Genomic DNA, 56,416 nt, shown 5'->3' with positions numbered 1-56,416 from the left:
CATTCAGAGCTCGGAGCGTTGGCTGATCGTGACGTTGCTGGCCACCTGCGTGGCGCTGGCGCTGTTGTCGTGGAGCCTGCTCAAGGCGGTGCTTACGCCGCTGAACAAGATCATCCTCAATACCCAGGCGATTTCCCAAGGAGATTTGCAGCGCTCCATGGGCACGCAAAGCAAGGATGAGCTGGGCCAGCTACAAGGCGTGATCGAGCAGATGCAGACCAATCTGCGGCAGATGATCGCCACGATCCGCGGCCAGAGCGATGAGTTGCATGGCACGTCCCGGAACCTGGGCGATACGGCGCGGCAGATTGTCTCCAGTGCCGACCAACAGGCCCAGAGCGCGACCAGCATGGCGGCGAGCATGGAGCAGATGATGGCGAACATCAGCCAGATCCATCAGCACGCCGACAGCGCCCGGACGATTTCGGCGCAGTCCGAACAATTGGCGAGCAGCGGCGGCCAGGTGATTCTCGGGGTGGTGGAAGGCATGAACCGGATCGCCGAGGTGGTCAACCAGTCCTCCAGCAAGATCACCGCGCTGGATGCCTCGTCCGAGGACATCCATTCCATCATCCAGGTGATCAAGAGCATCGCCGAGCAAACCAACCTGCTGGCGCTCAACGCCGCTATCGAAGCCGCCCGCGCCGGCGAGGCGGGCCGTGGTTTTGCGGTGGTGGCGGACGAAGTGCGCAACCTGGCGGCGCGCACCACCCAGTCCACCCAGGAAATCACCGCGATGATCGAGCGCATCCAGTCCAGCGCACGGGATGCGGTGGCGAACATGCAGGCTTGCGTCAGCCGTGTGGACGAGGGTGTCAACCTGGCCCAGCAGGCCGGCGTGTCCATCAGCGAAATCCGCACCGGCGCCCGGCATGCGGCCGAAGTGGTGGAGGAAATTTCCCAGACCATTGCCGAGCAATCCAAAGCCAGTGATGAAATGGCCCAGCGGGTGGAGTCGATTGCTGCCCAATCGCGGGAAAACACGCTTTCCATCCACAATCTGCAACACACCGCTGACCAGTTGAATGATGCGGCGGGATCGATGCAGTCGTCGGTGCAGCGGTTCAAGATTTGATCCGACCCGGCCAGGGGGCTGTTGCAGCCCCTTGTCACAGCCGGGTCAATGGCAACTCACACCTGACTCACCTCGAACACAAACGAAATCTCTCGCTTCTGGGCACTCCAGACGTAGCGAATATGCTTGCCCTGCACCGGAATCGACACCGCCGGTGGGCGAAACGCGGCCACGCATTCGTGACCGGGCAGGCGGACGCTGTTGTACAGCAGCCCCCATGACAAGGTTTCACGCAGTTGCCGGGCGAACACCTGGGACGGGCCGTAGGCCGTAGGGTCCGGGTTGTGGAGGTGGGGGTAGTCGTGACGGATGTCGTGCAAGGGTTTGACGACCTTGTTGACGTAGGTGCGCATGGTCAACTCCAGGTCTGGCTCGTTGGTCGCCCCGAGGAATCGCGCCTGGTGGTAACAGGTCTCGGCGATGGCGGCTTCCTGGCTGCTGGCGGCGTAGTAGACACCGAAGGTGCCGTCGCTGAAGCGGCTGCTTTTGCCAATGTGGGTAAACGCCGCCATCACCGGCGAGGAGCCGGGCCCGGAAACGCGGTCCTCGGGGCGGACACGGGACAGCACGCCGGCCTGTTCCATCAGCCGATCATTGGTCAGCGCTTCCAGGGCGTAGGCCGTGGGCAGGTCTTCAGGGTCGAGTACATCTTCAAACAGCGAAATCGGTGGGAAGCTGCTGTTGACGATCCGATAGGCCCGTTTCCATTGCGGGTCCGCCAGTGGTGGCATCATTAACCACGCACTCCATCGAGGTATCGCCGCACATCGGCGATGTCCACCACCCGCCCGGTCAACATGTAGGACAGCGCCGACTGGCCGTTGAACGGTGCCGCGGTATTCGGGCTGCTGACCCACTGATAGGCACGGTCCCGGTTATTGCTGAAGATGATGCTCAGCGCCTTGTGGATACCCATGAGGTAGGAAATGCGCTCCAGCGTATCGCGAGGCAGCCTCACGTTCTCCGGCAACTGCTTGTATTTGTAGAAGGTCGTGTTTCCCACCTTGCCCAGCAAAGTACGCTGCTGCTCGACGCTGCAGCCCCAGAGTGCCATAAGGTTGAAGAAAAACTTCAACGCGACTCGACCCGCATCCGCGGAATCCAATTGTTGCTGCGCGTTGAGGGTGATGGAGGAAGTCGCCATGGGTTTGGGCTCCTTTTTAGCGGGTGGTGCTTAGAGGATAGTACACATATGGATTATTTTTAAGTTTTTATTCGCAAATGGACTCTATCGACACTCTATTTGAACCATTTGGCATGTCTTGCCAGGTCAACAAACATAACCAGATTCCCGCTAACGGGTCTTGGTCAGCATCGACTGGGCAAAATCCTCAAATCCCGCATAAGCTCCAACCATCGCCTCCTGGCGCTTTTCGGCACAAAATCGCGACAAGCGTGGCAAGGTGCATGATGATAGCCAGCATGACCACCTGGCCGGCCCAGGTGCACAACAATAGCGAGCCCACTTAAGCAGAGGGCATTACCTCATGGATAGCAGAACCCTACGCAACCTCATGCGTATCGTGCAGACCGGCTCGTTGTCGGCAGCGGCCGAGCATTCGTGCCTCACGGTGCAGGCGTTGGCGGCGCAGTTGAACAAAGTCGAGGAACAGTTCGGTTTCCGGTTGTTCCGGCGCTCGAACAAGGGCCTGACGTTGACGAGCCAGGGCTCGGAACTGACCCCCTTCATGGATCAGGTGCTGATTGCCACCCGGCAATTGGAAGAAAAAGTCGCGGCACTCAAGACACCGCGACAGCGCACGCTCAGAGTGGCGCTCAATACCACCCTGCCGGCGGAGTTCAACCGGCGGATGATCGATCGTTTGATCGCCGTGTTCCCCCAGTATCAATTGGAATTCAGCTACGCCGAGTCGATGGAGAACCTGAGCAAGCTCAGGAACGAAGATTTTGACCTGGCAATCCTGATCGGGCAGCAACCGGGCGGTTTTACCAGCATCGCCATGCCGGATGTACAGGTGCAGGTGGTCGGTGCCCATTGTGGCGACGAAGACGACTCCCTTGGCCTGCTCGGTGACAAGTTTCAAGTACGTCCGGCAGAAGAATGTCCGTATTCCCACAGCTTCCTGCGCTTTCTCGACGCGGGCCTGGGTGAATACGGGTCGAGCCAGCGCATGGTGTATTCCTGCAGTGAGACGCTGACATTGTCGTTGATCACGCAGCTCGACGGCCTGGGGCTGGTGTCCCGGGAGGCGGCGCTGCGCAATGGCCTGGCGATTTTCCCCGACTTCGAGGATTTCCTTGAGGTCCGCCTGGCGGTGAACAATCCGGAGTTGTCTGGCCAGGCGCTGCATGATGTGGTGGACCTGACGCTACAGGAACGAACCGAGCGCGATGTACGCCGCCGTGCCCAGCGCCACACTGAGAAACAGGTTGCGACTGAAATACGCACATAACAGCGTCGGAATCGCGGCATAAAACTCAGGGCGGTCGAGTTGTATCTGCTGGTCCTTGATCAATAACGGGGTCAGGCTGATGGCAGCGACGATCGCCACTGGCAGGTATTCCAGGGCACGGGCGACGAAGGGCGGCCAATGTTCGGTATTGACCTGCAACGGCAGGGCACGTGGCAGAAAGGTCACGGCCATCATCAGGACCACGACCAGGATCAGGAACGTTTGGTCAGGCATACGCCCACCCCGCAGCCAACGAACGTGGCAATGAAGACATTGAATGGCGAGCTGCCCAGCAGGCTCAGCCCGCCCATGCAGACGACAGCCGCCAAGGCCGCGATCAGTTTGTTGCGGGTGTCGCACAACGAAACCAGCACATAGAGCATCATCGCGGTCAGCGCATAGTCGAGCTGGTATTTGATGAGGTGCGCCGCGTATTGCGCGCACACCGCGCCCAGCAAGCCACCAAGCACCCAGGACGTATGGCAGAACAGGTTGAAACCGACCAGGTAGCGCACGCTCACCGGCGCCCCGGTGCCGAGCTTGACGCTGTGGAAAGCGAATGACTCGTCCGTCAACCCTGCCGCGTAGCACCAGCGTTCGAAACGACTGAGCCCCAGCGCACGCAGGGCCTTGGCCATGTAGACCGACATCAGCATGTGCCGGGCATTGATCAGGAACGTGGTGAGCACGATGGTGGTCAGTGACGCACCGCTGGAAATCAACGCCAGCGCCGCAAATTGCGAAGCACCCGCGTAGACGAACAGGCACATCGCCACCGGCAACCACAAGGGCAGCCCGGCGTTGACCGCCATCAGACCGAACACAAACGAAACCGTGAAATAACCCGCTACCACCGGACTGGCTTCAGCAAAGGTACGCGAGGCTTGTGGTTCGACCGCCAGCGGCTGGCTGGAAGTCTTGTTCATAAATCCCTCTCGAAGGTGATTTCACCCCGGGGCTCACAGAACCCCTGGGCGGCCCAGAAACGCTTGCCGGCCAGATTAGCATCGTCGACGAAAAGGAACATGCGCAGCACGCCTACCCGCTTCATGTCAGCCGATGCGGCCTCGACCAGGCGCTGGCCCAGGCCTTTGGTGCGATGCTGCGGGCTGACCGCCAAGTGATTGATCGTGCCACGGGTACCAAGCACGCCGCCGATCACCGCACCCACCACCTCACCGCTCGCATCGATGGCCAGGTACGCGGTGGTGGTGTCCTGCAACAACACACCACGCAAGAATCGAGCGTCCTGCCATTCGCAGAACGACACTTCGTCGAAACCGCGAAAGAACCGCTCCAGTCGCTCGGCGTCCCGGACCATGGCCCGACGCAACAGGACTTGCTGCGTCGAGTCGTCCATGGGTTCGAGCCGTTCAGCGAACAATGTCGAAAGCGGTCCCGGGCCGCGAGAAGGAAATGGCCAGGATCTGCCGGTAGGCCATGTCGTGGCTATGGGTGTTGCGCGCCGGGGTCACGTAATGGCGCATGTCGCGGTCCAGAAAGAACGTGGTGTCGAGGATGTCCTCGTAGGTCGTCGCCGCCAGCTGTTCTTCCTGGGCGCTGTACAAACGGCTCTCCGCACCCGCCACATTCTGGCGACCCCAGAAGTGCACGCCGCTGAACGGATAGCCGTCGCAGTGAATCCCTTCGGGGGTGATTTCCAGTTGTTTGCCCGGCTTGATCTCGATGCGGATCTGATGGATCTGGCACTGCCAGATTTCATCGTGCAACTCCTGCGGCAGGACGTTCTTGTACACCTCGAAGTCCGTGTCGATCAGGCTGCGCATCACCGGCGAATTGATCACTTCGTTGGAGAAATCCTGGAAGTGACGCTCCAGTCCGCCGACATAGCTGTTGTTGGCCTTGGACTGAACGTAGGCCCGGTGTTCGAGCTGCTTGAGCTCTCGGGTCGTAGGGTTGTATTCGAAGTCGCTGTAGCGGCGAAAACGCATGCCTGACTCGGCCTGGCCGTAGTAACTGTCGGGCTCCATGTTTTCCCAGCTTTTGGTCAGCCGGACAAAATCGCCGAAATGACCGTAGAGGTTGAAGTCCCCACCGCGAACGTTGACGTATTTGTCACGTCTCAGCGCTTCGCCCACTTCCCTGTTCAGAACGATCATTTTTCATAGGTCTCCACTGCATTGAGCGGCCTAATCTAGTAGGTGCAGGATTTACGTCCATGAGAAAGTATTTGAGGCATTTCAAGCGACGCTTGAAACGGAGGGCAAAGTTGCACTAGTACGACTTTTTCTCGGGAAAACAGGCTGTTTCAGTGGCTTTTCTTGCGCTAAAAGCCAAAAGAACCCGAGTTTGGCGTCGCAACGCTATTCACTTCAGGCAGGTATGAATCAGTTGTGACGAGGGAGCTTGCTCCCTCGCCACGGTTTTATACGCTCGTAACCCGTTCAGGCATCAGAAGACGCTGATCGGGTAATCCACGAACACCCGCAGCTCATTGCCGCTGACGTTGTACTCGCTGGACTTCTGTGACACCCGCAACACGGAGCTGCGCAACCTGACGCTCAAGTCCTTGGCCGGGCCGTTCTGGACCACGTACTTGAACTGGTTGAAGATCTCGCGCTCGGTACCGCCTTCGCTGGTGGACGTGGTGATGTTATCGCCACGCACATAAGCGACGTTGTAGGTCAGGCCCGGAACGCCGAAGGTGGTGAAGTCCAGGCCGTAGCCCAACTGCCAGCTGCGCTCATCCTCAGCGTTGAAGTCGGACCAGTAGGAGTTGGCCAGGTAGATCGTGTTGCCGCCGTCACCCACACGATTCTGCCCGCGCTGATAGCCGCCGTAGGCGTAGCCCAGGTTGCTGTCGCCGGTGCTGCGCTGGTGGGCGAGGGTGAAGCTGTGCGGGCCGGTGGCGAAGGTGGCGGCCAGGCTCCAGATCTTGTTGTCGTCGCCGGTGACGTTGTTTTCGCGAACGTAGCTGTTGTCCAGCTTGGTGCGATAACCGTTGAAGTCCAAGGTCAGGGACTGATCCTTGGCCAGCGGGAACACGTAGTTGGCGTTCACGTATTGCTTCTTCAATACGTCCTCGACATCCGAGGCGTAGAGCGAAGCCTTGAACTGCTCGGTGAACTGGTAGCTGCCGCCCAATACGTCGATCGACTTCAGGCCACCGCTGTCACGGCCTTCGGCGCTCTTGCGCGATTCGGCGGTGAAACGGCCGGCATTCAGTTCCAGGCCCTTGATCTCCTTGGAAGTGATGAGCGTGCCGGTGTAGCTTTCCGGCAGCAGGCGCGAGTTGTCATAGCTCAGCACCGGCAGGGCCGGCATCTGGTCACCATAGGCCAGTACGGTATTGGAAACGCGGAACTTGACCGCGGCACCGAACTTGGACAAGTCATCGGCCGCGTTGCCGCTGTCACCTTGCTTGAAGAAATCGATGCCTTGCGCACCGCTACGACCCTTGCCGCCGTCCAGACGCAACGCATACAGGCCGAAGGCATCTACACCCACGCCCACCGTGCCTTGGGTGAAACCGGACGAGAACGTACCGATGGCCGCCTGGCCCCATTCGGCCTTGTCCTCGTTGCCGTCTTTGTAGTCGCGGTTGATATAAGCGTTGCGCAACAGCACTTTCAAGCTGCTGTCTTCAACGAACCCCTTTGACTCCGCCTGGTCGTTGGCCATGGCGTGTGTCGTGCTCAAGATCCCCAGTGCGATCAAACTAATGCGCTTGTTCAACATGATTATTTTCCTTGTACGGGTTGATACGCACGCGGCGAGCAGCCGAAATGGCGCTTTTTGCGCTCTTTTTCGGACTCTTGCTCCTGAAAATAATGAAAAGGCCCGCCCACGAGCGAGCGTGTCGGGCCTTTTTATTATTTAAGAGTCATGGCTGTCAGCCACAGGCGTAAGGCGAATCCTAGTCGCGCCCTCAACAGCGTGTCAATTTCGTGAATCGTCTGTAATTAGGCGAAAAACATCTAAGAATCGATCAGAACGAACAGCCATCCAAACCGCAAGTCGCTGATGGCGCAAAGGCCTGCCCCGGCAGGGTTTGCTTCAGCCATGGGGCGATGGCCACGGACGTCCAGGCCCCCCTGTGGGAGCGAGCTTGCTCGCGATGGCAGTGTGTCAGTCAACAGCCGTGTTACTGACCCACCGCTATCGCGAGCAAGCTCGCTCCCACAGCGATTTTGTGTGAACTCGAAAACCTGCGGGCACAAAAAAAGCGCTGCCATCCCGGCCAGCGCTTTTTATCAATCCGTCGAATTCTATCCTTGCATCACATCCCACAACGCTTCCAGCTCAGCCTCGCTGAACAGGCCAGCGGGGTAACGCTCAACGATCATCCGGCGCGGATCAGGCTCTCTGATCTGACGCGTTCCGTTGGACTTCAACCACTGCGCCAAGGCTTGAAGCGACTCACCATTAACGGCCAAGGGATGGCATGTGCGCTCGCTTGTCATATTCATTCCAGCGCCCTCTCCTGGTTGATGAGCGGCTAATTTATCCAAGGTTTATGACAAAACAACTCAGCTCCATTCCCCGGAACTGCCGCTGATCCGATACAAGAGCTATGCCAATGTATCCGTGCCCACCCATGAACAGACACAAAAAAACCCACGGCCCAATCGGGCCGCGGGCTTGCCGGGATGGATCCAAAATCGCCAGCTCAGGGCCGGCGCAGGCGCTATCGGCGGGCTGTTACATCGCCACTCATTTTACGTATGGCGCGGGTTGCTGTTGGGTAAGGCAATGAATATTCCCGCCGCCCAGTAACAGTTCGCGCCCGGGCACCATGACCACTTCGTGCTGCGGGAACAGGTTCTGCAGGATGTCCCTGGCCGGTGCATCCAGCGGGTCGTCAAAGCTGGGCGCGATGATGCCGCCGTTGACGATCAGGAAGTTCACATAGGAACCGGCCAGTCGCACGGTTGGGTTGCGCTCCTGGGAACCTTCCACCGCATCCACGCCCGCGCATTCCTCTTCGGTGGCATACATCGGCCCCGGAATCGGCATTTTGTGCACTGTGAACGAGCGCCCCTTGGCGTCAGTGCTGTTTTGCAGCACATCCATCGCCGCATGGCAGCGGGTGTAGTTCGGGTTTTGCGGGTCGTCGGTCCAGGCAAGCAGGACTTCGCCCGGACGCACGTAGCAGCAGAAGTTATCCACATGGCCGTCGGTTTCGTCATTGAACAGACCGTCCGGAAGCCAGATGACCTTGTCCACCGCCAATTGCGCGCTGAGCACCGCCTCGATCTGCTCACGACTCATGTGTGGGTTGCGATTGCGGTTGAGCAGGCACTCCTCGGTGGTAATCACAGTCCCTTCGCCATCCACATGGATCGACCCGCCCTCGAGCACAAAACCTTCGGTGCGATAACGCGGGCTGCGTTCGATCTCGAGGATCTTGCTGGCCACTTGCGAATCACGGTTCCAGGGCGCGTACAGGCCGCCGTCAAAACCGCCCCAGGCGTTGAAATCCCAATCGACACCGCGCACTTCCCCGCTGTCATTGATCACGAACGTAGGGCCGGTGTCGCGGACCCAGGCGTCGTCGCTGGACATTTCCACCAGGCGGATATTCGGCACGTCGAGGCGCGCCCGGGCATTTTCGTATTGGGCCGCGGACACCGCCACGGTCACTGGTTCAAAACGGGCGATGGCCTTGGCGAGCGCCACGTGGGCGGCCTGCGCGGGCTTGCCGCCCAGGCGCCAGTTGTCCGGACGCTCGGGCCAGATCATCCAGACCTGGGTCTGGGTCGCCCATTCGGCAGGCATGTGGAAACCATCCGCGCGCGGAGTGCTGTGCAACGTTGTCATGGGGTCATCTCCTGGGCGATGGGCTGTAGCAACTTTATAAACGATAAATATCGACTAATAAAGCCACAAAAACTAAACACCATCAAAAAATAGCGGAAAACATCGACAAAAATCGATTTATACAGCAACGCTAAACCCTGTGGGAGCGAGCTCGCTCGCGATAGCGGTCGTTCAGCCACATTACTACTGGCTTGGACACCGTCATCGCGAGCAAGCCCGCTCCCACAGGGAAACAGCTTGGTGTTCCAGATCGATTACAGCCCCTCGTCCAATACCTTCGCCAGCATATCGACAAAGAAATCCACACTCTGACGCGTGGTCACCATCGGCGGCTTGATCTTGAGGATGTTCAGGTAATCGCCCGTCGGTTGCATGAAGATCCCCAACTCCCGCAGGCGATTGCACAGCGCCATGGTTTCTTCAGTGGCCGGTTCCAGGGTCTCGCGATCACGGATCAGTTCCACACCGAGGTAGAACCCGGAACCATGCACCGCACCGACCAATGGATACTGGTCGATCAAGGCTTCCAGGCGAGCCTTGAAATGCCCGCCAACCACCCGGGCGTTCTCCCAGAGATTGTCTTCTTCCATGACATCCAGCACCGCCATGCCGATCTGGCAACTGACCGGGCTGCCACCGGCCGACGAGAAGAAGTACCCCTCGGCTTCCAGCGCCTCGGCGATTTCCCGGCGGGTGATGACCGCACCCAGCGGCTGGCCGTTGCCCATGCCCTTGGCCATGGTGATGATGTCCGGCACCACGCCTTGCTCTTCGAAGCCCCAGAAAAACTCGCCCATGCGCCCGTAACCGACCTGCACCTCGTCGGCGATGCAAACCCCACCGCGCTCGCGCACCATCGCGTAGACCTGCTTCAGGTAACCGGGCGGCAGTGCGATCCCACCGGCGTTGCCGTACACCGGTTCGCAGATGAAGCCGGCGAGCTGACGCTTGCTCTCGACAATTTTCGCCAGGTTGTGCTCGACGCTGCGCACGTAGTCCGGCGCACTGTCGGGACCGCGGAACTCGCCGCGATAGGTGTTCGGGGCGGTCACCGGGTGCACCCAGTCCGGGCGGCTGCTCAGGGCCTGGGGGTTATCGGCGATGGACGTCGACACCGCATCGGCGGCCACCGACCAACCGTGATAGGCCTCCAGCACACTGAGCATGTCCCGTCCGCCGCTGTAGGCCCAGGCCAGACGGATCGCCAGGTCATTGGCCTCAGTGCCGCTGTTGACCAGGAACACCCGGTCCATGTTGGACGGCGACAGCGCCAGCAGGCGTTCGGAAAACTCGGCGATCGCCGCATAGTGGAAACGCGAGTTGGTATTGAGCAGCGACCATTGCCGGGCGGCCACCGCCGCCATGCGTGGATGGCCGTGGCCCAGCACGGCGACGTTGTTGAGCATGTCCAGATACGAGCGACCCTGCATGTCGATCAGGTGGTTGCGCCAGCCACGCTCGATGCGCGGCGGATCGACGTAATAGTGTTTCTGCGAACGGGCGAAGCTCGCATCGCGGCGGGCCAGCAGTGCCTCGGGATCAACCTCCGGCTCGGCATCGCAGGCCAGCCCCAGCAGCACCGCTGGCGAAGGGCAAAGCGCCTGCCAGGCCAGAGCCCTGGAAGGGGTGCAGAACAACGGCGGATTCACTTGGGCGCCCCGGCACAACTGGACCTGCAACGGCCCCGTCACTTCACCCAGCACCTGCCCCTTGACCAGCGCCGCCCCGGAATGCAGCGGCGACGTCACGCCCCACAAGCGCACGCTCAGCTGCGCGCTGTCCAATTGCAACATGCCATCAGCGGCCTTGTGCACAACCCCGGCGAACGGCGATTCGAGCGGCGTGCCCTGGGGCACACTCAACGCCACGTGCAATGGATAAGTATCGGGTTCGACGGCGCTGTCCGGCCGGGTGCGAGACAAACGGTATTGCCCATAGCGGCTGGCGGCCAGGCCGTGAAGCCCGGCGGCTTCGTCCAGCAGACGCTGGTCGATCCCCGGCTGCTCCCAATTGCCGGCCTCGAAATGCGGGCTCAACACACCCAGGTCGATCAGGGCGAATTCACGCCCTACCAGAGTCGGCAACAGCGGCGCAAAGCCCTCGCTGGCAATGGCCGGCAGGCTGTGGCCGACGGCGGTGAGAATCGCCGCTTCCATCAGTTCGAAGGGCACCGAGTGAGCCACTCGGAAAATCTCCCACTCATGAGCCAGGTTGTCGCGGCTGTATTGGTTGTCCGGGTCGATGGAAACCTGCTGTTCACCGCTGAGCACCAGCACCGCGGCGCGCGCCACGATCAGTGGCCACAGCGCCAACAGCTCCTGGCGCTGCAAGGGGTTGACCGCGTGGTAGGCCTTGATCGCCGGCAAGATGAAGAACGGATCGCCATCGGCGTGATGCAGCAGGGCCGCGCACGTCACCGACAAGTCCGTGATGCGCCAGGTACGGACCAGGTCGCCGAAATCGATGACGCCCTGCAATTGCCACTGGCGCTGGGCATCGCGCTGCCAGACCACGTTGTCATCGGTGATGTCCATGTGAATCGCCTGCACCGGCAGGCTGGCCTTGAGCGGCTGCAAGCGCCGCTCGGCCTGTTGCGCGACCTCGGCGACCAGATGGCGCCGCTGTTCATCCGCGATGACAGGCAACAGGTACTCGACCAGGGCCGGGGCATGGCGCGCGTCCCATTGCAGGGTGCGCTCCAGGCCCGGGTGGTCGAATGTCGCCAGGGCCAGGTCCATTTCCGCGCACAGGCGGCCCAGGCCCGTTACAAGCTCGGGGGGCAGGTGCTTGAGTTGCGTAAGGGACTGGCCGTCGATGTACTCCAGCAGGCGCATGTGAATCGCTTGGCCGTCGACGTCCAACGTCAACAGGTCCAGCCCGTTGCTGGCGCAAATCACCTGCGGGACTTTCACCGTGTCGTGTCCGGCCAACTGCTTGAGGGCTGCGTGTTGGGCCTGTATTTCGGGGACAGCGTAGTCGCCGTGGCAAATTTTCAACACAAAGCGCCCGCGTTCGCTGTCGACGCGGTAGTTGAGGTCCTGGTTGCTGCCAAGGGGTCGCAGGTCGCCGCTGAGTCCGTAATTCAAGCGCAACAGCACCAGCGCTTGCTCGGCGCTGATCTGTGGGCTTGGCAAACTGGCACGGTGAACCAACGTAGCGAATGGCATACAAGGACCCCTGAGGTGGTTTTGTTCGGATGCCTATCTCGCCACTGAGTCTGAGGATAAGCAACCCCTCTGTTCAAAAATATGCACAGCCCTCCTGAGACGCCGTGTGGGGAGGGTGTGTCCAGGGGATATTCGCTTGCGCCGCTCCCGCCATGCCGACAAGCTATGCTCCTATGCTTTGTCGTCCCACGGAAAAAGGCTTAACCGGATGCGCATTCTCATCACTGGCGGTGCTGGCTTCATCGGCTCGGCGCTCATACGGCACTTGATTCTCGATACCGAGCACCAGGTCCTGAACCTCGACAAGCTGACGTACGCTGGCAACCTCGAATCCCTGAGCAGCATCGATCACGACAGCCGCTACGAATTCGTCCAGGCCGACATTGTCGATCAAGCGACCGTCAGTGCGGTGCTTGCGCGATTCAAGCCTGAGGCCGTCATGCACCTGGCGGCCGAGTCCCATGTAGACCGCTCCATCGATGGCCCGGCAGACTTCATCCAGACCAACATCGTGGGCACCTACAGCCTGCTGGAAGCCACCCGCGCTTATTGGCAGGCCCTGGCCGAGCCGCAGAAACGCGCGTTTCGCTTCCATCACATCTCCACCGACGAAGTGTATGGCGACTTGCACGGCGTGGATGACCTGTTCACCGAAACCACCGCCTACGCCCCAAGCTCACCATACTCGGCGAGCAAGGCGGCGTCCGACCACCTGGTCCGCGCCTGGCAGCGCACCTACGGCTTGCCTGTGCTGTTGACCAACTGCTCGAACAACTACGGGCCGTTTCACTTCCCCGAGAAGTTGATTCCCCTGGTGATTCTCAACGCGCTGGCCGGTAAACCGCTGCCGGTCTACGGCAATGGCCAGCAAGTGCGCGACTGGCTGTTCGTCGAAGACCATGCCCGGGCGTTGCTCAAAGTCGTCACCCAGGGCGCGGTCGGCGAGACGTACAACATTGGCGGGCACAACGAGCAGAAAAACATCAACGTGGTGCGCAGCATCTGCGCGCTGCTCGAAGAGCTGGCGCCACGCAAACCCGAAGGCGTCGAGCACTATGCCGACCTGATCAGCTTCGTCCAGGATCGCCCCGGCCACGACCTGCGCTACGCCATCGACGCCAGCAAGATCGAACGGGAGCTGGGTTGGACACCTCGGGAAACCTTCGAGACCGGGTTGCGCAAGACCGTGCAGTGGTACCTCGAAAACCTGGTGTGGTGCCAACGTGTCCAGGACGGCAGCTATCAAGGCGAGCGCCTGGGCTCGCTCGACAACAAGGATGCAGTTGCATGATGAAAGGCATTGTCCTGGCCGGCGGCTCCGGCACCCGCCTGCACCCGATTACCCTCGGGGTTTCCAAGCAGCTCTTGCCGATTTATGACAAACCGATGATTTATTACCCGATCTCGGTGCTGATGCTCGCGGGCATCAAGGACATCCTGATCATTTCCACCCCCCAGGATCTGCCGCAGTACCGCAACCTATTGGGCGACGGCGAGCAGTTTGGCGTGCAATTCAGCTATGCCGAGCAGCCTTCGCCCGATGGCTTGGCCCAAGCGTTCCTGATCGGCGAACAGTTCATTGGCAGCGACTCGGTGTGCCTGATCCTGGGCGACAACATTTTCCATGGTCAGTATTTCGGCGAGCAATTGCAGACGGCCATCAACCGGCCAAGTGGCGCGACAGTGTTCGGCTACTGGGTCAAGGACCCCGAGCGATTTGGCGTGATCGACTTCGACTCGGAAGGGCGGGCGATGTCCATCGAAGAAAAACCCACCGCGCCTAAATCCAGCTACGCGGTGACCGGCCTGTACTTCTACGACAATGACGTGATCGAGATCGCCAAGAGCATCAAGCCATCCAAACGCGGCGAACTGGAAATCACCGACGTCAACAATGCCTACCTGCAACGCGGCGACCTGCACGTCGAGCGCTTCGGCCGCGGTTTCGCCTGGCTGGACACCGGCACCCACGACAGTCTGCTGGAAGCCTCGCAGTACGTGCAGACCATCGAACATCGCCAAGGCCTGAAAGTGGCGTGCCTGGAAGAAATTGCCTACCAGCAAGGTTGGGTCAGCCGCGAGCATATCCTTGAGCGCGCCCAATATTTTGGCAAGACCGGCTACGGCCAGTACCTGTTCAAGATCGCCGGAGAAACACGTTGAACGTCATCGCCACCCGTCTGCCGGACATCCTGATCATCGAACCGAAAGTCTTCGGTGACGATCGGGGGTTTTTCTATGAAAGCTTCAATGCCCGGGCGTTTGCCGAGGCGACCGGCTGCACCCTGCCGTTCGTCCAGGACAACCACTCACGCTCCACCCGGGGCGTGTTGCGGGGCCTGCACTATCAAATCGAACAGGCCCAAGGGAAACTCGTACGCGTCACTGCCGGGGAGGTGCTGGATATCGCGGTGGACATTCGCCGCAGCTCGCCGACCTTCGGCCAATGGGTCAGCGTTCGCCTGACGGCGCAGAACCATCGACAACTGTGGGTGCCACCAGGGTTTGCCCACGGCTTCGTCGTGCTGAGCGAATCGGCAGACTTCCTCTACAAGACCACCGATTACTACGCCCCCTCGGCCGAGCGCTGCATTCGCTGGGACGACCCGCAACTGGCCATCGATTGGGAGCTGGAAGGCGCGCCGATCCTCTCGGCCAAGGACCAGAACGGCAAGGCCTTGCACGAGGCAGACCTGTTCCCATGAATACCCCCCTGCGCATCCTGATCGTCGGCCGCAATGGCCAGGTTTCCCGGGCACTCCAGTCGCGCCTGAGCGGCATGGGCGAGTTGCTCGTACGCGGCAGCGACCAGCTCGACCTGGCACAGCCGGACTCCCTGCGCGCGCCCATCGAGGCCCTGAGGCCAGGCCTGATCATCAATGCCGCCGCTCACACGGCCGTCGACCAGGCCGAGAGCGAACCGGAGCGGGCGTTTGCCATCAATGCCACGGCACCGGGCATCCTTGCCCAGGCAGCGCTCGACCTGGGTATCCCATTGATTCACTACTCCACCGACTACGTCTTCGATGGCCTCAAGCCCGCCCCCTACACCGAGGACGACACGCCCAACCCGCTGAGTGTCTACGGGCGCAGCAAACTGGCCGGCGAAAATGCCATCCGCCTGGCTGGCGGCCAGCACCTGATCCTGCGCACCAGTTGGGTGTACTCCACCGAGGGCCGCAATTTCCTGCTGACCATGCAACGCCTGTTGCAGGAAAAACCGCAGCTGCGGGTGGTGGCCGATCAGATTGGCGCACCGACCTGGGCGGGCACCATTGCCGACAGCACCACCCAACTGATCGAGCGCTGGCAGGCCGCTCAACCCGGAGCGTGGGGCACCTATCACCTCACGGCACGGGGCGAGACATCCTGGTTCGGTTTCGCCCAGGCCATCGGCGAAAACCTGCTCGAACGACACAAGCCCTGTGCAGTGCTGGAGCCCATTGCGTCCAGCGCTTACCCGACGCCGGCCCCTCGACCGCTGAACTCGCGCCTGAACTGCAGCCGCCTGCTCAAGGAATGGGCAGTGAGCCAACCCGACTGGCGAGACGCGTTGCAGCAGTGTCTTGCCGGACAAGCCCGGTAAGGCCTTACAAATAGTATTTGCGAGGCAACTAGGCATAATACGCCTGTCACCACAGGCGCCCGATGCTCATGAATTCCACCCTTCCCCGCAGACCCCGTTGGCGCAGCCTGGCTTTGCTCGCGCTGTGCCTGGCGCCATTGCTGTGGCCGTTGGAGCATCTGGCCGAACGTTACTACCGCAGTGAACTGGCTGGGCAGAACCGCCAGACCCTGGACCTTTACGTCGCCAACCTGTTGGGCACGCTGCACCGCTATGAGGTGCTGCCACAGATTCTCGGCGACCTGCCGGCCTTGCGCGCCGCCTTGTCGGCCCCGGACGACGGCGTGACCCAAGGCAACGCCAACCGGCTGCTGAAAAACATCAGCGCCCAGACCGGCGCCGAAGTCATGTACCTGATGGACCCCACCGGCAAGACCCTGGCGGCGTCGAACTGGGACAAGCACGACAGTTTCGTCGGACGCAACTTCGCCTTCCGTCCGTACTTCATCGAAGCCATGGCCGGGCGCCTGGGGCGCTTCTTCGGCTTGGGCACCACGTCGGCCAAGCGCGGTTATTTCTTCGCCGCCGCCGTGCACGACCGCGAAAAAGTCATCGGCGTGCTGGTGGTCAAGGTCGACCTCGACCACACCGAAAGCCTGTGGGGCAAGACCCCGGAACAGTTGCTGGTGACCGACCACAATGGCGTGGTCATCCTCACGTCGCGCCAGGAATGGCGATTTCGCGCGACCCGGCCGCTGGGTGACGACGAGCGCAAGGCCATCAGCGCGGTACAGCCTTATCCGACCCGCGACCCCAAGCCACTGAACCTGGACGCCAACGCCTGGCTGACCCAGACCCAATCCATCGAAGAAACCGGCTGGAGCGTGAGCATCCTCGCCCCGCGCACGCTGATCGACCGTCCGGTGCGCACCGTGGTCGCCATCGGTGGCGCGGCATTGCTGGTCTTGATGCTGTTGCTCGGCTTGATGATGCAACGCCGGCGCCATTATCTGGATCGGATCGCTTTCGAAGCCAAAGCCCGTCACGAGCTGGAAGGCCGGGTGGCCGAACGGACCAGCGACCTGGAAGGCCTGAATCGGCGACTGCGCCAGGAGGTGCTGGAGCGCGAACAGGCCCAGCAGGAGTTGGTCCGTGCCCAGGACGACCTGGTGCAAGCCGGCAAGCTGTCGGCCCTGGGCACCATGTCGGCGAGCATCAGCCACGAACTCAACCAGCCGCTGGCGGCGATTCGCAGCTACGCGGAAAACGCCGAGATATTGCTCGACCACCAACGCACCGAGGATGCCCGCGGCAACCTCAAGCTGATCAGCGAACTGACCGGGCGCATGGCATCGATCATTGCCCACTTGCGCGCCTTTGCCCGCCGCGATCGCCATGCCCCGGAAAGCGTCGCCCTGCAACCGGCGCTGGACGATGCCCTGGCGCTGCTCGCCAAACGCCGGCGCAGCATGGAAGTGGAACTGATCCGCGACTTGCCGGCCGCCACGCTGTGGGTCGAAGCCGGTGAAACCCGCCTGCGCCAGGTGCTCGGCAACCTGCTGGCCAACGCCCTCGACGCGCTCACCGAGAAAGGCCCGCCACGCAAACTCTGGCTCAGTGCCCAGGCCACCGACACCGGCGTCAACCTGTACATCCGCGATAACGGCCCGGGGTTTTGCATGGAAGCCTTGGGCCGCGCCGGCGAGCCCTTCTACACCACCAAGACGCGCACCCAGGGCCTTGGCCTGGGGCTGGCGATCTGCGACACCCTGATGCGCGCCTTCGGCGGCGAACTGTCGTTCGCCAACCACAAGGAAGGCGGCGCCCTGATCACCCTGAAGCTGCGCGCCGGCGCGCCCGGGGTGAGCCTGCAACCGTCCGAGGACCGAAGTGTATGACCATCGATAACCGGATTGAGGTGGTGCTGATCGATGACGATCCCCACCTGCGTCAGGCCTTGAGCCAGACCCTCGACCTGGCCGGCCTGAAAATCCTGCCCCTGGCCGAAGCCAAGGGCGTGGCCGGGCAACTGCCCCGTGACTGGCCGGGCGTGGTGGTCAGTGATATTCGCATGCCGGGCATGGACGGCCTCGAACTGCTGGGCGAGCTCCACGCCCAGGATCCGGAACTGCCGGTGCTGCTGATCACCGGCCACGGCGACGTGCCCCTGGCGGTGCAAGCAATGCGCGCCGGGGCCTACGACTTCCTGGAAAAACCTTTCGCCAGCGATCATCTGCTCGACAGCGTACGCCGCGCCCTGGCCTTGCGCCGCCTGGTGCTGGACAACCGCAGCCTGCGCCTGGCCCTGAGCGATCGCCATGAACTCAGCGCCCGCCTGGTCGGCCAATCGACACCCATTCTGCGCCTGCGCGAGCAGATCGGCGCACTGGCCGCCACCCGCGCCGACGTGTTGATCCTCGGTGAAACCGGCGCGGGCAAGGAAGTGGTCGCCCGTGCCTTGCACGACCTCTCTAGCCGACGCAATGGCCCCTTCGTGGCGATCAACGCCGGAGCCCTGGCCGAGTCGGTGGTGGAAAGCGAGCTGTTCGGCCACGAGCCCGGGGCTTTTACCGGCGCGCAGAAACGCCGTATCGGCAAGTTCGAGTTCGCCAACGGTGGCACGCTGTTTCTGGATGAAATCGAAAGCATGAGCCTGGATGTCCAGGTCAAGCTGCTGCGCCTGCTGCAAGAGCGCATGGTGGAACGACTGGGGGGCAATCAACAGATCCCGCTGGATATCCGCGTCATCGCCGCGACCAAGGAAGACCTGCGCCAGGCCGCCGACCAGGGGCGTTTTCGCGCCGACCTGTATTACCGCCTGAACGTCGCGCCGCTGCGCATACCGCCGTTGCGCGAACGGGGCGAGGATGCGCTCATGCTGTTCCAGCACTTCGCCAACGAAGCCAGTGCTCGCCATGGCCTGCCACCCCACGAATTGCAACCGGCGCAACGGGCGTTGCTGCTGCGCCACAGCTGGCCCGGCAATGTCCGGGAACTGCAGAACGCCGCCGAACGTTTTGCCCTGGGGCTGGAACTGGCCCTGGACAACAGCGCGCCAGACGGCAGCCCCGGCGCACCGGTGGAACTGGTCAGTGGCGGCTTGAGCGAGCAAGTGGAAAATTTCGAAAAAACCCTGATCGCCGCCGAACTGGCCCGCCCCCACAGCTCGGTGCGCAGCCTGGCCGAAGCCCTGGGCATTCCCCGCAAGACCCTGCACGACAAGTTGCGCAAGCATGGCCTGACCTTCGGCGACAGCAGCCAGGGTTCGTCCGATGAGTCCGATTGAATTATCGTCATTTCCCCGTTAAGCAAGAGGCCCCGCAATGAACCGCGACAGCCGTTACCTGGAATCGATCCTGCACCACGACATCCCCTTGACCCGGGACATGGGCCTCAAGGTGCTCGATTGGCAGGCCCGGCAACTGCGTCTGTCCTTGCCGCTGGCGGCCAACGTCAACCACAAGAGCACCATGTTCGGTGGCAGCCTGTATTGCGGCGCCGTACTGGGTGGCTGGGGCTGGCTGCATCTGGCCCTGCGTGAGGAAGGCATCGAAGACGGGCATATCGTGATTCAGGAAGGGCAGATCAGCTATCCGCTGCCAGTGACCCGCGATGCGACAGTCGTTTGCGATGCGCCCGAGGAAAAACTGTGGAAACGCTTCCTGGCCACGTATCGGCGCTATGGCCGGGCGCGGCTGGCGTTGCAGACGCAAGTGTTGAACAGCGGGAGCGAGGACGTGGCAGTGCAGTTTGAGGGGCAGTACGTGTTGCACCGCTAAAGCAACGCAGCCCCCTGTGGCGAGGGAGCTTGCTCCCGCTGGGCTGCGAAGCGGTCCCAAGATTTTGCGGTTGCTGCGCAACCGAGCGGGAGCAAGCTCCCTCGCCACAGGAAAGCAGGTACGGTTCAGGAACGGGCCAGTTCCAGTAACTTGCCCCGCCACGCCGCTTTAGCCGGCAACGCCAGGAATGACGTATTCAACAGCGACTCCCGCGATGGATAGCAGAACGGCTCGCCGCTCAAGTCCAACACCTCGCCACCCGCGCCCTCCAGCACACCCTGGGCGGCGGCGGTGTCCCACTGGGAGGTCGGCGCCAGCCGGGGATAACAATCCGCCGCGCCTTCGGCCACCAGGCAAAACTTCAACGAACTGCCAATACTGGTCAGTTGCAGTTCGCCCAGGCTCTCGCTCAAGCCCTCCAGCAGGCGTTCCTGCGCCGGGCTGGTATGCCGGCGACTGGCGACCACGGTGAACGTTTCGCCCGGCGCCAATGCATCACGAACCGCGATAGGCAAAGGCACACCGCCCTTGTCGCCACGCCAGGCACCCAACCCTGCGCCGCCGACGTAAAAGCGTCCATTGGTCGGCATCGACACCACACCGAACACCACGCGGCCCTGTTCCACCAAGGCGATATTGACGGTGAACTCCTCGCTGCCGGAGATGAACTCCTTGGTGCCGTCCAACGGGTCCACCAGCCACCAGCGTTGCCAGCCGGCGCGTACGCTTTGGGCAATATCGGCGTCCTCTTCGGAGAGGATCGGAATATCCGGGGCCAGCGCCGTCAATCCAGCCACGATCACATCATGAGCCGCCATGTCAGCGGCAGTCACCGGCGACTCGTCGGCCTTATGGTTGACCTGAACGTTGGCGCGCCAGAAAGGCAGGATCGCTTCACCGGCCTGGAGCGCCAGCTCCACTACGGGAGCCATCAACGAATGAGGGAAAGTCATGACAGAAACGCTCCACGCTGGGCCAGCAGGTCACGGGCCAGGTACAGCGCCGCCAAGGCCCGGCCCTCGGTGAATTGCGGGTTCTGCGCCAGGGCCGAGAGCTCACGCAGGTTGACCTTGTCCACACCCATCGGCTCAGGCTCGTCGCCCTCCAGCCTTTCCTCATACAGATCGGTGGCCAGCACCACCTGGATCTTCTGGCTCATGTAGCCAGGGGACAGCGACAACTCGGTCAGATGTTCCAACTGTCGCGCACCGAAACCGGCTTCTTCCTTGAGCTCCCGCTCGGCCGCCGCCAGCACGTCTTCCCCTGGCTCGATCAAGCCCTTGGGCAGGGACAGTTCGTAGGCATCGGTGCCACCGCAATACTCTTCCACCAGCACCGCGTGGTCGGCGTCGAGCATCGCCACGATCATCACCGCGCCGTAGCCCGCACCGTTACTCGCCAGACGTTCATAAGTACGCTCCACACCGTTGGAAAACCGCAATTTCAGTTCTTCCACACAGAACAGGCGGCTGGTAGCGACGATCCGGCGATCGAGTATGGTGGGTTTCTGGCGCATAAACGGCTCCCTGGGCGATAGCAGGCTACTATACCCGGCCTATTCTGATTGTTTGTGTCGGATATCCGATTACCGCTGGAGAAGTTTTATGGCCTTGCTGCCCTGGCATGAGATCGATACGGTTCTGCTGGACATGGACGGCACCCTGCTGGACCTGCATTACGACAACCATTTCTGGCTCGAACACCTGCCCCAGCGCTATGCCGAACTGCATGGCGTGAGCCGGGCGATGGCCGAGATGGAACTGCAACCCCTGTTCGAGCGCAACGCTGGCCAGTTGCAGTGGTATTGCCTGGATTTCTGGAGCACTGAGCTGAAGTTGCCGGTACGCGAACTGAAGTTGGAAACCGCTCACTTGATCGCCTTGCGCCCGGACGCCGATACGTTCCTGGCGGCAATCCAGCGAGCCGGCAAACGCGTGGTGATGATCACCAATGCCCACCGCGACTCGTTGTCCCTGAAGCTGGAACGCATCGAACTGGCTCCCTACTTTGAGCGTTTGATCAGTTCCCACGACTACGGTTTCCCCAAGGAAAATCCGCAATTCTGGGACGCGCTGCAAGCCGACCTGAATTTCGACCCGGCCCGCAGCCTGTTTATCGACGACACCCTGCCGGTGCTGCGCAGCGCCCGGGACTTCGGCGTGGCACACCTGTTGGCGGTCAGCGAACCGGACAGTCGCAGGGGGCCGAAGGATACGGGGGAGTTCGAGGCGTTGGGGGATTATCGGGACTTGATTGCCGGGCTGTGAACCGTGCCATCTTCATCGCGAGCAAGCTCGCTCCCACATTGGTTTCGCGGCGAACCAGGAAACCCTGTGGGAGCGAGCTTGCTCGCGATGAAGAAAACACAGGCCTGCAAGTTACTCTGGAATACGCAACACCTGCCCTGGGTAGATCTTGTCCGGGTGCGACAGCATCGGTTTGTTGGCCTCGAAAATCTTGTTGTACTTGTTCGCGTCGCCATAAACTCGCTTGGAAATGGCGCTCAATGTGTCACCCTTCTCAACAGTGACGAACTTCGCCGGTACAGCGACCGGGCCCGTCACCGTAATCTGGTCGTCGACACTGCCGACGCCGGCAATGTTGCCCACCGCCAGCAGGATCTTTTCCTTCTCTTCCTGGCTCGCGACTTCACCGGTGACGATGACTTTGTCGCCCTCGACGGTCGCCTGAACGTTCGGATTGCCCAGGCCGACCTTTTCAATGTGCGCTTTCAGTTGTTCGCTGGCATTGGCATTGCCGGGGGTCAGCAGGTCGATCAGCTTTTCACCCGCTTCCTTCACAAAGCTAAAGATACTCATGGCACACGCTCCTTGATTTAAGTGTCCAGACGCAAAGACTAGACCAGGCGAGACGACCCCGGTTCCCAGCCGACCAATGACCCCGCCACGCGCAAGCGCTAGAATCCGGATCTTCCCGCGCCCTGGAGCGAAGATGGACATCAAGCAGCTGAAATTTCTCATCGCGCTGGACGAAACCCGTCACTTCGGCCAGGCCGCCGCACGCTGCCATATCACCCAGCCGACCCTGTCGATGCGCCTGCGCAGCCTTGAAGAAGAACTCGACCTGCCGCTGGTCAACCGCGGCCAGCGCTTTGAAGGCTTCACCGCGCCGGGAGAACGGGTGCTGGCCTGGGCGCGCACGGTGCTGGCCGCCTATGACGGGCTGCAGGCTGAAGCGGCGGCTTGTCGGGGCAACCTGGTGGGTACGCTGCGCCTGGGCGTGGTGCCGTTGTCGGACTTCGACCCGCTGGCGATGATGCAGCGCTTGCACACCGAGCACCCCAGCCTGCGTTTCGAATTGTCGTCCCTGAGCTCCGAACGCATCCTCGAACAGTTGGCGAACAACCGCATCGACCTGGGCGTTTCCTACCTCGAACGCCTGGACAACGAACGTTTCGAGGCCCTGCCCTTCAGCCCCACCCGCATGGGCCTGCTTTACGACCAGCGTTATTTCTTTTTCGGTGAACAACCGCTGACTTGGGAAGCCCTGATCGAACTGCCCCTGGGCATGCTCACCAGCGGCATGCATTTTCGTCAGTCCATCGACCACAACTTCCACAGCCGGGGCCTGACCCCTCAACCGCTGTTGCAAACCGACGCGGTGCACCAATTGTTACAAGCTGTGCACGGCGGCCTGTGTTGCGCGGTGATGCCCCTGGACAGCGGCCTGGACGTGCTAACCGAAGACTTGCGCATCCAGCCCATTGAAAGCGCTCAAACACTGGTCTCGCTGGGCCTGATCATGCGACGCGGCGCCCCTCGCTCGGCGTTGGCCGAGGCCTGTTTCGCCCTTTATCAGAAATCAGCGACGACTTCTTGATCGACGTCATCTATTGGAAGATCAGTAATAGCGATTAGACGTGGCAGATTGCCGCATTTAGTCTTAACACTATTCCTACTTTCAGTGATGCCCATGAACGACAAGTCTCCGGTCAGTCCAGCGCCAGCGATGGAAACATCCACGCCGGTCGCCAGCCAGAGCTATGGCTACTGCAATCTGGACCACTCCCAATCGGACAGCACTGCGCTGGCCGAGGAAGTGGCGCTGGCGATTGCCTATAACGGCATCAGCCAGGCAGTCATGCTGGTCACTCCCACCGACCTGGAAGACTTCATCGTCGGTTTCAGCCTCGGCAGCGGCATCATTGAAGATTCATCGGACATCTATGACCTGCAACTGAGCGGCACCGGTGCCGCGCACTATGCCCAGGTGACCATCGCCAACCGCGCCTTCTGGAACCTCAAGCAGCAACGCCGGCAGTTGGCGGGCACCAGTGGCTGCGGATTGTGCGGCGTCGAAGCGGTGGAACAGGCCTTGCCAAACCTCAAGGTGTTGCCCGGCGCACCACTGCCCGCGGCGCAATGGCTCGATGGCCTGCGTGACCGTATCAGCCAGTTCCAACCCCTGGGACAACATTGCGGGGCGGTACATGCGGCGTTGTTCATGAACGCCCAGGGTGAATTGCTGCTGGGCCGCGAAGACATTGGCCGGCACAACGCCCTCGACAAGCTGATCGGCGCGTTGATCCGGCAACAGGTCCCGTTGGCCGGTGGCGTGGCGATCGTCACCAGCCGTTGCAGCCTCGAACTGATCCAGAAAGTACTGCGCGCCGGCATCCAGACCCTGGTCAGCCTGTCGTCGCCCACGGGCCTCGCCGTGCAGTGGGCCCGCCAACACAACCTCAACCTCATCCACCTGCCGCAAAAAAGTGCGCCGCGGGTCTACAGCCCTGCGATGGAGAAACAAGCGTGAGCAATCATCAACAAGCCGACCAGAAACCCGTACCGCGCTACAAACCCTACAAGGGCCCGGCCGGTGGTTGGGGTGCGCTGATCAGTGTCGCTCAGGCCTGGTTGACCAGCGACAACGCGCTGAAAAACATCCGCATGATGCTCAAGACCAACCAGAATGGCGGTTTTGACTGCCCGGGCTGCGCCTGGGGCGACTCTCCCGAAAGCGGTATGGTCAAGTTCTGCGAGAACGGCGCCAAGGCCGTGAACTGGGAAGCCACCAAGCGCCGCGTCGACGGTGCATTTTTCGCCAAGCACAGCGTGACCTCGCTGCTGGAGCAGAGCGATTACTGGCTCGAGTATCAGGGTCGCCTGACCGAACCCATGCGCTACGACGCCGAGACCGACCGCTACAAGCCCATCAGTTGGGAAGCGGCGTTCGCCCTGGTCGGCAAGCACCTGCAAGGGCTGTCCAGCCCCAGCCAGGCCGAGTTCTATACGTCGGGCCGGGCCAGCAACGAAGCGGCCTACCTGTATCAACTGTTCGTGCGCGCCTACGGCACCAACAACTTCCCCGACTGCTCGAACATGTGCCACGAAGCTAGTGGCGTAGCCTTGGCCCAGAGCGTGGGCGTGGGCAAGGGCACGGTGACGTTCGACGACTTCGAGCATGCCGACGCGATTTTCGTCTGGGGCCAGAACCCTGGCACCAACCATCCAAGGATGCTCGAACCGCTGCGTGAAGCAGTGAAGCGCGGTGCACAGGTGGTGTGCATCAACCCGCTCAAGGAGCGTGGCCTGGAGCGTTTCCAGCATCCGCAACATCCGCTCGAAATGCTCACCAACGGTGATAAGCCAACCAATACCGCGTATTTCCGCCCGGCCCTGGGTGGCGACATGGCGATCTTGCGCGGCATGGCCAAGTTCCTGCTGCAATGGGAGCGTGAGGCGCAGAACAGCGGCGCGGCGGCGGTGTTCGACCATGCATTCCTCAATGAACACAGTACCAACGTGCTGGATTACCTGGCGGCGGTCGACGATACGCCATGGGAACAGATCGTCGAGCAATCGGGCTTGACCCTGGTCGAAATCGAGCAGGCGGCGCGCATGTACGCCAAAAGCGAGAACGTGATCATGTGCTGGGCGATGGGCATCACCCAGCACCGTCATTCGGTGGCGACCATCCAGGAAATCGCCAACGTGATGATGCTGCGCGGCAACATTGGCCGGCCAGGCGCAGGCCTGTGCCCGGTTCGCGGCCACAGCAACGTGCAGGGCGACCGGACCATGGGCATCAACGAACGTCCACCGGCGGCATTCCTCGACGCGCTGGAGCGGCGCTTCCAATTCAAGGTACCGCGGGAAAACGGCCACAACGTGGTCGAGGCGATCCACGCCATGGCCGACGGCCAGGCGAAGGTATTCATCGCCCTGGGCGGCAACTTCGCCCAAGCCACGCCGGACAGCCATCGGACCTTCCAAGCCTTGGCCAATTGCGACCTGACGGTGCAGATCAGCACCAAGCTCAACCGCAGCCACCTGGCTCACGGCAAGGACGCGCTGATCCTGCCGTGCCTGGGCCGCACCGACATCGACCTGCAAACCGAAGGCGCGCAAGCGGTGACCGTGGAAGACTCCTTCAGCATGGTGCATGCCTCATTCGGCCAGTTGCAGCCGCTGTCGAACCAGATGCGCTCCGAACCGTGGATCATCGCCGGCATTGCCGCCGCCACGCTGGGTAGCCGTCCGGTGGACTGGAATTGGCTGGTGGCCGACTACAGCCGCATCCGCGACCTGATCGCCGATACCATACCCGGCTTCAAGGACTTCAATGAAAAACTGAAGAACCCCGGCGGATTCTATCTGGGCAACAGCGCCGGTTCGCGACGCTGGAACACCCCGTCGGGCCGCGCCAACTTCAGGTCCAACCGGCTGCCGGGAGACCTTGTGCATGAACGCACCCGTGCCACCGGCCAGTTGCCCGACCTGATCATGCAGTCCATGCGCTCCCACGATCAGTACAACACCACCATCTATGGCCTCGATGACCGCTATCGCGGCGTCAAGGGCCAGCGTGACGTGTTGTTCGCCAACGAGGCGGACATCATTCGCCTGGGCTTCAAGCCAGGGCAGAAAGCCGATATCGTCTCGCTCTGGGATGACGGTCGCGAACGTCGGGTCAAGGGTTTTACCCTGCTGGCGTTCGACATTCCGGCCGGGCAGGCTGCTGCCTACTACCCTGAAGTGAACCCGTTGGTGCCGCTGGAAAGCACTGGCGACGGCAGCCACACCCCGACGTCGAAATTCGTCGCGATCCGCCTGGAAGCGGCGAGCGAAAATGGGCTGATCCTGGCCAAGTCGGCCTGACACAGTATAGAGGCGAGGGAGCCTGATCCCGCTTGGGTGCGCAGCAACCCGAAAAGGGAGTCGCAGCCCAGCGATCCCCCTCGCTACAAAGTACTTTCCAGCGCCCACAAAAAAGGCCGTTTTCCCTAGAAAACGGCCTGTCCGAAGTAGCTAAAGACCGACCAATTTGCGTTAAGTTCCGACCGTAAAACAATAACTTAGAGAATTGTGCACAAGTCGTGTTACTCGTCGGATTTCGATTGTAAGCAAGCGAAGCGAGCCTCAGGATCGCGCCGTCATCCCTTTGAGGCTCCTCTATGAAGTTCTCCTCCATTCTCTTGTTGTCCCTTAGCCTGGCCAGTGGCATCGCTTGCGCCGGTGGTACTGCCGAAGCAGGTGTGGGCGGCGCATTGGGCGGGGTTTTGGGTTCGGTCGTCGGCCAGTCCCTGGGCGGCAACACCGGCTCCACTATCGGCGCGGCGCTGGGCGGTGCGGGCGGTAGTGCGGTCGGCGCAGACAAACACAGTCGCGGCGAAGCGGCGATCGGCGGCGCACTGGGCGCGGCCGGCGGTAACGTGGTCGGCCGTAGCGTCGGTGGCAGCACCGGAAGCCTGATCGGTGCGGCGGCGGGCGGTGGCGCGGGTGGCGCCCTGGGTAACTACATGGGCAAGGACGATGACGATGACCGTCGTTATGACGATCGCCGTGGTGATCGCCGCTACTACCGTGACGGCCACCCAGGTCGCGGCCATGCCTACGGGCACCGCAAAAAACATCATCGCCACTACCGCGACTAACGGTTGATCGATACTAGCCGTTGAAGATCGCAGCCTCCGACAGCGCCCAGCGCTGGCAGGAGGCTGCGATTTTTTGCTTCAAACCACCAACCGCTCCAACGCCCCACGTAACCGATCCGGAATCGCCACTGGCCGATTCGATGCCCGATCCACGAATACGTGAACAAAACGCCCCGCCGCACAAGCCTCCTCCTCGCCCGCCTTGAACACCGCCAGCTCATACTGCACTGAACTGCTGCCCAACTTGCCAACCCGCAGGCCGATTTCAATCCGGTCTGGAAAGGCGATCGAGGCGAAGTAGTCGCAGGCCGAACTCACCACGAACCCCACCACGTCTCCATCATGGATATCCAGGCCGCCGACTTCGATCAGGTAGGTATTCACAGCGGTATCGAAAAAGCTGTAGTAGGTGACGTTGTTGACGTGACCGTACACATCGTTGTCGTGCCAGCGCGTGGTGATGGGCTGCAAATGTGGGTATTCGTTGCGTTGGGGCATCAGGTGTCCTTTATGGTTGTTCAATGGTCTGGACGTGGCACTGGGCTCAGGCCTGCGCGAATCCCTTGCCCTGCGCCGCCAGCTCGCCGATCAGACGCGCGGGCTTCCACTGGTCGCCCTGCTTCGTTTCGAGCTCCAGCAGGCGTGCGTGGATGGCTTCCAGCCCCTGCCCGTCAGCCCAGGCCATCGGCCCGCCCTTGTCCGCAGGGAAGCCGTAGCCGTTGAGGTAGACCAGGTCGATAGCGTGGGCCGACTCGGCAATGCCTTCCTGCAGGATCTTCGCCCCCTCGTTGACCAGCGCCAGCAAGCAGCGCTCGAGGATCTCCTCCGGGTCGATCTCGCGACGCTGGAAACCCAGCGCCTCACTGACCCGCAACACCAGCGCATCGACCTCGACATCATGCTCGGCCTGCCGACTGCCCGGCTCGTAGTGATAATACCCATTGCCGCTTTTCTGGCCGAACCGCCCCAGCTCGCACAGACGATTGTCCACCTGCACCTCGGGCGCATCCTGGCCCTTGCCCGCCAGCTCACGGGCGCGCCACTCCAGGTCGATGCCAACGACGTCGTACATGCGAAACGGCCCCATGGCGAAACCGAAGCCTTGCAACGCCGCATCCACCTGATGGGGGAACGCCCCCTCCAGCAACATCTTGCGCGCTTCCAGCACATAGGGATGGAGCATCCGGTTGCCGATGAAGCCATGGCAGTTGCCCGATATCACGCTGACCTTGCCCATGCGCTGGCCCAGCACCAGGGCCGCATCCAGCACCGCTTTGGAGGTTTGTGCGCCGCGAACGATCTCCAGCAGCTTCATGATGTGCGCCGGACTGAAGAAATGCAGGCCCAGGACCTGGGCTGGCCTGCGGGTGACGGCGGCGATGGCATCGATGTCCAGCGCCGACGTGTTGCTCGCCAGGATGGCCTCGGGCTTGAGCAGGCCGTCCAGCTCGCGAAAGATGGTCTGTTTGAGCTCCAGGTTTTCGTAGACCGCTTCGATCACCAGGTCCACCTCACGGATCGCCGCGTAACCATCCGCCCGTGTCACCCGGGCGATCCGCGCATCTGCCTCACCCTGGTCGATACGGCCCTGGCGCACACCATGGGCATAGGTCTCGGCCACGGCAACCAGTGCCTGCTCGAGCATCTGCGGATTGTTGTCGACCCACTGCACCGCTACGCCGGCGTTGGCCAGGCACATCACGATGCCCCGCCCCATGGTGCCGGCACCGACTACCGCGGCGCGCTGAATATCGAAAGGTGTCTGGCTCATGTTGGCTCTCTTGTTGGCGATCCGAAGACAGCCTTCACCTTAGTCAGCCGCCGAATGTTTTTGAAATTTATTCGTGTGATGAGGGGCATTCAGCGGATGGATGCAGCTCACAGATGCGCTTGAGTCCACTGGTGAACTTCCGCGTATGGATACGCTTCCAGTTCGGCATACCCCGGGATCTTCCGCGCCTTCAATCGGGTGAACAGCGGCACGCTGATCCCGCACAGGAAGCGGGTGAGGCGCTCGGCAGACGGCACGCTGCCGCTGTGCTGCTCATGCTTGTGGATAAAATCGCCACACAGCGCCTCGAAGCTTTTATCCACAAGCGCCGGCAGCGCAGGCGGCTCCGGCAGGCGAGCGATCTGCCCGTGGCACACCGAACAATGGCCACACCGGTGGGGCGCACTGTCGTCACCGAAATACTGCGCCAAGCGATGACCCAGGCAACGGTCGGTGGCGAACAATTCGAGCATGGCGTGGATCCGCGCGATTTCACCGTGTTCGTGCCGGGTGAAATAGGCATGCAACTCGGCACTCAAGGCCTGCACATCCAGATCCGCTTCCAGCACGCTGTACACCTCGGTCATCTGCTTGCTTTCCAGCTCGATCCAGCCCTTCTCCTGGAAATAATCCAACGCCTTGACCACCCGATTACGCTCAGCCTGGTACTGCCGGTGCATCCCGTCGAAATCCACCGTGGCCCAGCTCCGGGCGCGACGAGAGGTCTGGATGATGGCCGCGACGAAGTCCCTGCGCTCACCTTCGAAGCGCTCCAGCAGCTCGTGCGGGTCGGTCAGGAACTTGAAGCGATACTCCGCGAAATAGGCATAGCGCGGCGCGATCAGCCGGCGCAGCTCCAACTGGACCAACAACGTCTTGAGTGGCAGTTGCCGGATGTTGCTCTGGTCCGCCAGCGGGCCCAGCAAGAACTCCCATTGCCCATCGAGGACGGCGGCCTTCAGTTCGTCGAGCACGCAACGAATACCTGCGAGCTCCGGCGTATCGCCATACACAAAGTTCTCCAGCACGTTGAGGCTGTCGCGGTTGGCCAACACCAGGCAATCCGATGGCTGTCCGTCCCGTCCGGCACGACCGATTTCCTGGCTGTAGTTTTCGATGGATTTGGGCAGGTCGAAATGCACGACGTTGCGAATGTCGCTCTTGTCGATGCCCATGCCGAAAGCGATGGTGGCGACGATGCAATTGGATTGCCCTCCCATGAATCGCCGCTGGATGGCTTCCCGTTGCTCATGGGGCAAACCGGCGTGATAGGCCTCGGCCTCGATACCGTTCCGGCCCAGGTGTTCGGCGATCTGCTCGGCGGTTCGCTGCAAGGTGACGTAGACGATGCTCGGCTGCCCGGCACGCTCGCCCAACCACTGCACCAGCCGTGCGCGCTTGGCGACACCCGGCACGGGCTCGACCAACAGGTTGAGGTTCGGGCGGTAGAAACCGGTCGTCACCACATCGGCGGCGGCAATGGCGAATTTCGCCTGCATGTCGGCAATGACCTTGGGGGTAGCGGTGGCCGTCAGCAGCAATACCTGGGGAATATTGAACTGGTGCTGGTAATCGGGAAGCTTGAGGTAGTCAGGTCGGAAGTTATGCCCCCACTCCGAAATACAGTGGGCCTCGTCCACCACCAGCAACGAAATCGGCACCTGCTGCAGGAAATTGCGAAAGCGCTCGTTCTTCAGGCGCTCCACGGAAATCATCAGGATCTTCAACTCGCCCGAACGGGCCCTTGCCATGGCGTCGTTGGCGTCGTCACGGCTCTGGGCCGAATCGATACTGGCCGCCGCGATGCCGTGGCGCTTGAGGAACACCAACTGGTCCTGCATCAACGCCAGCAGTGGCGAAACCACCAGGGTCAGGTGCGGCAGGAGCAGGGCCGGCAATTGATAACACAGGGACTTGCCCGAGCCGGTGGGGAAGATGGCCGCCGCCGACCGACCGGCCAGTACGGCGCCGATGGCCGCCTCCTGACCGGGACGAAACTGTGGATAACCGAAAACCTGTTCCAGGGTGCTGTGCATGCGCGGTCGCTCCTTTGACTGCTGCGATGCCCAAAGCCTAGCGCGGCAACGCGGCGAGTCGAGAAAAGGTCGGGGGTAAAAACGATACTGGATGATACAGCGTCGAGCGCCTTTGCCTTGCCACGAGCAGATACAAATCCGGGCAATTTGATGCCTCGTCCCGACTTCGCCACCACGGTAAGGTGCGCCGACAACTCATGCTGTACGTCAAGGCCAGGAAGGCTGACGCTCGATTTCAATTCTTCAAGGAACGAACCATGCCACACCCATTTTCCGCTCTACGCGCGCTGACGATCACGTCGGCCTCATTGCTCGCCGGTTGCTTGACCATCCCCGATCCACCCGGCGTGGATCCTATCCAGTTCGAAACCCCGGAGTATCACGCTCAACAAGGCTTGGCCGTCGTCAAGGCATCAGCGCTCTACGCTCGTGGCGGGACTGGCCAGGATGTTGTCGTGGCGTTGATCGACTCGGGGCTCAACGCCAGCCTCGAGGAGTTCGAGGGCAGACTGGATGATCCTGGGTTCGACCATGTCGAAGACCGCCCCGGCACCGTTGACCGCATCGGTCATGGCACGCAGATGGCCGGTATTCTCGCCGCCAACAAGGACGACCGGGGCATGCACGGCATCGCGTTCAATGCGCGGTTGATCCCCTTTCGCTTTGGCGACGACAACGAGCCGTTTTTCTTCGACAGCGAAATCGCCCGGTCCTGGCAAAGTGGTTTTGACAAGGGTGCCCGGCTGTTCAACAACTCGTGGGCCAACGCCATTCCCGCCACCGAGATCAATGAAGCGCGCTACAACCAGGTGATGCCCGACTCCCTGGCCGTCGCTCGAAAACTGGTCGCGGACGGCGCCGTGTTGGTCTTCCCAACCGGTAACGAACTCAAGCGCGAGCCCCTGGCCGAGCCAGGACTGCCAGTCGCATTGCCAGAACTGGAAAAAGGCTGGATCGCAGTGGTGGCATTGAAGAACGACGGCAGCGCCATCAATGGCAAATCCAACTATTGCGGCGTCGCAGCCGCCTGGTGCATCGCCGTTCCCGGCGGCGACGCCGGTGCACAGGCCGGCCTGCTCACCGTTGGCAAGGACGGCCGCTACGTGCAGACCGCTGGCACATCTCCCGCCGCCGCGTTGGTCAGTGGCGCACTGGCGGCGCTACAAAGCCTTCACCCGCAACTCAGCCCGCAGCAGATACGCGAACATCTACTGGCGACAGCCAACCGCACAGGTATCTACGCCAACAGCGAAGCCTATGGCAGAGGATTGATGGACCTTGAGGCCGCCGCACTACGCATGCCTGAACAGATGGCTGACTGAACCCAAACCCTTATCGCTCGCGAGCCTGGCAGCAATCGACTCGCGATCCCCATGAACACTTTGCGCCTGGCCCACCAACGGCAGGACGCCCGCGGTTCGCAGCTTGAAAAAGGAAATAACCATGTCGCACAAACTGAACCTACCTACCGTCCTGATGCTGTCCCTACTACTGGGCGGATGCATGAAATTCCCCGACGACCCGCCAATCCTCGCGACGGTCAAAACCGCAATCGCGACGCCTGCGATTTCTTGATTGCAGCGTTCTTCTTTTTCCAACGGACAACGATTTCCCCCTAAACTTTCCACCGGTACAGACGCACCTCTTTTATTCTGGACATTTCATCATGCACCTCGCTCCAGACTTCCCCGACGATCACACCATGCGCCAGCTCATGGAACTGCTCCATGAAGAAATCGGCCTGCCTGAACGCAAGACGATTCGCCTGGGCACTGCGATCAATCTCGACCTGGGTTGCGATGGCGCGGACGCCCGGCACCTGATGGAGGCATTAGAGGAGCGGTTCGCCATCGAACTCATCGACTACGACGCCTACCGCTATTTTCAGCCTGAAGGGTTCGATGTGTTTCAAAAGCGCAGGGCCAAGGGCCGCGGGAACAAGCTGCCACTGACCATCGGCATGTTTTACAAGGCGATCAAGGCGCAGCGATGGGACACGCTGGAAGTGGAAGAGGCCTAGCCGATCGGCGCGCCTCAAATAGCCGCCCATGAAAAAACCGCCCATGAAGGGCGGTTTTTTTATTCACCAACCAAGCTTTACAGCTGCGGCCCAGCAGCCTTGATCGCGTCGCTCACGTCGAACTTCTTGAAGTTCTCGATGAACAGACCGGCCAATGCCTTGGCCGCTTCGTCGTAGGCAGCTTTGTCGGCCCAGGTGTTGCGTGGGTTCAACAGGCCAGTCTCGACGCCTGGCACAGCCAGCGGCACGTCCAGGTTGATGATGTCCAGGTGTTCGGTTTCAGCACCGATCAGCGCGCCGCTCTGGATCGCCGCGATCACCGCACGGGTGGTCGGGATGTTGAAGCGCTTGCCGACGCCGTAGCCGCCACCGGTCCAGCCGGTGTTGACCAGGTAGACCTTGGAGCCGAAACCACGGATGCGCTTGATCAGCAGCTCAGCGTACTCACCGGCTGGACGCGGGAAGAACGGGGCGCCGAAGCAGGTGGAGAAGGTCGATTTGATGCCACTGCCCGAACCCATTTCGGTCGAGCCCACCAGCGCGGTGTAGCCGGACAGGAAGTGGTAGGCGGCTTGTTCTTCGCTGAGGATCGACACTGGCGGCAGTACGCCGGTCAGGTCGCAGGTCAGGAAGATCACGGCGTTGGGCTCGCCACCGAGGTTTTTCGGTGCGCGTTTTTCGATCAGCTCACGCGGGTACGCAGCGCGACTGTTCTGGGTCAGGCTGTCGTCGGCATAGTCGGCTTTCTTAGTGACCGGGTCCAGGACGACGTTTTCCAGTACGGCGCCGTGCTGGATGGCTTTCCAGATCACCGGCTCGTTCTTCTCGGACAGGTCGATGCACTTGGCGTAGCAGCCGCCTTCGATGTTGAAGACCACGCCCACGCCCCAGCCGTGTTCGTCGTCACCGATCAGGTAACGGCTTTCATCGGCGGACAGGGTGGTCTTGCCGGTGCCCGACAGGCCGAAGAACAGGGTCACATCGCCCTCTTCGCCCATGTTCGCGGCGCAGTGCATCGGCAGCACGTCAACGGCTGGCAACAGGAAGTTCTGCACGGAGAACAGGGCTTTCTTCATTTCACCGGCATAGCGCATGCCGGCGATCAGCACTTTCTTGGCCGCGAAATTGATGATCACGGTGCCGTCGGAGTTGGTGCCGTCACGCTCAGGCTCGCAGACGAAATTCGGCGCGTTGAGGATCTGCCATTCGTCCTTGCCGCCGGCGTTGTATTGCTCGGGGTTGATGAACAGGCAACGGCCGAACAGGTTGTGCCACGCCGTCTCGGTGGTCATCTTGACTGGCAGGTAGTGCGCAGGATCGGAACCTACATGCACGTGGGAGACAAAACGCTCGCGCTCGCCCAGGTAGGCTTCGACGCGGTTCCACAGGGCATCGAACTTGTCGGCCGGGAACTTGCGGTTGATCGGGCCCCAGGCGATGGCGTCCTGGGTGGTTGGCTCTTCCACAATGAAACGGTCGACTGGTGAGCGACCGGTACGATGACCGGTACGGACAACCAGCGCGCCAGTATCGGCAAGCTCGCCTTCACCGCGATTCAGGGCTTCTTTGACCAGATCATCGACACTCAGATCGGTGTACACGGCGTTATTGGCTTGCGTCATGAGATTCCCCGTCGGCCCGTGGCCGAGTGCTCCAAACGTTTTGTAGTAGGAAGTCGCGCACTACTACCCGAAAAAAGTGGGCCGGATTATGCCAGAAAAGCCCAAAAAAAGTAGGGCCCTCCCGTCAGTACGGCGTAAATCCGGCGTTTGCCAGGAGATTTACCTGCGCTGAACCGTTTTAGTGTCGGGTATCTGACGGTGTGTCGACACCCGCACCGGCGAACAATTGAGCGATGTCCGCCGCGTCGAACAGGTAGCGCTCGTTGCAAAACTGGCAGTCGATCTCGATGGCACCGCCATGTTCGATCACCAGTTGCTGCGCATCTTCCAGACCCAGACTGACCAGCGCATTGCCGGAACGTTCACGAGAGCAACTGCATTGGAAGCGCAACGGCTGGCCGTCGAACAAGCGTACCTGCTCCTCGTGATAGAGGCGATGCAGCACGGTTTCGTTGTCCAGGCTCAGCAGTTCATCGGCGCTCAGGGTGCTGGCCAGAGCGGTGATGTGCTGCCAGCTGGCGTCGCGTTCCTCCGGGTCGCGAAGGCGATCGGCAGGCAGTTGTTGCAGCAGCAAACCACGCGCGCGCCGCCCGTCGGCGTAGAGCCAGAACCGGGTATTGGTCTGCTGGGACATGACGAAGTAGTTGGTGAAGCACTCGGCCAGGGTCGCACCGTCGAGATCGACGATGCCCTGGTAGCGCTTGCCATGGGTGGGGTCCACCGTCAGGGCCAGCACGCCGTTGGGCATCATGTCGGCCAGGGTCGCGTCGGGCGCGATCTGCTCGGCGTGATATCGGGCCAGGCCGCGGATCTCGCGCTCGCTGGAACACTCGATCATCAGCAGCGGGACCGGACCTTCGGAACGCGCCTGGAGAATCAGCAAGCCATCGAACTTCAAGGTGCCCACCAGCAACGCCGCAGCCGCCATGAGCTCGCCGAGCAGTTGTGCGACCGGCTCCGGATAGGGGTGCTTGGCGAGGACTTCGGCGTAGCTACGCTCCAACGCCACCAACTCGCCACGGGCGTCGCTGTCATCGAAGATGAAACGTTGGGTGTAGTCGGTATCCGGTAAATCAGTCATAGGATCTGGTATCTGAGGTGATGACAAATGATGGCGGGCATTTTATGGGCATTCAGGGTGGGTTCCAAGCAAGGCTTGGGTTTGCCTGACGGGAAGAGACCGATGACTCAATCCGAATTGTCATTGTGGCGAGGGAGCTTGCTCCCGCTCGGTTGCGCAGCGACCGTCAGATTTTGGGGCCGCTACGCAGCCCAGCGGGAGCAAGCTCCCTCGCCACAGGCCTTGCGCCAGCCTTTTTATTCGTTATTGCTGCCATGAAACTTGAACAGGTCCCGGCGCTGCTTCTTGCTCGGCTTGCCATCGGTGCTGACACCCAGGGCGCCGGCCTTGCGTTGCGCGGCGGCGGCTTCGCGCTTGGCGATGCTGGCTTCGGTCTCACGATACAGCGCCTGCGCTTCAGGTGCGCCGCGACGCACGATCGACAGGGCCTCGACCACCACGGTCTTTTCATCGAACCCGGTGCGGATCACAAACTCATCGCCGATGCGGGGCTCCTTGCCCGGCTTGCAGCGCTCTCCCCGGTGATGGACCTTGCCGCTTTCGATGGCGGTCTTGGCCAGGGCCCGCGTCTTGTAGAAGCGTGCCGCCCACAACCATTTATCGAGACGGACCTTGTCGTCTTCTTCCTTTTTTTGTGCCACTGCAATTCCTCTTTCTGCCATTAGCCGGAACTGTACTACCGTTTTTGTCGAGCGCACGAATCAGGCCCGACGGATAGAATGCCCGCCAAACCGACGCCACACACATCGCTTCGGCCGGAATCGGTTACAAGCACACACAAGTGCGTAGATAACTGTCGCCATTTTGTGATTATTCTGCGTGAATACCGCGATTCGCGGAGTCCACGATCCGATGCACTGATCGCAGGTTTTTTTATTGAAGACTTTTGACCATTTGACCGTTGTCGGTCTGCGCGAGTGGGTGGCGCTCCCGGATCTGGGAGTCGTGGGCCTGCGGGCAAAAATCGACACCGGGGCCAGCACCTCCAGCCTGCATGCCACTGACATCGAGCCGTTCGAGCGCGATGGCGAAAAGTGGGTGCGCTTCACGGCGCACCTTGGCACGGTGGTGCAGTTGCGCCATCGCCGCTGCGAAGCCCCGCTGGTGGCGCGCAAGACCATAAAGAGTTCCAACGGCCACGCTCAGGTCCGCTACGTGATCAGCACCACGTTGGCACTGGGTGACCGGGTCTGGCGGGTCGAGTTCACCCTCGCCTGCCGCAAATCCATGCGATATCGCCTGTTACTGGGTTCCAAAGCCTTGATCGACGGCCAACTGGTGGTCAATCCGGGCACCAAATATGTTCAAGAAAAGCCGGCATTCCCGGTGTCCACTACCTCTGCCACAGGTGTTGCATGAAGATCGCTGTGCTGTCGCGTAATCCGCGTCTGTATTCCACTCGTCGCCTGGTTGAAGCCGGGACCGAACGTGGCCATGAAATGGTGGTGATCGATACCCTGCGCGCCTACATGAACATCGCCAGCCACAAGCCGCAGATCCACTACCGTGGCAAGCCGCTGGAAGGGTTCGACGCGGTGATCCCGCGCATTGGCGCATCGGTGACGTTCTATGGCTGCGCCGTGTTGCGCCAGTTCGAAATGATGGGGGTGTTTCCCCTCAACGAGTCGGTGGCCATCGCCCGCTCCCGGGACAAGCTGCGCTCGCTGCAACTGCTGTCACGGCGCGGGATCGGCTTGCCGGTGACCGGTTTTGCCCACTCGCCCGACGACATTCCCGACCTGATCGCGATGGTCAACGGCGCACCGCTGGTGATCAAGGTGCTGGAAGGCACCCAGGGCATCGGCGTGGTCCTGTGTGAAACCGCGACGGCAGCGGAGTCGGTGATCGAGGCCTTCATGGGCCTGAAGCAGAACATCATGGTCCAGGAATACATCAAGGAAGCCGGTGGCGCCGACATTCGCTGCTTCGTGGTCGGCGACAAAGTGATTGCCTCGATGAAACGCCAGGCCAAGCCCGGTGAGTTCCGTTCCAACCTGCATCGCGGTGGTAGCGCCAGCCTGATCAAAATCACCCCGGAAGAGCGCATGACCGCCCTGCGTGCGGCAAAAGTCATGGGCCTGGCCGTGGCGGGCGTGGATATCCTGCGCTCCAATCACGGGCCACTGGTGATGGAGGTCAACTCCTCGCCGGGCCTGGAAGGCATCGAGACCACCACCAGCAAGAACGTGGCGGGGATCATCATCGAGCACCTGGAAAAGAATGGCGGGCCGAACATGACCCGGACCAAAGGAAAAGGCTAAACCAACATAAAACCCGGTGGGAGCGAGCTTGCTCGCGAAAGCGGTATCTCAGTGCCGAATCGGTTGACTGACACACCGTCATCGCGAGCAAGCTCGCTCCCACAGGTTCCTGCAATCAGATCGATTACACCGCATCCCGAGGCAGCATCAAGCCCAGCGGCAACCGCACTCGAGCCTCCAGCCCACCACCGGCGCGGTTGCGCAACTCGACGTTGCCACCGTGCATCGAAGCGATACGCTTGACGATGGCCAGGCCCAGTCCCGTGCCTTTCCCACCCCGGGCACGATCGCCCCGGGTGAAGGGGTTGAAAATGGCTTCCAGCTCCGAGGGATCGATGCCGGCGCCACGGTCCATGACGCTCAGCACCACGTAAGGCGCGCTGGTGTCGCCAGAGACATAGGCCGCCACTTCGACGCCGGCGCCGGCATGGTTCAGGGCATTGCCGATCAGGTTGTTCAACAAACGCTTCATCGACACCCGGCGCAACGGGAACGGCTGAATCGGCTCCAGGCGCAGGTGCACTTTCTCGTCGTTCTGGTTATAGGGCGCGACCACCTCCCGCACCAACTCGCTAAGGTCCACCTCTTCCACGGACTCATCACGCCCGTCGCGTATGAACGCCAGGAACTGGTCGAGAATCGCGTCCATGTCCTCGATGTCGCGGACCATCTCATCGGTCAGGTCGGTGTGCTCGCCCATCAACTCCAGCGACAACCGCAGCCGGGTCAAGGGCGTGCGCAGGTCGTGGGAGACGCCCGCCAGCATCAGCTCGCGTTCGCGCCCGGCCTGTTCCACATCCTCGGCCATCTGGTTGAAGGCGCGGTAGACCTCGGTCATCTCGCTGGGCGTATCGCTGATGGGCAGCCGCACGCTGCGCCCCTGGCCCAGTTGGCGGGCGGCGTAGACCAGGCGTTTCAACGGTTGGTTGAGCTGGCTGACGAAGATCCACGCCGATGCCGTCGACAGCAGGCCGATGGCCAGGAACCAGCCGAGCACGTTCCAGATTTTCTGGCCGCGCAACGGATGCGGGTACAACGGCACTTTCAGCCAGCCATCCCCCAGGCTTGGAGCCCGTACCCAAAGCGCCGGCGGCGAGTGCATGCGCAATCGCACCTCGGTATCGGCGCCCAGTTCGGCTTGCATCTGGCGTTGATAGATCTCGCTGTAGGGCCAATGCTGCTCGCCCTCCGGCACGCCGGCACCGACGACACGGATCAGCGTCGCCGCCTCGGCAATTTTCGCCCGGTTGGTTTCGTCCGCCGCCCAATAGGCCCGCAGGGTCAAGGCAACGCCGTGGCTGTACTGTCGATCCACGAGCACGTCTTCGTTCATCAGCAGGTACACCAACGTCAGTGCCTTGGAAAAGAGCACGACGATCAGCACCAGCCAGAGGGTGCGGGAGAAGAAACTCTGGGGGAACCAAACGGGGGTTTTCATGAATAACCGCTACACACTTGCAGGAGCGAGCGATGCTCGCACAATGACAGACCGCGAGTCGCCTGGAAGAAGACATTTCAACCGGTCAGGCCACCCGCTCCTACAAATCGCCGATCACTTGCTGGCGGCGCCATCCGGCACGAACACGTAACCCACGCCCCAGACGGTCTGGATATACCGCGGCTTGGAAGGATCAGGCTCGATCATCCGGCGCAGGCGGGAAATCTGCACGTCGATGGAGCGCTCCAGCGCATCCCATTCACGACCACGGGCCAGGTTCATCAGCTTGTCGCGGGTCAGCGGCTGGCGGGCGTTCATCACCAGGGCCTTGAGCACGGCGAACTCACCGGTGGTGAGCATGTGGACCTCATCGCCGCGCTTGAGCTCACGGGTGGCCAGGGACAGTTCGTAGTCGCCAAAGGTCACGCTTTCATCTTCGCTGCCCGGCGCACCAGGCACCGGCGCCGACTGGCGGCGCAGCACCGCCTTGACGCGAGCCATCAGTTCGTCGGGGTTGAACGGCTTGGCCAGGTAATCGTCGGCGCCCAGTTCAAGGCCCTTGATACGGCTCAACTCGTCGCCCTTGGCGGTGAGCATGATGATCGGAATCTGGTTGTTGGCGCCGCGCAGACGGCGGCAGGCGGTCAGGCCGTCTTCACCGGGCAGCATCAGGTCGAGTACGACCAGGTTGAACACTTCACGGGCCAGCAACCGATCCATTTGCTCGGTATTCGGTACGGTGCGGGCGCGGTAGCCCTTGCTGACGAAAAAGCGTTCCAGCAGGCTGCTCAGCCCTGGATCGTCGTCAACAATAAGAATTTTTTCGCCTTCAGCAGTTTGTGCAGTGCTGCTCATAGGAAGCTCCTTTGATCTCGGCGCGCATTATGGCCTAGCTGCCGTTATACGCACCGTGTGCATTGTTAGCAGATTTTTCCTCTATCTCCACAAATCCGGGTATCAAGCCTACAGACCATGTCCCCCCCTCGGGACGGATCGCTGGTTATAATGCGCGGCCTTTTGTGCCAGGGAATACCGGATCGTGATCCCGGCGTACCATTTTTTAGCCTTGGCAAGGCAACTTTTTGAATTTCGCGGGTCAACAGGCAGCCTTTTGACCCAGGCAGCGGCGCATGCCAGGCCGCTCAACCAGTCTCGCCGAGCCCGGTTTCTGTGGTGGCGAGCCTGATTTCACAATTTGTCAGGTGGTTTTATGGACAGCATCAACAGCCGCATCGCCGAGGAACTCGGTGTACGCCCACAACAGGTCGAAGCGGCAGTCGCGCTACTCGATGAAGGTTCCACGGTGCCTTTCATCGCCCGTTACCGGAAAGAAGTGACCGGCAGCCTCGATGACACCCAACTGCGGCATCTGGAAGAACGCCTGCGCTACCTGCGAGAACTCGACGAACGGCGCATCAGCATCCTGGCCAGTATCCAGGAGCAGGGCAAGCTGACCCCGCAACTCGAGCGCGACATCAAACTGGCCGACACCAAGACTCGTCTCGAAGACTTGTACCTGCCCTACAAGCAAAAGCGCCGCACCAAGGGCCAGATCGCCCTGGAAGCCGGCCTCGGCGAGCTGGCCGACGGCCTGTTCAACGACCCGACCCTGGCCCCGGAAACCGAAGCCGCGCGCTTCGTCGATGCCGAAAAAGGCGTGGCGGACGTGAAAGCGGCGCTGGAGGGTGCCAAGTACATCCTCATGGAGCGTTTCGCCGAAGACGCCAACCTGTTGGAAAAGCTGCGCAACTTCCTCAAACAGGAAGCCATCCTCAGCGCCCGAGTGATCGCCGGCAAGGAAGAGGAAGGCGCGAAGTTCCGCGACTACTTCGAACACGACGAACCGCTCAAAAGCATGCCGTCCCACCGCGCTCTGGCGATTTTCCGGGGTCGCAACGAAGGCATCCTCAGCTCCGCCCTGAAGGTCGGTGAAGAATTGCCGGGAACCATGCACCCGTGCGAAGGCATGATCGGCCAGCAGTTCGGCATCCAGAACCAGAACCGCGCCGCCGACAAATGGCTGGCCGAAGTGGTGCGCTGGACCTGGAAGGTCAAGCTCTACACCCACCTGGAAACCGACCTGCTGGGCGAGTTGCGCGACAACGCCGAGACCGAGGCGATCAACGTGTTCGCCCACAACCTGCACGACCTGCTGCTGGCCGCGCCGGCCGGCCCCCGCGCCACCCTGGGCCTGGACCCGGGCCTGCGCACCGGTTGCAAGGTCGCGGTGGTGGACTCCACCGGCAAACTGCTGGATCACGCCACGGTCTACCCGCACGTGCCGCACAACAAGTGGGACCAGACCCTCGCCGTGCTCGCCGCTCTGTGCGCCAAGCATTCGGTGGACCTGATCGCCATCGGCAACGGCACCGCCAGCCGCGAGACCGACAAACTGGCCGCCGAGCTGATCAAGAAATACCCAGCCATGAAAATGACCAAGGTCATGGTCTCCGAGGCCGGCGCGTCGGTTTACTCGGCATCGGAACTGGCTTCCAAGGAATTTCCCGACCTGGATGTGTCGATCCGTGGCGCGGTGTCCATCGCCCGTCGCCTGCAGGATCCACTGGCGGAGCTGGTGAAGATCGACCCCAAATCCATCGGTGTCGGCCAGTACCAGCACGACGTTTCCCAGTTGAAACTGGCGCGCGGCCTGGACGCCGTGGTGGAAGATTGCGTGAACGCCGTGGGTGTGGATGTAAACACCGCTTCGGTGGCGCTGCTGGCGCGGATCTCCGGCCTGAACGCCACGCTGGCACAGAACATCGTCACCCACCGTGACGAACATGGCGCGTTCAAGACCCGCGCCGCGTTGAAGAAAGTCCCACGCCTGGGTGAAAAAACCTTCGAACAGGCCGCCGGCTTCCTGCGGGTCATGAACGGTGACAACCCGCTGGATTCGTCAGCCGTCCACCCTGAAGCCTACCCGCTGGTGCAACGCATCGCCGCCCAGACCGACCGCGACATCCGCTCGCTGATCGGTGATGCCGCGTTCCTCAAGCGCCTGGACCCGAAGAAATTCACCGATGAAACCTTCGGCCTGCCCACCGTCACCGACATTCTCCAGGAGTTGGAAAAACCGGGCCGCGATCCGCGTCCCGAGTTCAAGACCGCCGAGTTCCAGGACGGTGTCGAGGACCTCAAGGACCTGCAACCGGGCATGATTCTCGAAGGCGTGGTGACCAACGTCACCAACTTTGGTGCCTTTGTCGACATCGGCGTGCACCAGGACGGCCTGGTACATATCTCGGCGTTGTCCGAGAAGTTCATCAAGGACCCGCGCGAAGCGGTGAAGGCGGGCGATGTGGTGAAAGTGAAGGTCATGGAAGTCGACATCCCGCGCAAACGCGTCGGCCTGTCGATGCGCATGAGCGACACGCCCGGCGAGAAAGTCGATGGTGCCCGTGGTGCTCGCCCTGGCTCGACGCCTCGTCAGTCGCAGAACACCGCACCGCGCAAGGAAACCGCCACCGCCGCCCCGGCGAACAACGCCATGGCCTCGCTGTTCGCCAACGCCAAGCAGTTGAAGAAGCGCTGATGGACGTGCCGGCCGGGTTGGTGGAAAGCGCCTTTTTCAAGCTGCTCGGCTGCCGCTTGCAGAGCCTGGGAGACGGGGTGGCGCAAGTCGCCCTGGGCCTTGAGCCGCCGTTGCGCAACCGCGGCGGCAAGCTGCACGGCGGCGCACTGTTCAGCCTGGTGGACATCGCCATGGGCCTGGCCTGCTCCAGTGTCCATGGCTTTGACCAGCAGAGCGCGACCATCGAATGCAAGATCAACTACATTCGCGCCGTGTCCGACGGCGAAGTCCTGTGCACCGCCCGGGTCATCCACCCGGGTCGGCGCACGCTGGTGGTCGAAGCCGAGGTGATGCAAGGCGACAAACTGGTCGCAAAAGCGCAAGGCACGTTCGCTGTCCTATAGCTCCCTGTCATCGATTTGGGTTAATTTCGACGCCATGAATGCAGTGTCGGGCTTTCCTGTGGGAGCGAGCTTGCTCGCGATAACGGAGGGTCAGTCAAGATCAACGTTGCTGATCCACCGCCATCGCGAGCAAGCTCGCTCCCACAGTGGGGTTGCGGTGGCTAGCTTTTGGCATGAAAACCAGGCGAAAACGCCAGTTTTAACTTCACCCTTGTAGACCGTCTTGCCCACCCCCATATTGGGGCGACTGACGCGTGAAGGAATTCAACTTGAGCGACCTTTTAAACCGCCGCCTGGCCCTGCTCGGCGAGCGCGCCAACCTCTCCCTGCTCGAACAGTGCCTGCACGGCATCGAGCGTGAATGCCTGCGTGTCACGGACGATGGGCGCCTGGCGCAGACTCCGCACCCCAAGGCCCTGGGTTCGGCGCTGACCAACGAACAGATCACTACCGACTATTCCGAGTCGCTGCTGGAGTTCATCACGCCGGCCCTGGCCAACCCGGCCGATACCTTGCGCAGCCTCGACAAGATCCACCGGTTTGCCTACAGCAAACTGGGCGACGAGTACTTGTGGAGCCCGTCGATGCCGTGCCCACTGCCGGCCGAAGAAGAGATTCCGATCGCCTATTACGGCACCTCGAATATCGGTCGACTCAAGTACGTCTATCGCAAGGGCCTGGCCCTGCGCTACGGCAAGACCATGCAGTGCATCGCAGGTATCCACTACAACTTCTCCTTGCCGGAAAAGCTCTGGCCGCTGTTGCGCCAGGACGAAGCCGCCGAGGTGAGCGACCGGGACTTCCAGTCGTCGGCCTACATCGCGCTGATCCGTAATTTCCGCCGCTACAGCTGGTTGCTGATGTACCTGTTCGGTGCCTCGCCGGCCCTGGACGTCGGTTTCCTGCGGGGCCGTCCGCACCAGTTGGAACAACTGGACCCGGACACCTTGTACCTGCCCTACGCCACCAGCCTGCGCATGAGCGACCTGGGTTACCAGAGCAACGCCCAGGCCGGCCTCACGCCATGCTACAACGACCTGGCGAGCTACACCGACAGCCTGCGCAAAGCGGTGGCGACGCCCTACGCGCCGTACGTCGAAGTCGGCACTCACCAGAACGGCGAGTGGGTGCAGCTCAATACCAACATCTTGCAGATCGAAAACGAGTACTACTCCAACATCCGTCCCAAGCGTGTGACCTACACCGGCGAGCGGCCGATCCAGGCCTTGATGGCCCGGGGGATCCAGTACGTCGAAGTGCGCTGCCTGGACATCAACCCGTTCCTGCCGATGGGTATCGACCTCACCGAAGCGCGGTTCCTCGATGCGTTCCTACTGTATTGCGGCCTCAATGACAGCCCGCAGCTGGAAAACAACGAATGCGGCAACGCCACGAGCAACTTCCTGACCGTGGTCAAGGAAGGTCGCAAGCCAGGCCTGCAATTGCAGCGCCAGGGTCAAGCGGTGGACATGCAGGCCTGGGCCGTGGAATTGCTGGAAAACATCGCTCCGCTGGCCGCGCTGCTCGACCAGAGCCACGGTGGCGATGCCCATCGCCAGGCACTGGACGCGCAGTTGTCGAAAGTTCGCGATCCGTCCCTGACGCCTTCAGCCCAGGTGCTGGCCGCCATGGCCGAACACCAGGAAAGCTTCGCCCAGTTCTCCCTGCGCCAAAGCAAGGCCCACGCCGAATTCTTCCGCGCCGAGCCGTTGCCTGCCCAGGAGCAAGCGACATTCGAAGAGACCGCACGCGAGTCGCTGGTCCAGCAAGCTGAGCTGGAACAGAACGAGGTGGGGGATTTCGATGTATTCGTGGGTTCGTATCAAGCGAGCATTTTGGCGATCAGTAACTGATCCCCTCATGCATCATTCCCATGTCTTACATGGGAATGATTTTGTGGCGAGGGGATTTATCCCCGTTGGCTGCAAAGCAGCCCTCGACGGTACACCTCAGTGTCTGGGTCAACTCTCATTCGACTGATTTGGGGTCGCTTCGCAACCCAGCGGGGATAAATCCCCTCGCCACAAAAGCTGATGCTCGAATAGATTTTTTCGCAAATAAGCTAATTCGAAAAAGTTATTTATTTTTGAATTCTTAGATCATTTAGTCTCCTCAAACGCCGAACATCCGGCGGCCTGTTGAGGAGATTTTCCATGTCTTTGCGTTCCCCCCTTCGCCTTCTCGCGGCCGCCTCCCTGGCAGCAACGAGTCTTTTTGCCCAGGCAGCCGACCTGACCGTCGCCTACCAGACCACCGTCGACCCGGCCAAGGTCGCCCAGGCCGACGGCACTTATGAAAAAGCCACCCAAGCCAAAATCGACTGGCGCAAGTTCGACAACGGTGCCGACGTCATCACCGCCATCGCCTCGGGCGATGTGCAGATCGGCTACCTCGGTTCCAGCCCGTTGACCGCCGCCATCACCCGCCAGGTCCCGGTGGAAACGTTCCTCATCGCCACCCAGATCGGCGCCGCCGAGGCCCTGGTGACCCGCAACGGCTCCGGCATCAATACCCCGCAGGACCTGATCGGCAAGAAGATCGCCGTGCCGTTCGTGTCCACCGGCCACTACAGCCTGCTCGCCGCGTTGAAGCACTGGAATATCGACCCATCGAAAGTCACCATCCTCAACCTGGCGCCACCGGCCATCATCGCCGCTTGGAAACGCGGCGACATCGACGCCACCTACGTCTGGGACCCGGCCCTGGGTGTGGCCAAGGAAAATGGCAAGGTGCTGATCACCTCCGCAGAGCTGGCCAAGTTCGGCGCCCCGACGTTCGACGCCTGGATCGTGCGCAAGGACTTCGCCCAGAAGCACCCTGAAATCGTCACCGCCTTCGCCAAAGTGACCCTGGACGCCTACGCCCAGTACCGCAAGGACCCACAAGCCTGGCTGGCCGATGCGTCCAACGTCGACAAACTGGTGAAGCTCTCCGGCGCCAAGGTCAGCGATATCCCGTTGTTGCTGCAAGGCAACGTCTTTCCCCTGGCGGCCGATCAGGTCGTGAGCCTCGGCGCACCGACCACCCAAGCCATCACCGATACCGCAGCGTTCCTCAAGGAGCAAGGCAAGGTCGAAGCCGTGCTGCCGGACTACGCGCCTTTTGTCAGCGCCAAATACATCACCCAGTGATCGCACACTAGAAGGAGTCACGGCGATGGCCTTGCTACAGCTGGAGCGCATCAGCGCACAGTACCCCGGTGCGACGGACCCCGTGCTGGCGGATATTTCACTGACCCTGGGGCCCCAGCAGTTGCTGGTCGCCCTCGGCCCGTCCGGCAGTGGCAAGACTTCGCTGTTGAACCTGATCGCCGGGTTCGTCGAGCCCAGCGCCGGGCAGATCACCCTCGACGGCACGCCGGTCAAGGGTCCGAGCGCCGAACGCGGCGTGGTGTTCCAGGACGATGCGCTGCTGCCGTGGCAGGACGTACTGGCAAACGTTGGGTTCGGCCTGGAACTGGCCGGCATCCCCAAGGAAAAACGCGAGGCTCGCGCCCGGGAAATGCTTGCCCTGGTGGATCTGGCCGGTTTCGAGCAACGCCGCGTCTGGCAACTTTCCGGCGGCCAGAAACAACGCGTCGGCCTGGCCCGGGCGTTGGCAGCCGACCCGCGTGTGCTGTTGATGGACGAACCGTTCGGTGCGCTGGACGCCTTCACCCGCGAGCAGATGCAGGAACTGTTGCTGCAGGTCTGGCAGCGCACCGCCAAGCCGGTGTTCCTGATCACCCATGACATTGAAGAAGCCGTGTTCCTCGCCACTGACTTGATTCTGCTGGCACCGAACCCGGGGCAGATCGTCGAGCGCCTGAGCCTGGATTTCGGCCAGCGCTACGGGGCGGGGGAATCGGCACGGTCGATCAAGTCCGACCCACGCTTCATCGAAACCCGCGAGCATGTGCTCGCCAAAGTGTTTTCCCAACGCAGCGCCACTCGACCCCAGGAGCGCGCATGAGCAGCTACGAAATTCCCGCCGGGGTCCGTGACGCGACGACCCGGCCCGCGGCCGGCGGTTTGAGGCCCCACCTGAGTACCCGTTGGATCAGCGGCTTGACCCTGGTCGCGTTGCTGGCAGTCTGGTGGGCCGTCACCGCCAGCGGCCTGATCGAACCGCTGTTCCTGCCCCCGCCCTCGGCCGTACTGAAAAAAGGCTGGCTGCTGGCGACCCACGGCTACATGGACTCCACCCTCTGGCAACACTTGGCCGCCAGTCTTGAACGCATCGGCCTGGGCTTGTTGTTCGCGGTGCTGACGGCGGTGCCGGTGGGTATCGCCATCGGCGCCAACCGCATCGCGCGCGGTGTGCTCGATCCGTTGATCGAGTTCTACCGGCCGATCCCACCGTTGGCGTACCTGCCATTGATCGTGATCTGGTGCGGCATCGGCGAGTTGTCGAAGGTACTGCTGATCTACCTGGCGATCTTCGCCCCGATTGCCATTGCCACCGCCACCGGCGTGCGCACCGTCGACCGGGCCAAGCTGCGCGCGGCGCAATCGTTGGGCGCCACGCGGGCACAGTTGATTCGCCATGTGATCGTGCCCAGTGCCCTGCCGGACATTCTCACCGGCATCCGCATCGGCCTGGGCGTGGGCTGGTCGACACTGGTGGCTGCCGAGCTGATCGCGGCCACCAGTGGCCTGGGGTTCATGGTGCAGTCAGCGGCGCAGTTCCTGGTCACCGACGTGGTGGTGTTGGGAATCCTGGTGATCGCGCTGATTGCCTTCGCCATGGAAATGGGCCTGCGCGCCCTGCAACGCAAACTGGTGCCGTGGCACGGCCAGACCCATTGATACCCAATGACCACGCCGACCATTCGGCGCCCAGAACGAGAACACTGCGATGAACCGCCCGACCATTACGCCTTTGAGCACCGCCCTCGGCGCGCAGATCGAAGGACTCGATATCCGCCAGCCGCTGAGCCAGGCCGACCGCGACACCCTCGAGCAGGCGCTGCTCGAACATCAGGTGCTGTTTTTCCGCGACCAGCCGATCGAACCCACACAGCAGGCGCGTTTCGCCGGGTATTTTGGCGACCTGCACATTCATCCGATCTACCCCAACGTGCCGGAGCAGCCCGAAGTATTGGTGCTCGATACCGCCGTCACCGATGTCCGCGACAACGCGGTATGGCACACCGACGTGACCTTTCTCCCGACTCCAGCCCTGGGCGCGGTGCTCAGCGCCAAGCTGCTGCCGGCGTTTGGCGGCGATACGTTGTGGGCCAGTGGCATCGCCGCCTACGAAGCCTTGTCGACACCGTTGAAACGCTTGCTGGAAGGCCTGACGGCGACTCACGACTTTACCCGGTCCTTTCCCTTGGAGCGCTTTGGCAACACCGCCGAAGACCTGGCGCGCTGGGAAGAGGCACGGCGGAAAAACCCGCCACTGTCTCATCCGGTGATCCGCACCCATCCGGTGAGCGGACGTCGTTCACTGTTCGTCAATGAAGGTTTCACCACGCGTATCAACGAACTGTCGGAGACCGAAAGCGAGGCGATCCTGAAGCTACTGTTCGCCCACGCCACCCGCCCGGAGTTCACCCTGCGCTGGCGCTGGCAGGTCAACGACGTGGCGTTCTGGGATAACCGTGTGACCCAGCATTTCGCCGTGGACGACTACCGCCCGGCCCGGCGGGTGATGCACCGGGCGACGGTGTTGGGGGATGTGCCGTTTTTTCGCTGAATAGAGATGGAATCGCCTTTGTGGCGAGGGGATTTATCCCCGCTGGGCTGCGTAGCGGCCCTAAAACCTGCACGCACGATCTGAAAGGCAGACCGTGCTGAGCTGTTCCTGGGGCTGCTTCGCAGCCAGCGGGGATAAATCCCCTCGCCACAGGGGGTTTGGGTTATTCAGCTGACGAAGGCTTCTCCCAAAGATTGATGCCACCCTCCTGGGCAAATCGGTCGATCTCGGCCAGTTCTTCGGCGCTGAAGTTCAGGTTCTGCAAGGCTCCGACGTTCTCGATGATCTGCTCCGGCCGGCTGGCGCCGATCAGGGCCGAGGTGACCCGGGGATCGCGCAAGGTCCAGGCCAGGGCCATTTGCGCCAGGCTCTGGCCACGACGTTGGGCGATCTCATTGAGGGCGCGCACGTGGGCGAGGTTCTCCTGCGACAAATGCGCAGCCTGCAACGAGCCACCCCCCGGACGGTTAACCCGTGCATCCGCCGGAATGCCCTTCAGGTATTTGTCAGTCAGCAGGCCTTGGGCCAGTGGGGTGAAGGCAATCACACCGGTACCCAATTCGTCGGTGGCATCCAGCAGGTCTTTTTCCACCCAGCGATTTAGCAGGTTGTAGGCCGGCTGGTGGATCAGCAGTGGGACTTTCCATTCCTTGAGCAGCGCCGCCATTTCCCGGGTCTTCACCCCGGAATACGAGGAAATACCGATGTACAACGCCTTGCCCTGCTGCACCGCAGTGGCCAGTGCACTGGCGGTTTCTTCCAGTGGCGTATCGGGGTCGAAGCGGTGGGAATAGAAGATATCCACATAGTCCAGCCCCAGGCGTTGCAGGCTCTGGTCGAGGCTGGCCAGCACGTATTTGCGCGAGCCACCGCCCTGGCCGTAAGGCCCTGGCCACATGTCCCAACCGGCCTTGCTGGAGATGATCAACTCATCGCGGTACTGCTGGAAATCTTCGCGCAGCAACCGGCCGAAATTGATCTCGGCGCTGCCATAGGGCGGGCCGTAGTTGTTCGCCAGGTCGAAGTGGTTGATACCCAGGTCGAACGCCGTGCGCAGCAAGGCACGCTGGGTGTCGATGGGCGTACTGTCGCCAAAGTTGTGCCACAACCCCAGCGACAACGCCGGCAGCACCAGCCCGCTGCGACCGACGCGGCGGTAGGGAATGGACTCGTAGCGGTTTTGCGCAGCGGTGTAGGTCATCGAAAAAGCTCTCTGTTCGGACGGCTGATGGCAGAAGCTAACATTTCACAGACGCCTCGGTCAGGCCGAAAGTTCGCAATAGGGTGGGAGCGAGCTTGCTCGCGATAGCGGTGGATCAGCCAACGAAAATATCGACTGGCAAAGGCCTCATCGTGAGCAAGCTCGCTCCCACAGGGCCAACGATAACCACGGTCCCCATTAACGCGCCTGCGCAAACACCTCCGCCACCCAATCCACGAATACGCGAACCCGTGGCGACATGTGTCGGTTGTGGGGATAGAGCACCGACACCGGCATGGAGGGCGGTGGGGTGGCGGTGAGGACTTCCTGGATCAGGCCCTGCCGGATCGGTTCTTCCATTCGGTAATACGGGCATTGGATCAGACCCAGGCCGGCGATGGCCGAGGCGGCGTAGATCTCGGCGCCGGACACCGACAACGAGCCCCCGATCGGCACCTCCTTGAGTTCGCCATCGACCATGAACTCGAACGGATAGAGTTTGCCGGTGGTCCGCGAGACGTAATTCACCGCCCTGTGATGCTTCAAGTCATCGAGGCTCTTCGGCTCGCCATACTGACGCAAGTAACCGGGGCTGGCACAGGTGATCTGCCGAAGATTGGCGACACGCCGGCCAATCAATGATGAATCGGCCAGCGTACCGGAACGCAGCACGCAATCGACGCCCTCGGCAATCAGGTCGACGAAGCGATCCGCCTCGCTGATGAACAGTTCTACTTCGGGGTAGCGGGCCATGAATTGTGGCAACGCCGGAATCACGAAGTACCGGGCCTGGGTGCCATGCAGGTCCACCCTCAACTTGCCTTTGGGCGCCACACCGCGAAACGCCAATTCGGCCTCTTCAAGTTCCGCCAGCAAATGCACGCAGCGCGGGTAGTAGGCTTCGCCATCAAGGGTCGGGCGAACCTTGCGGGTGCTGCGCTCCAGTAAACGAATGCCCAGCCAGGCTTCGAATTGATTGAGCGTATGGGTCAGCGTGGCCCGTGGCATATTCAAGTCTTCAGCGGCCAGGGTGAAGCTGCTGCGCTCGTATATGCGGACAAATACCCTCATCGCCTTGACTTGGTCCATCTGAATCCTGCCCGCCGATTGTTGGAAAATATTGAACAGTCAAGGCAACTCTCGGACATTTATCGCCAAGAGTAAACATGTGAATCTGGCCTCAACGAATCACGACACTTCAACCTCAAAGGAACCTCACATGACTGTTCAAAATTCGAAAGTTGCCATCGTGACCGGCGCCTCCCGCGGCATCGGAGCAGAGATTGCCAAGCAATTGGCCAGCGAAGGTTTCGCCGTCGCCATCAACTACGCCAACAGCGCCACTGAAGCCTCGAAACTGGTGGTTCAACTGCGCCAGGCCGGTCACCAGGCCATAGCGATCAAGGCGGACGTGTCCTCTTCCGCCGATGTGCGGCGGATGTTCGACGAAACCGAAGCCCATCTGGGCAAGGTCGACGTGTTGATCAACAACGCCGGCATCCTCCAGGTAATGCCCCTGGCGCAACACAGCGATGAGCTGTTCGAGCAGACGTTCGCCATCAACACCCGTGGCACCTTCAACACCTTGCGCGAAGCCGCGACCCGCCTGAACGACGGAGGCCGGATCGTGAACTTTTCCAGCAGCACCGTAGGCCTGAACCTGCCCGGCTACTCGGTGTACATCGCCAGCAAGGCGGCGGTGGAGTCCTTGACCCAGGTATTCGCCAAGGAACTGCGCGGTCGCCAGATCACGGTCAATGCCGTGGCCCCCGGCCCGGTCGCCACCGAACTGTTCATGCACGGCAAGAGCGAAGAACAGGTGCAGCACTACGCCAAGATGCCGCCCCTGGAACGCCTCGGCCAGCCGCAGGACATTGCCAGCATCATCGCGTTCCTGGTGAGCCCGGCCGCCGGCTGGGTGAATGGGCAGGTCCTGCGGGCCAATGGCGGGCTTGTCTGAAGCTTCACCCGGCGGCGTCCGCCAAACCGCTATCGCGAGCAAGCTCGCTCCCACAAGGGAACCGGCAGCCCTCCAAGAAGGAATCACTTGCCCCTGTGGGAGCGAGCTTGCTCGCGATGAGGCCGGTAAAGATGGAAAACCTACTGCCTCGCTCAGCGCACCAAATGCAGGAACTGCAGGTGCCGCTCGTACTGGTCGAGGATGTCGTTGATGATTTGCTCCTTGGTGTAGCCCACCAGGTCGTAATCCTGGCTGCCTTCGCTCAAGTGCACCTCGGCACGGTAGTAGCGCCGGTTGTTGAGCTGCTTCGAGCCCATGCCGCCGCGGGCGAAGGACGGCGTGAAGTAGCCACGCATCTGCACCTGGTAAATGAACGGATGCTGCTCGCCGTGACCGATCTCCAGGCTGACGCTGTCGTTGGCCGGGTCGGGCTGGGTCACCACCGTCAGCCCCTTCTCGACGAACACCGCGGTCACTTCTTCAATGGCCGGGCGCACCGTGGTGTCGAGGAAACGGTACACCTCATCACGGGACGGAAAATGCACCGCCTGGCTCAAGCGCTGACGCCAGCCGCCCGTGCCCCGGCGCGATCCCGACACCGGCGCCAAGGAATGCAATTGCGCGATCTGCTTCTGGGACTCCAGGTAAAACGCCTTGTGCAGGCCCCACATCATCAACAGCAGAATCAGTGAGAACGGCAAGGACGTCAGCACCACCGCCGACTTCAAGGCATCGATGCTGCCGGAGAACAACAACGCACTGGTCACCAGGGCCGTCATCGCACCCCAGAACACCCGCAGCCATTTCGGCCCATCCTCATCGGGATTGCCGCCCTTGGCTGACAGCGTCGAAAGCACCACGGTGCCCGAGTCTGCGGACGTGACGAAGAACACAAAGCTGATGAACACGGTGACCGCGATGACAGTCTTGCTCCAGGGGTAGGTTTCCAGCAGCAAATAAAGGCTCATCGACGGGTTTTCCAGGGCGGACATGCCCAGGGCGCTCATGCCGTGGTTCAGCACCTGGTCGATGGCGCTGTTGCCGAAGATGGACATCCACGCCAGGGTGAAGCCCAGAGGAATCAGCAGCACGCCGAACACGAACTCACGAATGGTCCGACCGCGGGAAATCCGCGCGATGAACAGCCCCACGAACGGCGACCACGCGATCCACCAGGCCCAATAGAACACCGTCCAGCCGCCCAGCCAGTCGCTGGGTTTGTTGTAGGCGTACAGGTCGAAACTCTTCATCGGCAGGGCGCCGAGGTAATCGCCGATGTTCTGGATCAAGGTATTGAGCAAATGCTGGGTGGGCCCGGCGAACAGCACGAACAGCAGCAACGCACAGGCCAGCAGCATGTTGATGTCGGACATGACCCGCACGCCCTTGTCGACACCGGCCACCGCGACGAGGATTGCCGCGCCCATCATCAGCACGATCAAACCAACCTGAATCCACTGGGTGTGAGCAATGCCGAACAGGTAGTCGAGCCCGGAATTGAGGTGCAGCACACCAAAACCCATGTCCGCGCCAAGGCCGAACACCGTCGCGATAATGCCGAAGCCGTCCACCGCATAGCCGATGGGACCGTTGATGCGCTTGCCGATCAGCGGGTACAGCGCCGAACGCAGGGCCAGCGGCAAATTGTGCCGGTAGGCGAAGTACGCCAGGGCCATGCCGACGAACGCGAAGACGCCCCAGCCGTGCAGGCCCCAGTGCAAGAACAGGATCTGCATGGCCTGGCGCGCCGCCTCGGCGGTACCGGCCTCGCCCTGGGGCGGCTGCACCAAATGGGTCAGCGGCTCGGAGACGCAAAAGAAAAACAGCGTGATGCTGATGCCGGCGGCAAACAGCATGCCGGCCCAGGACAGATAGCTGAATTCGGGCTCGTCGTGGTCGGCACCGAGCTTGATCTTGCCGTAGCCGGACAAGGCGGTGACCACCACGAAGACCAGATACAGCGTCATCGCGAGCATGTAGTACCAGCCGACCGTATTGGCCGCCCAGTTCTGCGCCGCCAGCAGCCAGGCGCCGGCTTGCTCCGGCACGGCAATCACCACCAGGCCGAACAGCAGGATGAAGGTCGCGGCGAAGTAAAACACCGGCGGATTCATGCGGACCAGGCCGCTGGGTGGCAGGGACGAAGCACTCATGGGTGAGGCCCCCCGGGCAGCGAAACGGCGAGGGTCGAAAACGGACTCGGCAAAAGCAAGCCTCCTTATTGTGAGCGGGCAGCAAACCGACGGTTTAACTTGAATGAACGTTCAAGTTAAACATGAATAGGCAGCTAAGGACTAATCGCAGGGCTCAACGGCATGCTTCCTACGCTAGCCTACGGGAGGGTATGACGTTGCCTGGTGAGCATTCGTTCAGTGACTGAGCCATATACACAGCCCCCTGGGGGAGCGAGCTTGCTCGCGATGGCGGTATGTCAGTAAATACAGAGGCGAACTGAACCTCCGCTATCGCGAGCAAGCTCGCTCCCACAGGTTTTCGGCGCTCACACATCATTCGTGCCCCCAATCCCCCGCCGGTTTACTTCCAAACAAATGATTGCCGGTTGCCCACGAATATCCGCGTGCCTATAGTCCAGACATCGCCTACAACCAGTACGGACCCATGATCAAAGAACAGTTGTCTCGCTTTAACCGTCTCGACCTGCTCAGCCATCCGACACCGCTGGAAAAACTCGACCGCCTCTCCACCTGGCTCGACCGGGACATCTACATCAAGCGCGACGACCTGACGCCCCTGGCCTTGGGCGGCAACAAACTGCGCAAGCTCGAATACCTGGCCGCCGAGGCCGTCGCCCAAGGTGCCGATACCCTCATCACCGCCGGGGCGATCCAGTCCAATCACGTACGCCAAACCGCCGCCCTGGCCGCGAAGCTGGGCCTGGGTTGCGTGGCCTTGCTGGAAAACCCCATCGGCACCGAAGACAGCAATTACCTGGGCAACGGCAACCGATTGCTGCTGGAGCTGTTCGACGCCAAGGTCGAGCTAGTGGAAAACCTGGACAACGCCGATGAGCAATTGCAGGCCCTCGCCGGGCGTCTGCGCAGCAATGGGAAAAAGCCCTACCTGGTGCCGATTGGCGGTTCGAACGCCTTGGGCGCGCTGGGGTATGTGCGCGCCGGCCTTGAACTGACCGAGCAGATCAAGGACAGCGGAATCGAGTTCGCTGCCGTGGTACTGGCCTCGGGCAGTGCCGGGACCCACAGCGGCCTGGCGCTGGCGTTGAGTGAAAGCCTGCCGGCGCTTCCGGTCATTGGCGTCACCGTTTCCCGCAGCGAGGAGGACCAGTTTCCGAAGGTCCAAGGCCTGGCCGAGCGCACGGCAGCGTTGCTCGAAGTCGCCCTTCCGGAAGCGTTCAAAGTGATCCTGTGGGACGAATATTTCGCCCCCCGCTACGGCGAACCGAACGCCGGAACACTGGCGGCGGTCAAGCTGCTGGCCAGCCTGGAAGGCCTGTTGCTCGATCCGGTCTACACCGGCAAGGCCATGGCCGGCCTGCTCGATGGCATTGGCCGCGACCGTTTCGACCAAGGCCCGATCATCTTCTTGCACACCGGCGGCGCGCCGGCGTTGTTTGCCTATGACAGTCTTCTGAAGATGTAGGAAACCCTCAATGTGGGAGCGAGCTTGCTCGCGATGAGGGCGTGTCAGCTAATTGGAATGGGCTGATCCACTGCTATCGCGAGCAAGCTCGCTCCCACAGGGGTCATTCCAAACAGGCATATATGGTTGATTTAAT

The 56,416-nt window shown here is 61.6% G+C and carries 52 protein-coding genes (1 of these 52 cut by a window edge); 28 read left to right on the top strand and 24 right to left on the bottom strand.

Features of this window, described 5'->3' with window-relative positions; genetic code table 11:
• On the top strand, window positions 1-1,075 hold the 3' portion of the coding sequence (locus tag AB7M32_RS06140; protein WP_454249384.1) for a methyl-accepting chemotaxis protein. 533 nt of this gene lie to the left of the window's left edge; only the last 1,075 of its 1,608 coding nucleotides appear in the window; the start codon falls outside the window, past its left edge; the stop codon is at window positions 1,073-1,075.
• Window positions 1,076-1,131: 56 nt separating this feature from the next.
• Here the strand turns inward: AB7M32_RS06140 and AB7M32_RS06135 are convergent, their stop codons facing one another.
• Window positions 1,132-1,809 carry an RES family NAD+ phosphorylase gene (locus tag AB7M32_RS06135; RefSeq protein WP_092330132.1) on the bottom strand — a complete coding sequence of 226 codons (678 nt, stop codon included), beginning with the start codon at window positions 1,807-1,809 and terminating at the stop codon, window positions 1,132-1,134.
• The gene (locus AB7M32_RS06130) at window positions 1,809-2,219 is read right to left on the bottom strand and encodes an MbcA/ParS/Xre antitoxin family protein (protein WP_454249383.1); all 411 of its coding nucleotides are present in this window, start codon (window positions 2,217-2,219) and stop codon (window positions 1,809-1,811) included. Before AB7M32_RS06130 ends, AB7M32_RS06135 begins: the two co-directional genes overlap by 1 nt.
• A gap of 343 nt (window positions 2,220-2,562) precedes the next feature.
• Between AB7M32_RS06130 and AB7M32_RS06125 the strand changes: the two genes are divergently transcribed.
• Window positions 2,563-3,489 (top strand): LysR family transcriptional regulator, encoded by a 927-nt coding sequence (locus tag AB7M32_RS06125; protein ID WP_454249382.1) that lies wholly within the window; start codon window positions 2,563-2,565, stop codon window positions 3,487-3,489.
• On the opposite strand, the gene AB7M32_RS06120 is transcribed toward AB7M32_RS06125, so the two are convergent.
• From AB7M32_RS06120 to AB7M32_RS06085, 8 genes are all read right to left on the bottom strand, one after another.
• Window positions 3,406-3,723 (bottom strand): AzlD domain-containing protein, encoded by a 318-nt coding sequence (locus AB7M32_RS06120; RefSeq protein ID WP_072409143.1) that lies wholly within the window; start codon window positions 3,721-3,723, stop codon window positions 3,406-3,408. The two genes, AB7M32_RS06125 and AB7M32_RS06120, sit on opposite strands and share 84 nt — an antisense overlap.
• Window positions 3,702-4,415 carry an AzlC family ABC transporter permease gene (locus tag AB7M32_RS06115; protein WP_072409145.1) on the bottom strand — a complete coding sequence of 238 codons (714 nt, stop codon included), beginning with the start codon at window positions 4,413-4,415 and terminating at the stop codon, window positions 3,702-3,704. The genes AB7M32_RS06120 and AB7M32_RS06115 overlap by 22 nt, the downstream gene beginning before the upstream one ends.
• Window positions 4,412-4,849, bottom strand: a complete 438-nt coding sequence (locus AB7M32_RS06110; RefSeq protein WP_454249381.1) for a GNAT family N-acetyltransferase — start codon at window positions 4,847-4,849, stop codon at window positions 4,412-4,414. Before AB7M32_RS06110 ends, AB7M32_RS06115 begins: the two co-directional genes overlap by 4 nt.
• Before the next feature lie 13 nt (window positions 4,850-4,862).
• Complete coding sequence (locus AB7M32_RS06105) at window positions 4,863-5,609, bottom strand: 2OG-Fe dioxygenase family protein (protein ID WP_072409147.1); 747 nt, start codon at window positions 5,607-5,609, stop codon at window positions 4,863-4,865.
• Window positions 5,610-5,901: 292 nt separating this feature from the next.
• Window positions 5,902-7,188 (bottom strand): OprD family porin, encoded by a 1,287-nt coding sequence (locus AB7M32_RS06100; protein WP_454249380.1) that lies wholly within the window; start codon window positions 7,186-7,188, stop codon window positions 5,902-5,904.
• A gap of 530 nt (window positions 7,189-7,718) precedes the next feature.
• Window positions 7,719-7,919 (bottom strand): hypothetical protein, encoded by a 201-nt coding sequence (locus AB7M32_RS06095; RefSeq protein ID WP_057449186.1) that lies wholly within the window; start codon window positions 7,917-7,919, stop codon window positions 7,719-7,721.
• A 244-nt stretch (window positions 7,920-8,163) separates the two neighbouring features.
• Complete coding sequence (gene aguA / locus AB7M32_RS06090) at window positions 8,164-9,270, bottom strand: agmatine deiminase (RefSeq protein ID WP_454249379.1); 1,107 nt, start codon at window positions 9,268-9,270, stop codon at window positions 8,164-8,166.
• A 254-nt stretch (window positions 9,271-9,524) separates the two neighbouring features.
• The gene (locus AB7M32_RS06085) at window positions 9,525-12,437 is read right to left on the bottom strand and encodes an aminotransferase (RefSeq protein ID WP_454249378.1); all 2,913 of its coding nucleotides are present in this window, start codon (window positions 12,435-12,437) and stop codon (window positions 9,525-9,527) included.
• 208 nt (window positions 12,438-12,645) lie between these two features.
• Here AB7M32_RS06085 and rfbB point away from each other — a divergent pair, with 208 nt between their 5' ends.
• The 7 genes from rfbB (at window position 12,646) to AB7M32_RS06050 (ending at window position 19,781) form a co-directional block, all read left to right on the top strand.
• A complete protein-coding gene (gene rfbB, locus AB7M32_RS06080) occupies window positions 12,646-13,728 on the top strand; it encodes a dTDP-glucose 4,6-dehydratase (protein ID WP_454249377.1) in 1,083 nt (360 codons plus the stop codon).
• Entirely contained in the window at window positions 13,725-14,600 is an 876-nt protein-coding gene (rfbA, locus tag AB7M32_RS06075) for a glucose-1-phosphate thymidylyltransferase RfbA (protein ID WP_454249376.1), read from the top strand. Before rfbB ends, rfbA begins: the two co-directional genes overlap by 4 nt.
• Window positions 14,597-15,142 (top strand): dTDP-4-dehydrorhamnose 3,5-epimerase, encoded by a 546-nt coding sequence (gene rfbC, locus AB7M32_RS06070; protein WP_072409159.1) that lies wholly within the window; start codon window positions 14,597-14,599, stop codon window positions 15,140-15,142. The genes rfbA and rfbC overlap by 4 nt, the downstream gene beginning before the upstream one ends.
• Complete coding sequence (rfbD, locus tag AB7M32_RS06065) at window positions 15,139-16,023, top strand: dTDP-4-dehydrorhamnose reductase (protein ID WP_454249375.1); 885 nt, start codon at window positions 15,139-15,141, stop codon at window positions 16,021-16,023. The genes rfbC and rfbD overlap by 4 nt, the downstream gene beginning before the upstream one ends.
• Window positions 16,024-16,091: 68 nt before the next feature.
• Window positions 16,092-17,900 carry a sensor histidine kinase gene (locus AB7M32_RS06060; RefSeq protein ID WP_072409322.1) on the top strand — a complete coding sequence of 603 codons (1,809 nt, stop codon included), beginning with the start codon at window positions 16,092-16,094 and terminating at the stop codon, window positions 17,898-17,900.
• Complete coding sequence (locus AB7M32_RS06055; protein ID WP_454249374.1) at window positions 17,897-19,288, top strand: sigma-54-dependent transcriptional regulator; 1,392 nt, start codon at window positions 17,897-17,899, stop codon at window positions 19,286-19,288. The genes AB7M32_RS06060 and AB7M32_RS06055 overlap by 4 nt, the downstream gene beginning before the upstream one ends.
• Window positions 19,289-19,325: 37 nt before the next feature.
• On the top strand, window positions 19,326-19,781 hold the full coding sequence (locus AB7M32_RS06050; protein ID WP_454249373.1) for a YiiD C-terminal domain-containing protein: 456 nt from the start codon (window positions 19,326-19,328) through the stop codon (window positions 19,779-19,781).
• 125 nt (window positions 19,782-19,906) lie between these two features.
• Here AB7M32_RS06050 and cysQ read toward each other — a convergent pair whose 3' ends face one another.
• Complete coding sequence (gene cysQ, locus AB7M32_RS06045; RefSeq protein WP_454249372.1) at window positions 19,907-20,734, bottom strand: 3'(2'),5'-bisphosphate nucleotidase CysQ; 828 nt, start codon at window positions 20,732-20,734, stop codon at window positions 19,907-19,909.
• Window positions 20,731-21,297, bottom strand: coding sequence for an ADP compounds hydrolase NudE (gene nudE, locus AB7M32_RS06040; protein ID WP_060739656.1), 567 nt, complete (start codon window positions 21,295-21,297; stop codon window positions 20,731-20,733). Before nudE ends, cysQ begins: the two co-directional genes overlap by 4 nt.
• A gap of 88 nt (window positions 21,298-21,385) precedes the next feature.
• Here nudE and yrfG point away from each other — a divergent pair, with 88 nt between their 5' ends.
• Window positions 21,386-22,048, top strand: a complete 663-nt coding sequence (gene yrfG, locus AB7M32_RS06035; RefSeq protein WP_454249371.1) for a GMP/IMP nucleotidase — start codon at window positions 21,386-21,388, stop codon at window positions 22,046-22,048.
• Between the two features lie 111 nt (window positions 22,049-22,159).
• Here the strand turns inward: yrfG and lysM are convergent, their stop codons facing one another.
• Complete coding sequence (lysM, locus tag AB7M32_RS06030) at window positions 22,160-22,600, bottom strand: peptidoglycan-binding protein LysM (protein ID WP_454249370.1); 441 nt, start codon at window positions 22,598-22,600, stop codon at window positions 22,160-22,162.
• Between the two features lie 133 nt (window positions 22,601-22,733).
• On the opposite strand from lysM, the gene AB7M32_RS06025 reads away from it, so the two are divergent.
• From AB7M32_RS06025 to AB7M32_RS06010, 4 genes are all read left to right on the top strand, one after another.
• On the top strand, window positions 22,734-23,621 hold the full coding sequence (locus AB7M32_RS06025; RefSeq protein WP_072409173.1) for a LysR family transcriptional regulator: 888 nt from the start codon (window positions 22,734-22,736) through the stop codon (window positions 23,619-23,621).
• A 93-nt stretch (window positions 23,622-23,714) separates the two neighbouring features.
• The gene (fdhD, locus tag AB7M32_RS06020) at window positions 23,715-24,554 is read left to right on the top strand and encodes a formate dehydrogenase accessory sulfurtransferase FdhD (protein ID WP_454249369.1); all 840 of its coding nucleotides are present in this window, start codon (window positions 23,715-23,717) and stop codon (window positions 24,552-24,554) included.
• Window positions 24,551-26,899 (top strand): FdhF/YdeP family oxidoreductase, encoded by a 2,349-nt coding sequence (locus tag AB7M32_RS06015; protein ID WP_454249368.1) that lies wholly within the window; start codon window positions 24,551-24,553, stop codon window positions 26,897-26,899. The genes fdhD and AB7M32_RS06015 overlap by 4 nt, the downstream gene beginning before the upstream one ends.
• 296 nt (window positions 26,900-27,195) lie before the next feature.
• Complete coding sequence (locus tag AB7M32_RS06010) at window positions 27,196-27,675, top strand: glycine zipper domain-containing protein (protein WP_072409178.1); 480 nt, start codon at window positions 27,196-27,198, stop codon at window positions 27,673-27,675.
• 78 nt (window positions 27,676-27,753) lie between these two features.
• Here the strand turns inward: AB7M32_RS06010 and AB7M32_RS06005 are convergent, their stop codons facing one another.
• From AB7M32_RS06005 to AB7M32_RS05995, 3 genes are all read right to left on the bottom strand, one after another.
• The gene (locus AB7M32_RS06005) at window positions 27,754-28,173 is read right to left on the bottom strand and encodes an acyl-CoA thioesterase (protein ID WP_092330061.1); all 420 of its coding nucleotides are present in this window, start codon (window positions 28,171-28,173) and stop codon (window positions 27,754-27,756) included.
• A gap of 46 nt (window positions 28,174-28,219) precedes the next feature.
• Window positions 28,220-29,446 (bottom strand): 3-hydroxyacyl-CoA dehydrogenase NAD-binding domain-containing protein, encoded by a 1,227-nt coding sequence (locus AB7M32_RS06000; RefSeq protein WP_454249367.1) that lies wholly within the window; start codon window positions 29,444-29,446, stop codon window positions 28,220-28,222.
• A gap of 107 nt (window positions 29,447-29,553) precedes the next feature.
• Window positions 29,554-31,482, bottom strand: coding sequence for a RecQ family ATP-dependent DNA helicase (locus tag AB7M32_RS05995; RefSeq protein ID WP_454249366.1), 1,929 nt, complete (start codon window positions 31,480-31,482; stop codon window positions 29,554-29,556).
• A 257-nt stretch (window positions 31,483-31,739) separates the two neighbouring features.
• On the opposite strand from AB7M32_RS05995, the gene AB7M32_RS05990 reads away from it, so the two are divergent.
• Genes AB7M32_RS05990 through AB7M32_RS05980 form a run of 3 tightly spaced genes read left to right on the top strand, consistent with a single transcriptional unit; the run spans window position 31,740 to window position 33,502 of the window.
• Window positions 31,740-32,804 (top strand): S8 family peptidase, encoded by a 1,065-nt coding sequence (locus tag AB7M32_RS05990; protein WP_454249365.1) that lies wholly within the window; start codon window positions 31,740-31,742, stop codon window positions 32,802-32,804.
• A 51-nt stretch (window positions 32,805-32,855) separates the two neighbouring features.
• Window positions 32,856-33,101, top strand: coding sequence for a hypothetical protein (locus tag AB7M32_RS05985; RefSeq protein ID WP_454249364.1), 246 nt, complete (start codon window positions 32,856-32,858; stop codon window positions 33,099-33,101).
• A 47-nt stretch (window positions 33,102-33,148) separates the two neighbouring features.
• Window positions 33,149-33,502, top strand: coding sequence for a DUF1493 family protein (locus AB7M32_RS05980; protein ID WP_454249363.1), 354 nt, complete (start codon window positions 33,149-33,151; stop codon window positions 33,500-33,502).
• Window positions 33,503-33,579: 77 nt separating this feature from the next.
• Here AB7M32_RS05980 and AB7M32_RS05975 read toward each other — a convergent pair whose 3' ends face one another.
• The 3 genes from AB7M32_RS05975 to AB7M32_RS05965 all read right to left on the bottom strand — a co-directional run bounded on the left by AB7M32_RS05975 (window position 33,580) and on the right by AB7M32_RS05965 (window position 36,846).
• A complete protein-coding gene (locus AB7M32_RS05975) occupies window positions 33,580-35,124 on the bottom strand; it encodes a phosphoenolpyruvate carboxykinase (RefSeq protein WP_092253286.1) in 1,545 nt (514 codons plus the stop codon).
• A 178-nt stretch (window positions 35,125-35,302) separates the two neighbouring features.
• Window positions 35,303-36,205, bottom strand: a complete 903-nt coding sequence (gene hslO / locus AB7M32_RS05970; protein WP_454249362.1) for an Hsp33 family molecular chaperone HslO — start codon at window positions 36,203-36,205, stop codon at window positions 35,303-35,305.
• Between the two features lie 236 nt (window positions 36,206-36,441).
• Entirely contained in the window at window positions 36,442-36,846 is a 405-nt protein-coding gene (locus AB7M32_RS05965; protein WP_060739670.1) for an RNA-binding S4 domain-containing protein, read from the bottom strand.
• Between the two features lie 235 nt (window positions 36,847-37,081).
• Between AB7M32_RS05965 and rimB the strand changes: the two genes are divergently transcribed.
• Together rimB and rimK are read left to right on the top strand one after the other, a co-directional pair.
• Entirely contained in the window at window positions 37,082-37,564 is a 483-nt protein-coding gene (gene rimB, locus AB7M32_RS05960; protein ID WP_060739671.1) for a retropepsin-like aspartic endopeptidase RimB, read from the top strand.
• A complete protein-coding gene (gene rimK, locus AB7M32_RS05955; RefSeq protein ID WP_003196697.1) occupies window positions 37,561-38,466 on the top strand; it encodes a 30S ribosomal protein S6--L-glutamate ligase in 906 nt (301 codons plus the stop codon). Before rimB ends, rimK begins: the two co-directional genes overlap by 4 nt.
• A 124-nt stretch (window positions 38,467-38,590) precedes the next feature.
• Here rimK and AB7M32_RS05950 read toward each other — a convergent pair whose 3' ends face one another.
• The gene (locus tag AB7M32_RS05950) at window positions 38,591-39,904 is read right to left on the bottom strand and encodes an ATP-binding protein (protein ID WP_060739672.1); all 1,314 of its coding nucleotides are present in this window, start codon (window positions 39,902-39,904) and stop codon (window positions 38,591-38,593) included.
• 114 nt (window positions 39,905-40,018) lie between these two features.
• Window positions 40,019-40,759: an osmolarity response regulator transcription factor OmpR gene (gene ompR / locus AB7M32_RS05945; RefSeq protein WP_003196691.1), complete on the bottom strand. Its 741-nt coding sequence runs from the start codon at window positions 40,757-40,759 to the stop codon at window positions 40,019-40,021.
• Between the two features lie 355 nt (window positions 40,760-41,114).
• Here ompR and AB7M32_RS05940 point away from each other — a divergent pair, with 355 nt between their 5' ends.
• The 7 genes from AB7M32_RS05940 (at window position 41,115) to tauD (ending at window position 49,501) form a co-directional block, all read left to right on the top strand.
• The gene (locus AB7M32_RS05940) at window positions 41,115-43,439 is read left to right on the top strand and encodes a Tex family protein (RefSeq protein WP_072409192.1); all 2,325 of its coding nucleotides are present in this window, start codon (window positions 41,115-41,117) and stop codon (window positions 43,437-43,439) included.
• The gene (locus tag AB7M32_RS05935; RefSeq protein WP_060739674.1) at window positions 43,439-43,822 is read left to right on the top strand and encodes a PaaI family thioesterase; all 384 of its coding nucleotides are present in this window, start codon (window positions 43,439-43,441) and stop codon (window positions 43,820-43,822) included. Before AB7M32_RS05940 ends, AB7M32_RS05935 begins: the two co-directional genes overlap by 1 nt.
• A gap of 269 nt (window positions 43,823-44,091) precedes the next feature.
• On the top strand, window positions 44,092-45,675 hold the full coding sequence (gene gshA, locus AB7M32_RS05930) for a glutamate--cysteine ligase (RefSeq protein ID WP_454249361.1): 1,584 nt from the start codon (window positions 44,092-44,094) through the stop codon (window positions 45,673-45,675).
• A 300-nt stretch (window positions 45,676-45,975) separates the two neighbouring features.
• Window positions 45,976-46,953: a taurine ABC transporter substrate-binding protein gene (gene tauA, locus AB7M32_RS05925; protein ID WP_454249360.1), complete on the top strand. Its 978-nt coding sequence runs from the start codon at window positions 45,976-45,978 to the stop codon at window positions 46,951-46,953.
• 25 nt (window positions 46,954-46,978) lie between these two features.
• Window positions 46,979-47,773 carry a taurine ABC transporter ATP-binding subunit gene (gene tauB / locus AB7M32_RS05920; protein ID WP_454249359.1) on the top strand — a complete coding sequence of 265 codons (795 nt, stop codon included), beginning with the start codon at window positions 46,979-46,981 and terminating at the stop codon, window positions 47,771-47,773.
• The gene (tauC, locus tag AB7M32_RS05915) at window positions 47,770-48,609 is read left to right on the top strand and encodes a taurine ABC transporter permease TauC (RefSeq protein WP_454249358.1); all 840 of its coding nucleotides are present in this window, start codon (window positions 47,770-47,772) and stop codon (window positions 48,607-48,609) included. Before tauB ends, tauC begins: the two co-directional genes overlap by 4 nt.
• Before the next feature lie 49 nt (window positions 48,610-48,658).
• On the top strand, window positions 48,659-49,501 hold the full coding sequence (tauD, locus tag AB7M32_RS05910) for a taurine dioxygenase (protein ID WP_454249357.1): 843 nt from the start codon (window positions 48,659-48,661) through the stop codon (window positions 49,499-49,501).
• 163 nt (window positions 49,502-49,664) lie between these two features.
• Here tauD and mgrA read toward each other — a convergent pair whose 3' ends face one another.
• Window positions 49,665-50,702: an L-glyceraldehyde 3-phosphate reductase gene (gene mgrA / locus AB7M32_RS05905; protein WP_454249356.1), complete on the bottom strand. Its 1,038-nt coding sequence runs from the start codon at window positions 50,700-50,702 to the stop codon at window positions 49,665-49,667.
• Between the two features lie 198 nt (window positions 50,703-50,900).
• Window positions 50,901-51,791, bottom strand: coding sequence for a LysR family transcriptional regulator (locus AB7M32_RS05900; protein ID WP_454249355.1), 891 nt, complete (start codon window positions 51,789-51,791; stop codon window positions 50,901-50,903).
• 130 nt (window positions 51,792-51,921) lie between these two features.
• Between AB7M32_RS05900 and AB7M32_RS05895 the strand changes: the two genes are divergently transcribed.
• Entirely contained in the window at window positions 51,922-52,662 is a 741-nt protein-coding gene (locus AB7M32_RS05895; RefSeq protein WP_454249354.1) for an SDR family oxidoreductase, read from the top strand.
• 152 nt (window positions 52,663-52,814) lie between these two features.
• Here the strand turns inward: AB7M32_RS05895 and betT are convergent, their stop codons facing one another.
• Entirely contained in the window at window positions 52,815-54,776 is a 1,962-nt protein-coding gene (gene betT, locus AB7M32_RS05890) for a choline transporter BetT (RefSeq protein WP_454252103.1), read from the bottom strand.
• A gap of 505 nt (window positions 54,777-55,281) precedes the next feature.
• On the opposite strand from betT, the gene AB7M32_RS05885 reads away from it, so the two are divergent.
• A complete protein-coding gene (locus tag AB7M32_RS05885) occupies window positions 55,282-56,280 on the top strand; it encodes a D-cysteine desulfhydrase (RefSeq protein ID WP_454249353.1) in 999 nt (332 codons plus the stop codon).
• Window positions 56,281-56,416 lie beyond the last annotated feature (136 nt).

The organism is Pseudomonas sp. R151218B TE3479 (assembly GCF_053629195.1).
The sequence above is the reverse complement of the archived record's forward strand: the minus strand, read 5'-3'. Positions and strand labels throughout refer to the sequence as shown.

What these genes read in the sequence shown, in the direction of transcription:
- AB7M32_RS06135 (WP_092330132.1), bottom strand. Translation starts at nt 1,809, where the DNA reads ATGATGCCACCACTGGCGGACCCGCAATGGAAACGGGCCTATCGGATC.
- AB7M32_RS06130 (WP_454249383.1), bottom strand. Translation starts at nt 2,219, where the DNA reads ATGGCGACTTCCTCCATCACCCTCAACGCGCAGCAACAATTGGATTCC.
- AB7M32_RS06125 (WP_454249382.1), top strand. Translation starts at nt 2,563, where the DNA reads ATGGATAGCAGAACCCTACGCAACCTCATGCGTATCGTGCAGACCGGC.
- AB7M32_RS06120 (WP_072409143.1), bottom strand. Translation starts at nt 3,723, where the DNA reads ATGCCTGACCAAACGTTCCTGATCCTGGTCGTGGTCCTGATGATGGCC.
- AB7M32_RS06115 (WP_072409145.1), bottom strand. Translation starts at nt 4,415, where the DNA reads ATGAACAAGACTTCCAGCCAGCCGCTGGCGGTCGAACCACAAGCCTCG.
- AB7M32_RS06110 (WP_454249381.1), bottom strand. Translation starts at nt 4,849, where the DNA reads ATGGACGACTCGACGCAGCAAGTCCTGTTGCGTCGGGCCATGGTCCGG.
- AB7M32_RS06105 (WP_072409147.1), bottom strand. Translation starts at nt 5,609, where the DNA reads ATGATCGTTCTGAACAGGGAAGTGGGCGAAGCGCTGAGACGTGACAAA.
- AB7M32_RS06100 (WP_454249380.1), bottom strand. Translation starts at nt 7,188, where the DNA reads ATGTTGAACAAGCGCATTAGTTTGATCGCACTGGGGATCTTGAGCACG.
- AB7M32_RS06095 (WP_057449186.1), bottom strand. Translation starts at nt 7,919, where the DNA reads ATGAATATGACAAGCGAGCGCACATGCCATCCCTTGGCCGTTAATGGT.
- aguA (WP_454249379.1), bottom strand. Translation starts at nt 9,270, where the DNA reads ATGACAACGTTGCACAGCACTCCGCGCGCGGATGGTTTCCACATGCCT.
- AB7M32_RS06085 (WP_454249378.1), bottom strand. Translation starts at nt 12,437, where the DNA reads ATGCCATTCGCTACGTTGGTTCACCGTGCCAGTTTGCCAAGCCCACAG.
- rfbB (WP_454249377.1), top strand. Translation starts at nt 12,646, where the DNA reads ATGCGCATTCTCATCACTGGCGGTGCTGGCTTCATCGGCTCGGCGCTC.
- rfbA (WP_454249376.1), top strand. Translation starts at nt 13,725, where the DNA reads ATGATGAAAGGCATTGTCCTGGCCGGCGGCTCCGGCACCCGCCTGCAC.
- rfbD (WP_454249375.1), top strand. Translation starts at nt 15,139, where the DNA reads ATGAATACCCCCCTGCGCATCCTGATCGTCGGCCGCAATGGCCAGGTT.
- AB7M32_RS06060 (WP_072409322.1), top strand. Translation starts at nt 16,092, where the DNA reads ATGAATTCCACCCTTCCCCGCAGACCCCGTTGGCGCAGCCTGGCTTTG.
- AB7M32_RS06055 (WP_454249374.1), top strand. Translation starts at nt 17,897, where the DNA reads ATGACCATCGATAACCGGATTGAGGTGGTGCTGATCGATGACGATCCC.
- AB7M32_RS06050 (WP_454249373.1), top strand. Translation starts at nt 19,326, where the DNA reads ATGAACCGCGACAGCCGTTACCTGGAATCGATCCTGCACCACGACATC.
- cysQ (WP_454249372.1), bottom strand. Translation starts at nt 20,734, where the DNA reads ATGACTTTCCCTCATTCGTTGATGGCTCCCGTAGTGGAGCTGGCGCTC.
- nudE (WP_060739656.1), bottom strand. Translation starts at nt 21,297, where the DNA reads ATGCGCCAGAAACCCACCATACTCGATCGCCGGATCGTCGCTACCAGC.
- yrfG (WP_454249371.1), top strand. Translation starts at nt 21,386, where the DNA reads ATGGCCTTGCTGCCCTGGCATGAGATCGATACGGTTCTGCTGGACATG.
- lysM (WP_454249370.1), bottom strand. Translation starts at nt 22,600, where the DNA reads ATGAGTATCTTTAGCTTTGTGAAGGAAGCGGGTGAAAAGCTGATCGAC.
- AB7M32_RS06025 (WP_072409173.1), top strand. Translation starts at nt 22,734, where the DNA reads ATGGACATCAAGCAGCTGAAATTTCTCATCGCGCTGGACGAAACCCGT.
- fdhD (WP_454249369.1), top strand. Translation starts at nt 23,715, where the DNA reads ATGAACGACAAGTCTCCGGTCAGTCCAGCGCCAGCGATGGAAACATCC.
- AB7M32_RS06010 (WP_072409178.1), top strand. Translation starts at nt 27,196, where the DNA reads ATGAAGTTCTCCTCCATTCTCTTGTTGTCCCTTAGCCTGGCCAGTGGC.
- AB7M32_RS06005 (WP_092330061.1), bottom strand. Translation starts at nt 28,173, where the DNA reads ATGCCCCAACGCAACGAATACCCACATTTGCAGCCCATCACCACGCGC.
- AB7M32_RS06000 (WP_454249367.1), bottom strand. Translation starts at nt 29,446, where the DNA reads ATGAGCCAGACACCTTTCGATATTCAGCGCGCCGCGGTAGTCGGTGCC.
- AB7M32_RS05995 (WP_454249366.1), bottom strand. Translation starts at nt 31,482, where the DNA reads ATGCACAGCACCCTGGAACAGGTTTTCGGTTATCCACAGTTTCGTCCC.
- AB7M32_RS05990 (WP_454249365.1), top strand. Translation starts at nt 31,740, where the DNA reads ATGCCACACCCATTTTCCGCTCTACGCGCGCTGACGATCACGTCGGCC.
- AB7M32_RS05985 (WP_454249364.1), top strand. Translation starts at nt 32,856, where the DNA reads ATGAACACTTTGCGCCTGGCCCACCAACGGCAGGACGCCCGCGGTTCG.
- AB7M32_RS05980 (WP_454249363.1), top strand. Translation starts at nt 33,149, where the DNA reads ATGCACCTCGCTCCAGACTTCCCCGACGATCACACCATGCGCCAGCTC.
- AB7M32_RS05975 (WP_092253286.1), bottom strand. Translation starts at nt 35,124, where the DNA reads ATGACGCAAGCCAATAACGCCGTGTACACCGATCTGAGTGTCGATGAT.
- hslO (WP_454249362.1), bottom strand. Translation starts at nt 36,205, where the DNA reads ATGACTGATTTACCGGATACCGACTACACCCAACGTTTCATCTTCGAT.
- rimK (WP_003196697.1), top strand. Translation starts at nt 37,561, where the DNA reads ATGAAGATCGCTGTGCTGTCGCGTAATCCGCGTCTGTATTCCACTCGT.
- AB7M32_RS05950 (WP_060739672.1), bottom strand. Translation starts at nt 39,904, where the DNA reads ATGAAAACCCCCGTTTGGTTCCCCCAGAGTTTCTTCTCCCGCACCCTC.
- ompR (WP_003196691.1), bottom strand. Translation starts at nt 40,759, where the DNA reads ATGAGCAGCACTGCACAAACTGCTGAAGGCGAAAAAATTCTTATTGTT.
- AB7M32_RS05940 (WP_072409192.1), top strand. Translation starts at nt 41,115, where the DNA reads ATGGACAGCATCAACAGCCGCATCGCCGAGGAACTCGGTGTACGCCCA.
- AB7M32_RS05935 (WP_060739674.1), top strand. Translation starts at nt 43,439, where the DNA reads ATGGACGTGCCGGCCGGGTTGGTGGAAAGCGCCTTTTTCAAGCTGCTC.
- tauA (WP_454249360.1), top strand. Translation starts at nt 45,976, where the DNA reads ATGTCTTTGCGTTCCCCCCTTCGCCTTCTCGCGGCCGCCTCCCTGGCA.
- tauB (WP_454249359.1), top strand. Translation starts at nt 46,979, where the DNA reads ATGGCCTTGCTACAGCTGGAGCGCATCAGCGCACAGTACCCCGGTGCG.
- tauC (WP_454249358.1), top strand. Translation starts at nt 47,770, where the DNA reads ATGAGCAGCTACGAAATTCCCGCCGGGGTCCGTGACGCGACGACCCGG.
- tauD (WP_454249357.1), top strand. Translation starts at nt 48,659, where the DNA reads ATGAACCGCCCGACCATTACGCCTTTGAGCACCGCCCTCGGCGCGCAG.
- mgrA (WP_454249356.1), bottom strand. Translation starts at nt 50,702, where the DNA reads ATGACCTACACCGCTGCGCAAAACCGCTACGAGTCCATTCCCTACCGC.
- AB7M32_RS05900 (WP_454249355.1), bottom strand. Translation starts at nt 51,791, where the DNA reads ATGGACCAAGTCAAGGCGATGAGGGTATTTGTCCGCATATACGAGCGC.
- AB7M32_RS05895 (WP_454249354.1), top strand. Translation starts at nt 51,922, where the DNA reads ATGACTGTTCAAAATTCGAAAGTTGCCATCGTGACCGGCGCCTCCCGC.
- betT (WP_454252103.1), bottom strand. Translation starts at nt 54,776, where the DNA reads ATGAATCCGCCGGTGTTTTACTTCGCCGCGACCTTCATCCTGCTGTTC.
- AB7M32_RS05885 (WP_454249353.1), top strand. Translation starts at nt 55,282, where the DNA reads ATGATCAAAGAACAGTTGTCTCGCTTTAACCGTCTCGACCTGCTCAGC.